53 protein-coding genes (2 of these 53 cut by a window edge) are annotated in these 56,243 nt (G+C 69.9%); 33 read left to right on the top strand and 20 right to left on the bottom strand.

The genetic code is table 11. The features are described from left to right. The 5 genes in view from BLU09_RS11035 to BLU09_RS11015 are tightly spaced (at most 21 nt apart) and all read left to right on the top strand, a layout consistent with a single transcriptional unit that may run on beyond the window. Positions 1-835, top strand: partial view of a CheR family methyltransferase gene (locus tag BLU09_RS11035; RefSeq protein ID WP_090489055.1) — the 3' portion only. It extends 623 nt beyond the left edge of the window; only the last 835 of its 1,458 coding nucleotides appear in the window; its start codon lies beyond the left edge, outside the window; its stop codon occupies positions 833-835. Between the two features lie 21 nt (positions 836-856). After that, the gene (locus tag BLU09_RS11030; protein ID WP_090489053.1) at positions 857-2,473 is read left to right on the top strand and encodes a methyl-accepting chemotaxis protein; all 1,617 of its coding nucleotides are present in this window, start codon (positions 857-859) and stop codon (positions 2,471-2,473) included. Further along, positions 2,470-2,853 carry a response regulator gene (locus BLU09_RS11025; RefSeq protein ID WP_011552752.1) on the top strand — a complete coding sequence of 128 codons (384 nt, stop codon included), beginning with the start codon at positions 2,470-2,472 and terminating at the stop codon, positions 2,851-2,853. Before BLU09_RS11030 ends, BLU09_RS11025 begins: the two co-directional genes overlap by 4 nt. A 4-nt stretch (positions 2,854-2,857) precedes the next feature. After that, entirely contained in the window at positions 2,858-3,442 is a 585-nt protein-coding gene (locus BLU09_RS11020; RefSeq protein WP_090489050.1) for a chemotaxis protein CheW, read from the top strand. 9 nt (positions 3,443-3,451) lie between these two features. After that, the gene (locus BLU09_RS11015; RefSeq protein ID WP_090489048.1) at positions 3,452-5,998 is read left to right on the top strand and encodes a hybrid sensor histidine kinase/response regulator; all 2,547 of its coding nucleotides are present in this window, start codon (positions 3,452-3,454) and stop codon (positions 5,996-5,998) included. Between the two features lie 12 nt (positions 5,999-6,010). Here BLU09_RS11015 and BLU09_RS11010 read toward each other — a convergent pair whose 3' ends face one another. After that, entirely contained in the window at positions 6,011-6,793 is a 783-nt protein-coding gene (locus BLU09_RS11010; RefSeq protein WP_244171621.1) for a histidine kinase dimerization/phospho-acceptor domain-containing protein, read from the bottom strand. A 539-nt stretch (positions 6,794-7,332) separates the two neighbouring features. On the opposite strand from BLU09_RS11010, the gene BLU09_RS11005 reads away from it, so the two are divergent. The 3 genes from BLU09_RS11005 to BLU09_RS10995 all read left to right on the top strand — a co-directional run bounded on the left by BLU09_RS11005 (position 7,333) and on the right by BLU09_RS10995 (position 12,566). After that, a complete protein-coding gene (locus BLU09_RS11005) occupies positions 7,333-9,324 on the top strand; it encodes an alginate lyase family protein (RefSeq protein WP_090489045.1) in 1,992 nt (663 codons plus the stop codon). Positions 9,325-9,391: 67 nt separating this feature from the next. Next, positions 9,392-10,711: a nucleotide sugar dehydrogenase gene (locus BLU09_RS11000; protein WP_090489043.1), complete on the top strand. Its 1,320-nt coding sequence runs from the start codon at positions 9,392-9,394 to the stop codon at positions 10,709-10,711. 130 nt (positions 10,712-10,841) lie between these two features. After that, positions 10,842-12,566 (top strand): TldD/PmbA family protein, encoded by a 1,725-nt coding sequence (locus tag BLU09_RS10995; RefSeq protein ID WP_244171620.1) that lies wholly within the window; start codon positions 10,842-10,844, stop codon positions 12,564-12,566. 28 nt (positions 12,567-12,594) lie between these two features. Here BLU09_RS10995 and BLU09_RS10990 read toward each other — a convergent pair whose 3' ends face one another. Both BLU09_RS10990 and BLU09_RS10985 read right to left on the bottom strand, forming a co-directional pair. Further along, the gene (locus BLU09_RS10990; protein WP_090489039.1) at positions 12,595-13,500 is read right to left on the bottom strand and encodes a gluzincin family metallopeptidase; all 906 of its coding nucleotides are present in this window, start codon (positions 13,498-13,500) and stop codon (positions 12,595-12,597) included. Continuing rightward, positions 13,497-14,432 carry a metalloenzyme gene (locus BLU09_RS10985; RefSeq protein WP_090489037.1) on the bottom strand — a complete coding sequence of 312 codons (936 nt, stop codon included), beginning with the start codon at positions 14,430-14,432 and terminating at the stop codon, positions 13,497-13,499. The genes BLU09_RS10990 and BLU09_RS10985 overlap by 4 nt, the downstream gene beginning before the upstream one ends. A gap of 32 nt (positions 14,433-14,464) precedes the next feature. Here BLU09_RS10985 and BLU09_RS10980 point away from each other — a divergent pair, with 32 nt between their 5' ends. Beyond that, complete coding sequence (locus BLU09_RS10980; RefSeq protein WP_011552761.1) at positions 14,465-15,550, top strand: DUF4388 domain-containing protein; 1,086 nt, start codon at positions 14,465-14,467, stop codon at positions 15,548-15,550. 12 nt (positions 15,551-15,562) lie between these two features. Here BLU09_RS10980 and BLU09_RS10975 read toward each other — a convergent pair whose 3' ends face one another. The 4 genes from BLU09_RS10975 to BLU09_RS10960 all read right to left on the bottom strand — a co-directional run bounded on the left by BLU09_RS10975 (position 15,563) and on the right by BLU09_RS10960 (position 19,607). Further along, positions 15,563-16,681 (bottom strand): GTP-binding protein, encoded by a 1,119-nt coding sequence (locus BLU09_RS10975; RefSeq protein ID WP_090489035.1) that lies wholly within the window; start codon positions 16,679-16,681, stop codon positions 15,563-15,565. A 340-nt stretch (positions 16,682-17,021) separates the two neighbouring features. Beyond that, positions 17,022-17,213, bottom strand: coding sequence for a 50S ribosomal protein L28 (rpmB, locus tag BLU09_RS10970; protein WP_011552763.1), 192 nt, complete (start codon positions 17,211-17,213; stop codon positions 17,022-17,024). A 102-nt stretch (positions 17,214-17,315) separates the two neighbouring features. Beyond that, positions 17,316-18,845, bottom strand: coding sequence for an NAD(P)-binding protein (locus BLU09_RS10965; RefSeq protein ID WP_090489033.1), 1,530 nt, complete (start codon positions 18,843-18,845; stop codon positions 17,316-17,318). Between the two features lie 72 nt (positions 18,846-18,917). Further along, positions 18,918-19,607, bottom strand: coding sequence for an HAD family hydrolase (locus BLU09_RS10960; protein WP_090489031.1), 690 nt, complete (start codon positions 19,605-19,607; stop codon positions 18,918-18,920). A gap of 81 nt (positions 19,608-19,688) precedes the next feature. Here BLU09_RS10960 and BLU09_RS10955 point away from each other — a divergent pair, with 81 nt between their 5' ends. Further along, positions 19,689-20,771, top strand: a complete 1,083-nt coding sequence (locus tag BLU09_RS10955) for an enoyl-CoA hydratase/isomerase family protein (protein ID WP_090489030.1) — start codon at positions 19,689-19,691, stop codon at positions 20,769-20,771. A 9-nt stretch (positions 20,772-20,780) separates the two neighbouring features. Here the strand turns inward: BLU09_RS10955 and BLU09_RS10950 are convergent, their stop codons facing one another. The 3 genes from BLU09_RS10950 to purM are packed head-to-tail and all read right to left on the bottom strand — an operon-like array spanning position 20,781 to position 23,157. Next, the gene (locus BLU09_RS10950; protein WP_244171619.1) at positions 20,781-21,452 is read right to left on the bottom strand and encodes a 2-thiouracil desulfurase family protein; all 672 of its coding nucleotides are present in this window, start codon (positions 21,450-21,452) and stop codon (positions 20,781-20,783) included. Next, positions 21,449-22,123 carry a phosphoribosylglycinamide formyltransferase gene (gene purN / locus BLU09_RS10945; RefSeq protein WP_090489028.1) on the bottom strand — a complete coding sequence of 225 codons (675 nt, stop codon included), beginning with the start codon at positions 22,121-22,123 and terminating at the stop codon, positions 21,449-21,451. The genes BLU09_RS10950 and purN overlap by 4 nt, the downstream gene beginning before the upstream one ends. Continuing rightward, positions 22,120-23,157 (bottom strand): phosphoribosylformylglycinamidine cyclo-ligase, encoded by a 1,038-nt coding sequence (gene purM, locus BLU09_RS10940; RefSeq protein WP_090489026.1) that lies wholly within the window; start codon positions 23,155-23,157, stop codon positions 22,120-22,122. Before purM ends, purN begins: the two co-directional genes overlap by 4 nt. A 120-nt stretch (positions 23,158-23,277) precedes the next feature. On the opposite strand from purM, the gene BLU09_RS10935 reads away from it, so the two are divergent. The 11 genes from BLU09_RS10935 to BLU09_RS10885 all read left to right on the top strand — a co-directional run bounded on the left by BLU09_RS10935 (position 23,278) and on the right by BLU09_RS10885 (position 36,030). Next, positions 23,278-23,928, top strand: coding sequence for a Crp/Fnr family transcriptional regulator (locus BLU09_RS10935; protein ID WP_090489024.1), 651 nt, complete (start codon positions 23,278-23,280; stop codon positions 23,926-23,928). A 1-nt stretch (position 23,929) separates the two neighbouring features. Beyond that, positions 23,930-24,685, top strand: coding sequence for an MBL fold metallo-hydrolase (locus tag BLU09_RS10930; protein WP_011552771.1), 756 nt, complete (start codon positions 23,930-23,932; stop codon positions 24,683-24,685). 62 nt (positions 24,686-24,747) lie between these two features. Next, the gene (accD, locus tag BLU09_RS10925) at positions 24,748-25,599 is read left to right on the top strand and encodes an acetyl-CoA carboxylase, carboxyltransferase subunit beta (RefSeq protein ID WP_090489023.1); all 852 of its coding nucleotides are present in this window, start codon (positions 24,748-24,750) and stop codon (positions 25,597-25,599) included. Between the two features lie 71 nt (positions 25,600-25,670). Next, positions 25,671-26,903 (top strand): bifunctional folylpolyglutamate synthase/dihydrofolate synthase, encoded by a 1,233-nt coding sequence (locus BLU09_RS10920; RefSeq protein WP_090489021.1) that lies wholly within the window; start codon positions 25,671-25,673, stop codon positions 26,901-26,903. Positions 26,904-26,912: 9 nt separating this feature from the next. Further along, entirely contained in the window at positions 26,913-28,187 is a 1,275-nt protein-coding gene (locus tag BLU09_RS10915; RefSeq protein ID WP_090489020.1) for an alpha/beta hydrolase, read from the top strand. Positions 28,188-28,268: 81 nt separating this feature from the next. After that, a complete protein-coding gene (locus BLU09_RS10910; protein ID WP_167371069.1) occupies positions 28,269-29,696 on the top strand; it encodes an AMIN domain-containing protein in 1,428 nt (475 codons plus the stop codon). A 47-nt stretch (positions 29,697-29,743) separates the two neighbouring features. Continuing rightward, complete coding sequence (locus BLU09_RS10905) at positions 29,744-32,380, top strand: LPS-assembly protein LptD (RefSeq protein WP_090489018.1); 2,637 nt, start codon at positions 29,744-29,746, stop codon at positions 32,378-32,380. A gap of 59 nt (positions 32,381-32,439) precedes the next feature. Next, positions 32,440-32,790, top strand: a complete 351-nt coding sequence (locus BLU09_RS10900) for a helix-turn-helix domain-containing protein (RefSeq protein ID WP_002634858.1) — start codon at positions 32,440-32,442, stop codon at positions 32,788-32,790. A gap of 160 nt (positions 32,791-32,950) precedes the next feature. Beyond that, a complete protein-coding gene (locus BLU09_RS10895; protein ID WP_090489914.1) occupies positions 32,951-34,489 on the top strand; it encodes an Ig-like domain-containing protein in 1,539 nt (512 codons plus the stop codon). A 108-nt stretch (positions 34,490-34,597) separates the two neighbouring features. Continuing rightward, positions 34,598-35,299, top strand: a complete 702-nt coding sequence (locus BLU09_RS10890) for a TetR/AcrR family transcriptional regulator (RefSeq protein ID WP_090489016.1) — start codon at positions 34,598-34,600, stop codon at positions 35,297-35,299. Next, on the top strand, positions 35,248-36,030 hold the full coding sequence (locus BLU09_RS10885; RefSeq protein ID WP_090489014.1) for an enoyl-CoA hydratase/isomerase family protein: 783 nt from the start codon (positions 35,248-35,250) through the stop codon (positions 36,028-36,030). The genes BLU09_RS10890 and BLU09_RS10885 overlap by 52 nt, the downstream gene beginning before the upstream one ends. Positions 36,031-36,036: 6 nt before the next feature. On the opposite strand, the gene BLU09_RS10880 is transcribed toward BLU09_RS10885, so the two are convergent. Beyond that, positions 36,037-37,026 carry a M23 family metallopeptidase gene (locus BLU09_RS10880; protein WP_090489013.1) on the bottom strand — a complete coding sequence of 330 codons (990 nt, stop codon included), beginning with the start codon at positions 37,024-37,026 and terminating at the stop codon, positions 36,037-36,039. A 300-nt stretch (positions 37,027-37,326) separates the two neighbouring features. Between BLU09_RS10880 and BLU09_RS10875 the strand changes: the two genes are divergently transcribed. The 8 genes from BLU09_RS10875 to BLU09_RS10840 all read left to right on the top strand — a co-directional run bounded on the left by BLU09_RS10875 (position 37,327) and on the right by BLU09_RS10840 (position 41,534). Next, positions 37,327-37,851 carry a hypothetical protein gene (locus BLU09_RS10875; protein ID WP_186817812.1) on the top strand — a complete coding sequence of 175 codons (525 nt, stop codon included), beginning with the start codon at positions 37,327-37,329 and terminating at the stop codon, positions 37,849-37,851. Between the two features lie 17 nt (positions 37,852-37,868). Further along, complete coding sequence (locus BLU09_RS10870; RefSeq protein ID WP_090489009.1) at positions 37,869-38,633, top strand: endonuclease/exonuclease/phosphatase family protein; 765 nt, start codon at positions 37,869-37,871, stop codon at positions 38,631-38,633. A 144-nt stretch (positions 38,634-38,777) separates the two neighbouring features. Next, entirely contained in the window at positions 38,778-39,239 is a 462-nt protein-coding gene (locus BLU09_RS10865; protein WP_090489007.1) for a phage holin family protein, read from the top strand. Next, positions 39,229-39,450, top strand: a complete 222-nt coding sequence (locus BLU09_RS10860; RefSeq protein WP_090489005.1) for a DUF3618 domain-containing protein — start codon at positions 39,229-39,231, stop codon at positions 39,448-39,450. Before BLU09_RS10865 ends, BLU09_RS10860 begins: the two co-directional genes overlap by 11 nt. 38 nt (positions 39,451-39,488) lie before the next feature. Then, positions 39,489-39,689 carry a hypothetical protein gene (locus BLU09_RS10855; protein ID WP_090489004.1) on the top strand — a complete coding sequence of 67 codons (201 nt, stop codon included), beginning with the start codon at positions 39,489-39,491 and terminating at the stop codon, positions 39,687-39,689. A 35-nt stretch (positions 39,690-39,724) separates the two neighbouring features. Continuing rightward, a complete protein-coding gene (locus BLU09_RS10850; RefSeq protein WP_090489002.1) occupies positions 39,725-40,159 on the top strand; it encodes a hypothetical protein in 435 nt (144 codons plus the stop codon). Between the two features lie 40 nt (positions 40,160-40,199). Then, entirely contained in the window at positions 40,200-40,499 is a 300-nt protein-coding gene (locus tag BLU09_RS10845) for a YtxH domain-containing protein (RefSeq protein ID WP_090489000.1), read from the top strand. A gap of 111 nt (positions 40,500-40,610) precedes the next feature. Then, positions 40,611-41,534 (top strand): hypothetical protein, encoded by a 924-nt coding sequence (locus BLU09_RS10840; RefSeq protein WP_090488998.1) that lies wholly within the window; start codon positions 40,611-40,613, stop codon positions 41,532-41,534. A 25-nt stretch (positions 41,535-41,559) separates the two neighbouring features. Here the strand turns inward: BLU09_RS10840 and BLU09_RS10835 are convergent, their stop codons facing one another. Next, the gene (locus BLU09_RS10835) at positions 41,560-42,411 is read right to left on the bottom strand and encodes a hypothetical protein (RefSeq protein WP_244171618.1); all 852 of its coding nucleotides are present in this window, start codon (positions 42,409-42,411) and stop codon (positions 41,560-41,562) included. Positions 42,412-42,554: 143 nt separating this feature from the next. Between BLU09_RS10835 and BLU09_RS10830 the strand changes: the two genes are divergently transcribed. Next, positions 42,555-45,095: an adenylate/guanylate cyclase domain-containing protein gene (locus BLU09_RS10830; RefSeq protein WP_090488994.1), complete on the top strand. Its 2,541-nt coding sequence runs from the start codon at positions 42,555-42,557 to the stop codon at positions 45,093-45,095. A 1-nt stretch (position 45,096) separates the two neighbouring features. Here BLU09_RS10830 and BLU09_RS10825 read toward each other — a convergent pair whose 3' ends face one another. The 6 genes from BLU09_RS10825 to BLU09_RS10800 form a co-directional block, all read right to left on the bottom strand. Next, positions 45,097-45,462, bottom strand: a complete 366-nt coding sequence (locus tag BLU09_RS10825; protein WP_090488992.1) for a (2Fe-2S) ferredoxin domain-containing protein — start codon at positions 45,460-45,462, stop codon at positions 45,097-45,099. Positions 45,463-45,617: 155 nt separating this feature from the next. Next, positions 45,618-46,382, bottom strand: coding sequence for a NuoI/complex I 23 kDa subunit family protein (locus BLU09_RS10820; protein WP_090488990.1), 765 nt, complete (start codon positions 46,380-46,382; stop codon positions 45,618-45,620). Positions 46,383-46,424: 42 nt separating this feature from the next. Continuing rightward, positions 46,425-47,873 (bottom strand): complex I subunit 1/NuoH family protein, encoded by a 1,449-nt coding sequence (locus tag BLU09_RS10815; protein ID WP_090488989.1) that lies wholly within the window; start codon positions 47,871-47,873, stop codon positions 46,425-46,427. 2 nt (positions 47,874-47,875) lie between these two features. Further along, a complete protein-coding gene (locus BLU09_RS10810) occupies positions 47,876-49,756 on the bottom strand; it encodes an NADH-quinone oxidoreductase subunit G (RefSeq protein WP_090488987.1) in 1,881 nt (626 codons plus the stop codon). After that, positions 49,753-51,000, bottom strand: coding sequence for an NADH dehydrogenase (quinone) subunit D (gene nuoD / locus BLU09_RS10805; RefSeq protein ID WP_090488985.1), 1,248 nt, complete (start codon positions 50,998-51,000; stop codon positions 49,753-49,755). The genes BLU09_RS10810 and nuoD overlap by 4 nt, the downstream gene beginning before the upstream one ends. A gap of 12 nt (positions 51,001-51,012) precedes the next feature. Then, positions 51,013-51,531 (bottom strand): NADH-quinone oxidoreductase subunit C, encoded by a 519-nt coding sequence (locus BLU09_RS10800; protein WP_020478794.1) that lies wholly within the window; start codon positions 51,529-51,531, stop codon positions 51,013-51,015. Between the two features lie 462 nt (positions 51,532-51,993). On the opposite strand from BLU09_RS10800, the gene BLU09_RS10795 reads away from it, so the two are divergent. Both BLU09_RS10795 and BLU09_RS10790 read left to right on the top strand, forming a co-directional pair. Then, complete coding sequence (locus tag BLU09_RS10795) at positions 51,994-54,129, top strand: sulfatase-like hydrolase/transferase (RefSeq protein ID WP_090488983.1); 2,136 nt, start codon at positions 51,994-51,996, stop codon at positions 54,127-54,129. After that, positions 54,119-54,487, top strand: coding sequence for a PaaI family thioesterase (locus BLU09_RS10790; RefSeq protein ID WP_090488981.1), 369 nt, complete (start codon positions 54,119-54,121; stop codon positions 54,485-54,487). Before BLU09_RS10795 ends, BLU09_RS10790 begins: the two co-directional genes overlap by 11 nt. A gap of 87 nt (positions 54,488-54,574) precedes the next feature. Here the strand turns inward: BLU09_RS10790 and BLU09_RS10785 are convergent, their stop codons facing one another. Beyond that, positions 54,575-55,138, bottom strand: coding sequence for an NADH-quinone oxidoreductase subunit B (locus BLU09_RS10785; protein ID WP_013939311.1), 564 nt, complete (start codon positions 55,136-55,138; stop codon positions 54,575-54,577). Between the two features lie 6 nt (positions 55,139-55,144). After that, positions 55,145-55,516, bottom strand: a complete 372-nt coding sequence (locus tag BLU09_RS10780; RefSeq protein ID WP_011552801.1) for an NADH-quinone oxidoreductase subunit A — start codon at positions 55,514-55,516, stop codon at positions 55,145-55,147. Between the two features lie 249 nt (positions 55,517-55,765). Here BLU09_RS10780 and BLU09_RS10775 point away from each other — a divergent pair, with 249 nt between their 5' ends. Beyond that, positions 55,766-56,243 carry the 5' end (the start) of a methyl-accepting chemotaxis protein gene (locus tag BLU09_RS10775; RefSeq protein ID WP_186817811.1) on the top strand. The gene runs 1,085 nt beyond the window's last position, so only the first 478 of its 1,563 coding nucleotides appear in the window; it begins with the start codon at positions 55,766-55,768; the stop codon falls past the right edge of the window.

Here is a 56,243-nt window from a genome sequence, read left to right as displayed (position 1 = left end):
CGTGCTCATCTACTTCCCGACGGAGCTCGCGCGGGAGGTGCTGAAGCGCTTCATCTCCGCGCTGGCCCCCGGTGGGCTGCTCTTCGTCTCTCCGGCGGAGGTGCCGCTGACCAACGGCCTGGGGCTGGAGACGGTGGACGCCGAGGGCAGCGTGGCGCTTCGGGTCCCCGCGCCGGGTGCGCCTCGCGCGGCGACGCCGGAGGCGCGGCTTCCTCGCCTGGGGATGGGCCGCAATCAGGTGGCCTCGCCGGTGCCTCCAGCCGGGTGGCCTCAGGCGCTGGACGATTCAAGGGCGCGCCGCGCGCGCGTGCCGGAGGGGCGTCCATCTCTGAGCGAGCCCGGGACGTCGCGCCCCGCGCGGGCCGCGCCAACGCCAGACGCCGCCACTCCGGCCGTGCCGCGGTCGGTGGCCGTGGATGCGCTCGCTGCCGAGGAGGTTCCTGCCCTGGAGCGCGCCATCATCGCGGCGCGTGCGGGACACTTCGAGGAGGCGGAGGCGCTGGCGCGCGAGGCCGCGAAGGCGCTCGTTCCCGAGGCGTACCTGCTGCTCTCCATGGTGGCCGAGGTTCGTGGCGACCTGAACGGGGCCGTGGAAGCGGTTCGCAAGGCGCTGTACCTGGAGCCCCGGTTGGCGCTGGGGCACGCCACGCTGGTGGCCCTCTATGGGCGCATGGATCGGCCCGAGGACGCGGAGCGTGCGCGGCAGAACGCCCTGCGCGCGCTGGATGGACTGGATGATGAACACCCGCTGCGTGGGGTGGAGACGATGACGGCCGGCGGCCTGAGGCAGGCCCTGGCGCCAGTCGAGCAGGCTGGCTGGCTTGGAGTGCGCTGAGAGGCGCGCGCTCCGCACGAGGTGGGAGGCAACGTGGACGTCAAAGGGACGCACCTGACACCGCCGGGCCGCGCGCCGGGGAGCAGGCTCAGTCTGCGGATGAAAATCCTCGCGCTCACCGGGGCGACGGGGGGGCTGGTGGCCGTCATCCTCATCACCACGACGTGGATGCAGATGGGCGACGCGCTTCGCAACGACCTGTCCCGCCGCGCCAACTCGGTGAGTGTGGAGCTGGCGAAGACGCTGGCGCCCATGCTGAGCACGAAGCGCGACCCGGAGCGGCTGCATGAGCTGGTGCAGGGCGCGCTGAGCCTGGGGCCCGAGGTCGCCTATGTCCGCGTCCATGACGCGGACGGCGTCCTCCTGGGCGAGGCCGCCGCGGAGCGCTACGTCGGCGAGGCGCAGGCTCCGGCCTCCGTCGAAGGCGATGCCTCGGTGCTCCGCCGCAGGTCCGTGAAGGGCACGGGTCTGGTGGAGACGACGGCGCCCGTGCTCGCGGCCGGCTCCACCGCGCACCTGGGCACCCTCCAGCTGGCGCTCCACGAGGAGGGGCTGAGCCAGACGCTGCGGGAGGCCACGCGCTTCACGGCCATCATCAGCCTGCTCGTGCTGGTGGCCTGCATGGTGGCGGCATGGCTGGTGTCCGGGATGCTCGTGGTGCCGCTGGAGCGGCTGGCGCGCGCGGCGGCGGGCATCGCGGCGGGGGACCTGCGTCAGCAGGTGGACCTCCAGGGCTCGGATGAGATTGGCGACGTGGCGCGCAGCTTCGCGGTGATGACGGACGCGCTCTCCCACCTGCTGCAGGACCTGCGCAGCGCGGCGGCGGAGATGGAGCGCGAGGCGGCGGGCGTGCTGGCCACCTCCACGCAGCAGTCGGCCATGGCCCACCAGCAGGCCTCCGCCATCAATGAGACGAGCACCACGGTGGCGGAGATTGCCCAGACGTCCAAGCAGGCCACGGCCTACGCGGACTCGGTCATCTCCCAGACGCAGAAGTCCGAAGCCCTCAGCGCGGAGGGGCAGCAGGTCGTCAGTGAGAGCGTCGCCGGCATGGAGAAGCTGGGCGAACAGGTGAAGGCCATTGCCCTGTCCATCACCGACCTCAGCGAGCGCACGATGCAGATTGGCGACATCATCGGCACGGTGAAGGACGTGGCCGAGCAGTCCAACCTGCTGGCGCTCAATGCCTCCATTGAAGCGGCCAAGGCCGGGGAGCATGGCCGGGGCTTCGCGGTGGTGGCCACGGAGATGCGCACGCTGGCGGAGCAGTCCCGCATCGCCGCGGAGCAGGTGCGCGGCCTGCTCAACGAAGTGCAGAAGGGGACGAGGCAGGCCGTCAGCGCCACGGAGGAAGGCAGCCGCCGGGCGCAGGCGGCCATGGAGCTGGCTCGCGAAGCGGGGACGACCATCCTGGGCCTGTCGGAGGTCATCCGCGAGTCGTCGGGCGCGGCGCGGCAGATTGCCGGCAACACGCGTCAGCAGACCATTGGCGTGGAGCAGATTTCCACGGCGATGAGCGAGCTGACATCCGCCATGGGAGACTCGGTGGAGAGCACCCGGCGCATCGAACAGGTGTCAGGCAATCTGACCAATCTCTCGAAACGGTTCTCGGACCTGGTGGGTAGGTACCAGTTATGAACGCAAAGGTGCTCATCGTCGAAGACACGAAGACCATCACCAACCTTCTTCAGGTGTACCTGATGGGGTGGGGGTTGGAGTTCTTCGACGCTCCGAATGGCGCGATTGGACTGACCAAGGCGCGGGAGCTCAAGCCGGACCTCATCATCTCCGATGTGCAGATGCCGGAGATGGACGGCTTCGCGCTGTGCGCGGCGATCCGCGCGGACCGGCAACTTCACGACACCCCTTTCATGATGCTCACGTCGCTGAAGGACGACGCGAGCCGGCAGAAGGGCAAGCTGGTGGGCGCCAGCGCCTTCCTCAACAAGCCGGTGTCCGTGGACGACCTTCGTTCGAAGGTGCGCGACATCCTGAAGCTCCCCGCGACCCGGTACTGAGCGCATGTCGAAGGACGACGCCAAGATTGATTCCACGGGGCTGCGACGCCAGCTCACCGAGGCGCACTCGCTGCTGGACGGCAAGCAGGGGGTGAGCCCCGAGAAGCGTCGCGAGGTGCTCAGCGCCCGTGCCCGGGCCCTGGCCGAATCCCGCCACGAGGAGCGCCAGGAGGTGCTCTCCGTGCTGGCCTTCCAGGTGGGCGGCGAACGCTATGCGGTGCGAATCGAGCACGTGGACCACGTGATTGAAGCGCGCGGCATCGCCTCGCTGCCCGGTGCTCCCCGGCACGTGCTGGGGGCGCTGGTGAGCCGCTCGCGCGTGGTGCCGGTGTTGGACCTGCGCCAGCTCCTGGGGCTGGAGGGGGGCGGCATGTCGGACCTCAGCAAGGTGGTGGTGGTCGAGGCGGATGACAGTGAAGAGGGGGTCGGGCTGGCGGCGGAGTCCGTCGAAGGACGCAAGGAATTGCCGAAGGCGGAGCTGTCCCAGCCTCCGCCCGGGCCCTTCTTGTTCCTCACGCCGGACCGGCTGACGGTGTTGGACCTGGAGCAGCTCGGGGGCCCGTCCGCCACGCGGCCCGAAGGGGAGTAGGCACGCGCCATGGATCCTCAGCTCTTGCGCAGCATCTGGCCGGTGTTCTCCGCGGAGACGCGCGAGCAGATTCAAGCCATCGGGTCGAAGGTGTTGGGGTTGGAGGGCCCGGCGCAGGGGCGTGAGCCGGACCTGCTCCCGTCGCTCAAGCGGCTGGTCCATAGCCTCAAGGGCTCCGCGGCCAGCCTGGGCCTGGACGACATCGAGCAGGTGGTGCACGCCATCGAGGACGGGCTGGCCACCTTCAATCAGGAGGAGCGGCTGCCCCGCGACACGGTGGAGGCCATGCTGCGCGGGCTCTCCGCCATCGAAGGCGCCATGGCCCGTGGCGACGCCGGACAGTCACCCGTGGTGGAAGGACTGTCCTCGCTGCTGGCCGCCCTGGGCCACGAGTCCGCGGAGGCCGTCCCCCAGACGGCGGCCTCGGGCGCGGCCGCGCAGGGGCTGGAGGTGCTGGACCTCCTCGAAGCGGGGTTGAGCGCGCTGTGCTCGCCAGATGTTCCGGACCGGGCGGCGGTGGTGCGCACGGCGGTGGAGCGGGCCCGCACGTTGAAGACGTCCGCCGAGTCCGCCGGGGCGCAGAAGGTGGCCACGCTGGCGGAAGCCGCGGCGCTGGGCTTCACGCGAATGGAGCCGGGCGGTGACTCCGCGGGGCTGGCCGCATCGGACGTGGCTGGCACGCTGGTGGACCTGCGGACGGCGTTGGAGGCCGAGGGTGGCGCAGGGGCGGTGGCCCGCGCCGTCCATTCGCTGCGCGCGTCGCCGTCTCCCGCGCCCGTGGAAGGCGCGGCGGCGCAGGGGCCCGCGGGAGCTGCGGCCACGACGGAGTCCCGCGGACCGGCGGACCAGACGGTGCGCGTGTCGGTGAAGACGCTGGAGTCCATCGCGCTCCAGGTGGAGCTGCTCCTGGCCGGACGCGCGCAGCAGACGCGGCGCGGCGCGGCGCACCGCGTGTTGATGGACGGCATGCGCGAGGTGCTGATGCACCTGGAGCGCGCGTCGTCGCAGCTCGCGATGGCGGGCGGCGGTCCCGCGCTGGAGCCGCTCCGCGCGGGCGTGACGCAGATGCGCGGACTGCAGAAGCAGCTCCTGGAGCTGACGAAGGAGTCGCACCGCGACGGTGAGCAGCTGACGCTGGTGGCCCAGGTGGCGCGCGATGATTTGCGCGACCTGCGCATGGTACCGGCCTCGCAGGTGCTGGAGCCGCTGCGGCGCACCGTGCGCGAGACGTCCGCGCGGCTGGACAAGCAGGTGACGCTGGAGCTGTCGGGCGGCGAGGTCCGGTTGGACCGGCGCATCCTCGACGCGCTGAAGGACCCGCTGCTGCACCTGGTGCGCAACGCCATCGACCACGGCCTGGAGTCCACCGAGGAGCGGCGGGCCGCGGGCAAGCCCGAAGCGGGGCGCCTGACGGTGCGGGTGGAGCCTCGGGGTTCGCGCATCGCGGTGGTGGTGGAGGATGACGGCTCCGGCTTGTCGCCCAGCCGGGTGCGCGCCACGGCGGTGCGGCGGGGGCTGCTGTCGGCCGATGAAGCGGAGAAGCTGTCGGACGCGCAGGCGGCGCGGCTCGTCTTCCAGCCAGGCTTTTCCACGCGGGAGCAGGTGTCCGCGACGTCCGGGCGGGGCGTGGGGCTGGACGTGGTGCAGGCGACGGCGCAGCGGCTCCAGGGCTCGGTGGACGTGGCCTTCACTGCGGGCCGGGGCACGCGCTTCACCGTGGACCTGCCGCTGACGCTGGCCGCGGCGTTGGGGTTGCTCGTGCGCACGGGCACCACGGTGTCCGCCATTCCCTCCGACAGCGTGAATCGCATCCTCCGGCTGAACCCGGACGACGTGGGCACCGTCGCGGGCCGCGTGGTGGCGCGGCTGGATGGGGAGCAGCTCACATTCCTTCCGCTGGCGGAGGCCATTGGCCTGCCCCGGCTGCCGCTGGCGCTGGACTCCGGGAACGTGCAAGCCGCCGCGCTGCTGACGGTGGGCGAGGACAAGGTGCTGTTCGCCATCGACGAGGTGGTGGGGCAGCAGGAGATTGTCGTCCGCTCGCTGGGGCGCCACCTCAAGGGCGTGCGGCACCTGGCGGGCGCGGCGGTGCTGGACGACGGCCGCGTGGTGCCAGTGCTCAACGCGGCGGAGCTGGTGCGCGCGGCGCGGCCAGAGACGCGCTCGGTGGCTCGCGAGACGGCGCGGCCTCGCATCCTCGTGTGTGACGACGCGCTCACCACGCGCTTCGCCATGAAGTCGCTGCTGGAGATTGCCGGCTACCCGGTGGTGACCGCGGCGGACGGTGAAGAGGCGTGGGGCATCCTGGAGCGCACGCCCTGCCAGCTGGTGGTCAGCGACTGGCAGATGCCCCGGCTGGACGGCGTGGGCCTGGCGCGGCGAATCAAGTCGCACCCCCAGCTGCACCGCACGCCCATCATCCTGGTGACGTCGCTCGACAGTCCCGAGGACCGCGCCGCCGGTCTGGAGGCGGGCGCGGACGGGTACCTCGTCAAGCGCGAGGTGGAGCGAGGCCGCCTGCTGGAGCTGGTGCGCCAGCTGCTGCCCGTGTCCTGACGGCGCCGCGCCTCACGACTCGCGAGGCGCCACGGGCACGGTGTCATCCACCGGCAGGTGGACCACCCAGCCATTGCCGGTCTCCTCCGGCAACGAGAGGCCACCCCGCAGCCGCTGCGTCAGGTGCCGCAGCAGCATGACCGTCTTCTCCGGCAGCGCCTTGCCGCCGCGGATGTTGACGCGCAGCTGCCACACGCCCGCGTCCCCCGCGGCTTCCACGCGCACCGCCGTGGGCGCGCCCGACGCCGCCACCGCGCGGGCCAGCGCGCGCACCAGCAGCTCCACGTCATCGCGGGCGCCCGGAATGGCCACGGGCCGGTCCGGGAGCGTCATCGTCGTGTCCACGATGCGCTGGCCGCGCGCGGCGGGGATGAAGGCGGTGCGCAGCAGGGGGCGCAGGTCCTCCACGCCCTCGTCCTGCACCTTCGCCAGCCGGCGCTCGATGATGGCGCTCTGGTCGTCCGCCGAGCGGCGCAGCCGCTCCAGGTAGCGCTGGATGGGGGCCGTCAGCCCGCCCGCCGTTCCCTTCAGCATCATGTCCACGTATCCCTTGATGACCATCAATGGTGTCCTGAGGTCGTGTGACGCCCGGGAGCGCCGGTGCTCCTGGTTCACCACCCGCCGTTCCAATCGCCGCTGCGTCTTCAGCAGTTGCACGTGCCGCGCCGCCGCGTCCGACTCCCGGGCATGCGCCGCGAGCAGCACGGTGCCGAACGCTGACATGCGCGCGAGCACCCGGGCATCCCGGCCGGTGGGCCGTTCGGGCCACACCACCAGGGCCGGCCGACGACGCATCCTTCCCCGGGCACGCGTGGCCGTGACGACCCCTGTCGCCGCGACACAGACGCGTCCGTCATAGAAAGCCGCTCCGGAAGCGCCCGTCATCCGCTGGGCCTCGCGTACCAGGGACTCCAATCCCGCACGAGCACCACAGCGGAAGGCACGCTCGGCAACCTCCGCGAGCGCCTGTTCCACCCCTGCATCGGACGCGTTGCCGATGCGCCACCCCGTCCAAGCACCTGCCAGCACGCGGGAAGGTATGGGCACGCCACGCGCGCGCCGCAACACTGCCCAGGGAGGGCGCCGGACGCCCGCGAATCGGAAATCCTTTTCCCTTCAGGGCGTGTGAGCCCCCCACTTTTTACCGTCAGGGGGTACGGAGGCGCCGCGCAACCCCGCTCAACTCCTAAGAAATAGCTCCTGGCCAGGCACTTGCTAACGGCATCCGTCACGGGTGGCGGAAGGGGCGAATGGGGACTCTCGATTACTACGCGGCGATCGCTCGACTTGCACCAGGCGGACTGGCGCGCAGCGCTGTGCGGCGTGTCCAAGGTGTGGCGCGGCAGGCACTCTATCGTCGGCGCGAGCGCGCGGACGAGGTGCAGCTCCTCGAGTGCTACGGCGCGACGGATGGCGTGGAGCTGGTGGAGCTGGCGCTGGGCCAGCGCAGCTCACGCATCTGGTGTGAAGTCTCTCAGCGCGCGTCGGTGCTGGAGGCGCTCGCCTCGGTGCCCGGCGGCCTGGAGCGCGCGAGGGCCCGTGCCCAGGCCGCGCTTCGCCAGGAGTGGGACGTCTTCGGCACCCCGGTGGTTTTCGGCGAGGGCCGCCCCGTGGACTGGTCCCTGGATCCGGTGAGTGGTCACCGCTATCCGGTGGAGCCCGTGGAGCGCCTGTCGCTCGCCGTGACGGGGAGCGACCCGAAGTACCCGTGGGTGATGGGCCGGCTCGACAGCGTCGTGGCGCTGGGCCAGGGCTACTGGGTGGAGACGGCCGCTGACGTGCGCGCGCGGCTGGCGGATGCCTTCGTGGCGCAGGTGTTGGACTTCCTCCAGGCGAATCCCGTGGGGCAGGGCGTGCACTGGACGTGCGCCATGGAGGTGGCGCTGCGCGCCGCGAACCTGGCGCAGGCGCTGGCCATGTTCTCCGCCGCGCCCGCGGTGGCCCGGCCGGACTTCCTGGTGCCGGCGCTGAGCGCGCTGGCCGAGCACTCCGCCTGGGTGGAGGCCCACCTGGAGGATCGCGGCGCGGTGCCCAACAACCACCTGGTCTCCAACTACGTGGGCCTGTTGGTGGTGGGCCTGCTCTTCCCGGAGCTGCCGGGCGCGCCGCAGCAGGTGTCGCTGGCGGTGGGGGGGCTGCGCGAACAGATGGAGAAGCAGGTGCACCTCGAGGGCACGTCCTTCGAGGGCTCCATTCCCTATCATCGCCTGTCCGTGGAGCTGTTCACGTTGGCGTACCTCGCCGCGCGCGGCGCGGGGGTGCCACTGGGGCCCAAGTACGAGTCCCGGCTGCGTCGCATGTTCCACGCCGTGCGCGCGTGGTGTTCCGAGCAGGGCCTGGCGCCACAGATTGGCGACAACGATTCCGGCCGCGTCTTCCCGCTGCGTGATCGCGAGGACAACGCGCACGGCTATCTGGTGGGCCTGGGCGCGGCGCTCTTCGGCGATGCGGGCCTGGGCGGCGGCGAGTTCGTGGACGAGGCCGCGTGGCTGCTGGGGCGCGCCGGGCAGGCGCGTTTCGCCGCGCTCACGCCCGCGCCGGAGCCCGTGTCGGTGAGCTTTCCGGAGGGTGGCTTTCACATCTTGCGCGGCGCGGGTGTCGTTATCACTGTCAGCGCCGGCAAGCAGGGACAAGGCGGGGTCGGGGGACACAGCCACAACGACAAACTCTCTTTCGAGCTCCACGTCGACGGGCGTCCCGTCATCGTGGATCCGGGCACCGGCACCTATACGCGGGATCCCGCGTTGCGGAACTGGTTCCGCGGAACGGCCGCGCACAACACGGTGCAGGTGGATGGCGCGGAGCAGGCACCCCTGGATTCGGCGCGGTTGTTCGCGCTGCCGGAGGAGGCACGGGCGCGGGTGGTGGCCTTCCTGCCGGGGAAGTCGGTGGACAGGCTGTTGGTGCGGCATGACGGCTACCGCCGGCTGCCCGCGCCCGTGGGAATCGAGCGCACGTTCCGGCTGGACCGGGGCGAGCGCGCTCTGGCCGGACGTGATCGCTTCGTGGGCACGGGCCGGCATGACGTGGTGGGCAGATTCCATCTGCCAGATGAACAGGCGCGAGTGGTGTCGCCTCAAGTGCAGGTCCTGTCACGCGCGGGTCGTGTGATGGAGGAGCCGGTGTCGTTCGAGCCGCTCGTGGTGGAGCTGGGGCCGGAAGGGGCCCCGCTCGCCTGGGTGGTGCTGGAGAAGGGACTGACGGCGCGGTTGGTGCCGTCGAAGTATTCGCCAGGGTACGGGCGGGTGGTGCCGTCGCTGGCGGTGGAGTTCCGGGGGCAGGTGGCGCCTCCGGCGTGGTTGAGGTGGGTGGTCGTTTTCCGCTGAGTGTCGGGTCGGGGCGTGACCGTCTTAACGGCACGTCGCATCAGGAGAGGTGAGGACGATGAGGGTGATGGTGAGCAGCCCGCTTCTGGATCGCATCAAGAAGCGGGACGCGAGGGTGGGTGTGGTCGGGCTTGGCTATGTCGGTCTTCCGCTGGGGATGGCGTTCGCGGAGGCGGGCTTCCCCGTCATGGGGCTCGACGTCGACAAGCGGAAGATCGACAAAATCGAGAAGGGGGAGAGCTACATCAAGCACATCCCCGGCGCTCCGCTGGCGGAGCTGAGCAAGTCGGGCAAGCTGAAGGCCACCACGGACTTCGCCAAGGCGAAGGACATGGACTGCGTCATCATCTGCGTGCCCACGCCGCTCACCGCGTCGCGTGAGCCGGACATGAGCTACATCATCCAGACGGGTGAGGCGCTCGCGCCGCACGTGCGTCCTGGACAGCTCTTCATCCTGGAGTCCACCACGTACCCGGGGACGACGGAGGAGGTGCTCAAGCCGCTGCTGGAGAAGAACGGCCTCAAGGCCGGCAAGGACTTCTACCTGGCCTTCAGCCCCGAGCGCGAGGACCCGGGCAACAAGAGCTTCAACACCAAGACGATTCCGAAGATTGTCGGTGGCTACTCGCCCGAGTGCTCCGAGGTGGCCGCGGCCCTCTACGGCAGCGCGCTGAAGGAAGTGGTGCCGGTGTCCTCCACCCGCGTGGCGGAGCTGACCAAGCTGCTGGAGAACATCTTCCGCTGCGTCAACATCGCCATGGTCAACGAGATGAAGATGCTCTGCGACCGCATGGGCGTGGACGTGTGGGAGGCCATCCAGGCCGCGAGCACCAAGCCCTTCGGCTACATGCCCTTCTACCCGGGCCCGGGCCTCGGTGGGCATTGCATCCCCATCGACCCGTTCTACCTGACGTGGAAGGCGCGCGAGTACGAGTTCCACACCAAGTTCATCGAGCTGGCCGGCGAGGTGAACTGGCAGATGCCGTACTACGTGGTGCAGCGCACGATGGAGGCGCTGAACAAGAACAAGCAGACGCTCAACGGCGCGAAGGTCCTCTGCCTGGGTGCGGCGTACAAGAAGGACATCGACGACATGCGTGAGAGCCCTTCGCTGCGCGTCATGACGCTGCTGGCGGAGAAGGGCGCGGAGCTGTCGTACCACGACCCGTACGTCCCCGAGCTGCACAAGGGCCACGGCTTCAACATGGAGCTGAAGTCCGTGCCGCTGAAGCCGGAGACGCTGGGCCAGTACGACGCGGTCCTCATCCTCACGGACCACTCGGACATCGACTACGCCATGTTGGTGGACCGCGCGAAGGTCGTCGTCGACACGCGCAACGCCACCAAGGGCGTCAGCAAGGGTCGTGAGAAAGTGACGAAGGCCTGACAGTCATTCGCCGCCCGCCCGGAAACCGACCCTCCGGGCGGGGGGCCCCTCGTTCACGGATTCCGCCTTCGCGGCATCCGTGAGCGTGGAGCTGCTCGTAACGTGGAAGGGATGGGCTAGTGTCGGGGCCGTGCAATCCCTCCTTCGAACCGTGTTTCCCCTGCTGGCACTCTCGGCGCTGCTGACGGCGGCGGCGCCCGTGCCGGATGCGCGCGTGAAGCTGCTCGAGGCGATGTCCGCTGAGCTGGCGCGCAACCACCAGCAACTGAAGATGCAGAACCACGAACCCCCGTATTTCATGAGCTACCAGCTCAAGGACTACGAGCAGCACGCGATTTCCGCGCGCTATGGGGCGCTGTTCATGGATGACGGCTACCGTGAGCGGAAGCTGTACGTCGACGTGCGCGTCGGTGACTACGACTTCGACAGCTCGGTGGCGGAGGGGCTGGAGTTCAGCTTCTCGACCAAGGGCACCAGCTACGTGTCGCGCAAGGAAGGCCCGCTGGACGACTCGCCGTTGGCGCTGCGCACCTCGCTGTGGCTCATCACCGACGAGAAGTACAAGTCCGCGCTGTTCCAGTACCTGAAGAAGAAGGGCGAGGACGTCTACGCGGTGGAGGACCCGAAGCGTCCGCCGTCCTTCACGCGCGAGAAGCCGGTGAAGCACGTGGATCCGCCGGTGGAGGCTCCGTTCGACCGCGAGCGCTGGGTGAAGGTGGCCCGCGACGTGTCGGCGCGCTTCAACGCGCACCCGGAGCTGTTCGACTCGGAGGTGCGCGTCACCAAGGACAAGGTGACGCGGCTGTTCGTGTCCTCGGAAGGCAGCCGCATCATCACCGAGGAGACGCTGTACGGCCTGCATGTCTCCGCCGTCACCCGGGCGCCGGACGGGCAGCTGCTGGACAACTCGCGCAACTTCTATGTGCCCACCGAAGCGGGGCTGCCGGACGTGGCGCGCCTGAACAAGGCGGCGGATGACGTCATCCGGGAGCTGCTGGCCCTGCGCGCGGCGCCCGCCATCGACCCGTACACGGGGCCCGCCATCCTCGCGCCGGAAGCGGCCGGGGTGCTCTTCCACGAAGCGGTGGGGCACCGGCTGGAGGGAGACCGGCAGGAAGGTGACAACGAGGGCAAGACGTTCAAGGGCCAGGTGGGCAAGCAGGTGCTGCCGTCGTTCATCTCCATCCACGACGACCCGACGCGGCGCGTGCTCCAGAACGAGCCGCTCAACGGCTACTACCTCTTCGACGAGGAGGGCGTGCGCGGCCAGCGGGTGACGCTGGTGGAGAAGGGCGTGCTGCGCAACTACCTCCAGGGACGCCGTCCGGTGGAGGGATTCCTCCAGTCGAACGGCCACGGCCGCAGCCAGGGCAACCTGAAGCCGGTGGCGCGCATGGCGAACCTGATGGTGGAGAGCACGAACGGCGTGAGCGACGCGGAGCTGAAGAAGCGTCTGATTGCCGAGGCGAAGCGTCAGGGCAAGCCGTTTGGCCTCATCATCCGCGACATCACCGGGGGCAACACCAACACGTCCGGCTACGGCTACCAGGCCTTCAAGGGCGTGCCGCGCATGGTGTACCGGGTGGATGTGAAGACGGGGAAGGAGACGCTGGTGCGCGGCGTGGAAATCGTGGGCACGCCGCTGTCGGCGGTGAACCGCATCCTCGCCTCGGGGCAGAAGTCCGGCGTCTTCAACGGCTTCTGCGGCGCGGAGAGTGGCAACGTCCCGGTGTCCACCGTGGCGCCGGCCATGCTGCTGCAGGAGCTGGAGCTCCAGCGCACCATGGAGGGGAAGGACCGCCCGCCGATTCTCACCAGCCCGGCGGCGCTGGAGTCCCCGGCGGCGAAGCCGTAGCCGCGCGCCTCCGTGGCCCAGTCGCGCCTTACTGAGGGGCAGGTGAGGGCGCGACAGGCATGGGGCTCGCAGGCCGGGGGCGCGCCGGGTGGAGCTGCCTGGCGCCCTTGAAGCCGCGCAGGCGCACGTACCGGCGGAAGTCCTGGAGGAAGCTCTCCTGGGTGACGCCCACGGCACGCAGGAAGGCGCTGTCGAAGTCCGGGCCCTGGCTCATGCCGCGCAGCACCTTCCGGATGGTGTCCTCGCCATAGCGGCGCGCCAGGAAGGTGAAGGCGTGGTGGGCGGCGCCATACACGACGCCGCTCTCGGACTGGTAGAGCGCTTCGGCTTGCGACAAGGGGTCGGCGTTGGGGTGCTGGCGCCAGTAATGCTCCAGGTCGTCCAGGCTGGAGACGCGGTAGCCCTGTTCGGCGGTGTAGGAGGCCATGCCTTCGCGGAACCAGAGGGGAATCCGCTTGCGTGTCCAGCCGAGCCGGTCCGAGGCCACCTGGTACATCAGGCTGTGGGTGAGCTCATGCAGCAGCAGTTCGTCCACCTGGCCCTGGCTGGCGCCTCGGGCCGTCCAGGTTCGAGGGCTCTGCAGCTCGATTTGCTCGTAGCGCGCCCAGGCGCGGAGGAAGTCATGCCCCGGGCGATTGGCGGCGCGCTCCAGCGCTGCGTGGTTGGGGTGAACGACGATGGTGACGGTGTCGTCGAAGGTGCCCCAGCGCTGGAGACGGGGAATGGCGCGTTCGACGGCGAGCTTCACCTGCACGGCCGCTTCAGCGTCGCGCGGTTGGTATTCGACGTCGATGCCGGCGCCGGCGCCCTTGCTGACGAGCACGCGGGCGCTCTGGGAGGCGTAGCAGCCGGTGAGCAGACTCAGGCCGAGCAGCACCGCTGCCCAGCCGGGACTGCCGCGACGGCCCTTCGTTGCTGGTGACTCCTCACTCACTCCGCACCCAACCAGCGAACCACCGCACGTCCGACATCGGCCACGGTGGAGAAGGACTCCACCTCGGGCGCGGGCGGGCCGAAGTAGAGCACGGGCACGGGGTGAAGCGTGTGTCCCCGAGTGGAGAGGTCTTCCACATTGCCGTGGTCGCTGCAGACCAGCACCCGGGCGTCGGCGGGGCGCGTGGCCACCAACGCGCGGGTGAAGGCGTCGAACGCGTCCAGCGCGGCCAGGGCGGCCGTCCAGTCCTGGGCGTGGCCGGCCTCGTCCGCCAGGTAGTGCTCGAAGAAGGTGAAGTCCGCGGCTGACGCAATGTCCCAGAACACGGCGGCGGCTTCCTCGGGCGTGCGCTCCGGCGCGGGCAGTCCGTAGGCACGGGCGCTGGCGCCGGTGATGTCGTGGGTGAGCCCGTCCCCGGCGCGGGCGTCATCCAGCGTCCGCAGGGGGATGCCCCCCGCGGCGAAGGCCAGCTTGGAGGCGGAGGGCTTCGCCTTGCGGCGCGACTCCGGGGACAGGACGAACTCCGGCGGGGAGGTGCTGGGCCGGCGGGGGACCTCCAGCGCGTCCAGGTAGGGGGCGGGATAGGCGTTGGCGAAGGTGGCGGTGCGGCCCGCCGCGCCCAGCCGCCGGATGATGGAGCGGTCCGCCATCAACCCCCGCAGCGGCGCATTGGGGTAGCCGAGGACGTGGCGGCCCAGCAGCGCGGGGGCCGGGTCTCCCGTCAGGATGGCCGTCTGATTGGACGCGGACTGGGGCCGGCCGGGGACGCCGAAGGTGGTGTCCGTGGGGATGCAGCGGCCTCCGTAGGGGAGGGGCGGGCTGGGGGCGTCCTCGAAGTGGGATAGCAGGTGTTCCCGGTGGGCGAGCGGATTCACGGCCGGGTCCTTCCGGCCAATCCCCACACCATCGATGAACAGGAGCGCGACGCGCACGGCTGGGGACTGTATCCTCGAATCCGACACGCATGGCCCTCCACGGCGACCTCTTCAGTTATCCGCTTCCCGAGTTCCTTCAATGGCTGGACAGCTCCCGCAAGACGGGGACGCTCCAGCTCTCCTGGGAGGCCGGCGAGCGCAAGCTCTTCCTTCTCTCCGGCCAGGTGGGTGCCACCGCGGCCGAAGGACTTCGCGGACGCGTGGCGCGGCTGCTCACGCTGTCCAAGCTGGCGTCGGGGACGAAGGTGCTGGCGGGCTTCGACGAGCTGGCGCGCACGCCGGACGTGGACGCCGCGTTCGACATCCACGGCATCCAGGCGCGGTGGATTCGGGACCTGGGCCGCGAGGAGCTGTTCGCCGCGATGACGGACCTGACCATCGCCGGCCGCGGCACCTTCCACTGGACGGAGGACGCGGACCGCTCCGGTGAGGACTGGGTGCCGTCCGACATGGGCATCCGCGAGCTGCTCTTCGAGTCGCTCCGGTGGGTGGACGAGCAGCCCGACGTGGACAAGGCGCTGCCCATCGACGCGCTCAGCGTGCGCGCGCTGGCGCCGCCGAGCCCGAGCCAGCCCCTGATGCACCGGATCATCCTGGGGCTGTGCACGTCGCCGCAGAACCTGGGACGGCTGCGCCTGTCCATGGGCGTGTCCCGCTCCTCGGTGACCCGGCGCGTGCACGAGCTGCTGCGGTCGAAGCTGGTGGAGGTGGACGGGGCGCCGCAGGTGGAGGCGGATCCGGTGGCGGAGATGTTGGAGAAGGGCGCGGTGCTGATGCGTGAGGGCCAGTACGACGCCGCGGGCATCGTCTGCGCGTCCTTGCTGGCCAGCGACCCGGCGGACCGGCGCGTGCGCGAATTCGCCCGGCTGGTGCAGCGCGAGCACGTGGCGGCGCTCTACTCGGACATGCCGCCCCTGATGGTGCCCCTCATGATTCACGACCCGCAGGGGCAGGCGCTGCTCAAGCCCGAGGAGCGGCAGATTGCCGGGCTGGTGAATGGCACCTGGGACGTGTCCACGCTGGTGCTGGCCAGTCCAGCGCGAGAGCTGGAGACGCTGAAGACGCTGGCGAAGCTGCAGCGCATGGGGCTGCTGCAGCTCGTCTTCCCGCGCTGAGCGGGGCGGAGGCTACTCCCCGTTGGGCAGGCCCACCGCGTTGAGGCGGATGAAGACCTGCATCATCACGTACAGGGAGAAGGCGGCGTCATCCACGCGCAGGTGCTGCTGCGTGGCCAGCCCCTGGAGCCGGAGCAGGTCGGCGCCGTCCACGCGGAGCAGGAAGGCCTGCTGCCCCAGGGAGCCCTCGCCCGCGAAGGCCAGCGCGCGCCGGATGGCGTCGGTGCAGGCGGTGACGCAGGTGGCGTAGTCCCCCGTCATGAACGCGGCCTCGGCGGCGCGGGCATGGTCGAACATGTCGCCCGGCGCCAGGGCGCTGGCGGCGCCCAGCAGCTTCGGTCCGGGCTGGGGCGCGGGGATGGGCGTCGGCTCCACGCGCGGAGGCGGCATGACGGCCACCGGGGCCACGCGAGGCACTGGGCCGCCACCCTGCACCGGCTGGGACGCGGCGGCGCCGGGCTGCTGCCGGTGCTGCAGGTGCTGGGTGAGCTGGGCCTCCAGGCCCGCGGGCTGTGCGCTCGCGGTGGGGCGGGGCGGCGGGACGATGCGCTTGGCGCGCAGGTCCTTGATGACCAGCCGGGTGATGGCCTTGAGCGTGTCGAGCACCCCGCGGCCATTGGCGGCGGACGTCTCCAGCTCCGGGACGCCTCGGGGGTTGAGCTCCTTGCGGAGCACCTCCACCGGCAGCACGCCGTCCAGGTCCCGCTTGTTCCACTGCATCACCAGGGGGAAGCGGTCCAGGCGGATGCCGTGCTCGAAGAGGTTCTCCTCCAGGTTGGCCAGGGACTCGCGGTTGGCGTCCATGGCCTCCGGCTGCGAGTCCGCCACGAAGACCACGCCGTCGGCGCCCTGGAGCACCAGCTTGCGGGTGGCGTTGTAGAAGACCTGGCCCGGCACGGTGTAGAGCGCCAGTCGCACGGAGCAGTCGCCCACGCGCTCCACCTTCACGGGAAGGAAGTCGAAGAAGAGCGTCCGGTCTCCCTCCGTGGCGATGGACATCATCTCGCCGCGGTGTGCGGGGCGGACAGTCTCGTAGATCTTCCTCAGCGAGGTCGTCTTCCCGGAGAGGCCCGGTCCGTAGAAAACGATTTTCGCGGCCACTTCACGGGCCATCAGATTGACGCTGCTCACGGTGTCAGCTTACCTAGAACGACTGGACACCTCGCGCCAGTTGACGGCGAGACATTCACCCCAGGTCCGCGAGGTTCAGTGCTGGGGGTGAGGCCACGGGCTCGAGGCAGGCTCGCCAGGATGCGCGCCCGCAAGGCATCCGCGACGGCTCACACCGCTTCCCTGAAGAGGAATACGGCACGAACCGCACGAATGGCGGCCAATACGTCATGCCACCGGCGAACCACCGCGCTGCTCGACAACCAAGCAGGGATGCGGCGTCCGCACGGAATGAAACCGCTCGTGGGGGGCAGTCGCGGTGGTGAGACGCGCGTCATGCCCTCCCTCGAGCGAGAGGACCTCAAGCGGCCTTCGTCACCTTGCCCGCCTTGATGCAGCGGGTGCACGCGAGAACGCGCTGGGTGCTGCCCTGAACGCTGGCCCGGATCTTCTGGAGATTCGGCAGGGTCCGCTTCTTGGTCTTGTTGTTCGCGTGGCTGACGTTGTTACCCACCAGCGGACGCTTGCCACACAAGTCACACTTCCACGCCATGACCTCTAACTCCTTGAAAACTGGGGCGTTGGACGCCTGCCGATTAAAAGAGCGGCGGAACCTGCCAGATAACGGCCTGGAAATCCAGCCTTAGATCCAGGATCAGCCCTTGAGCGGATCCTTCTTCTTCAACATATCCTGCACCAGCCGTGCGGCCCGGATGCCCGCGAGCAGCTCGCCTTCCAACCCCAACCCGGGGAGGACTTCGCGGTTGGCGAGCAGGATGTTCTTGGCCGGCGTGCGCTGAGTCAAACCCGTGACGCCCAGGACGGCTTCCGACTCGAAGCTGAACAAGGGGTGCGGCATCAGCCGGCTGCCACGGACTCCGCCGGCGTCCAGGTAGGGGGCCGAGCGCAGCACGCGGTGCTGGGCGGTGAAGGGCATCAGCGCGTCCAGGTGCTCGTCGATGCGCGTCGCCAGGCCCTGGAGGTGCTCCTCGCCCAGGTCCCGCGCCGAGGCCGGGACGAAGGCGCCCGCGCACACCACGCGCAGCCCTTCCGTCGCCTTGGCCTCCTTGCCGCCGTGCACCGGGGCCGCGCGCGCGGGGTGGACCTGGATCAGCACGGGGCCCAGCTCCGCGTCGCCCGTGTCCAGCAGGGCCAGTTCGCCCATGCCGCGGGGCAGCGCCGACTCCGGCACCACCCAGTTCACGGTGAAGAGCAGCGCCTTGGTGTTGGACTGGTCCAGGTGCTCCAGCAGGCCGCGGTGGTGCTTCTTGTCCGTCACCAGCCGCCGCAGCGCGCCCGCGTCCGTGGCCGCCACCAGGCAGGACGCACGGTACATGGTGTCCGAGCGCATCAGCTTCATGCCCGCGAACTTGCTGCCGTCGAAGGCCAGCTCCTCCACGATGAAGCCCGTCGGGTTGTCGCGCCCGAGCACGTCTCCGCCCAGCTCCGCCACGCGGCGGGCGAGCAGCTCGCGCAGGCCCTCATGGCCCCCGGGGAAGTAGGAAGGCGCCGACAGCACCTGGGACATGGCCCGAGTCAGCGCTAGGGGCGCCTCTGGACGGTCCAGGTGGGTGACGAAGGGCAGCAGCCCCCGCACCAGGGACACCGAAGCGCTGTCTCCCGTGAGCCGGGGCGGCGTCTCCAGGCCGGGATGGGCCCGGATGAGCTTCTTCAGACCCCAGCCCTCGAAGAAGCCGTCCGGAGGCAGGGCGGGGCCCGCCTTGAAGAAGGCATCACTGGCTTCGTGCTGCGCGGCGGCGCCGACCAGGGCGCCCAGCAGGGATTCGCCTTCCTCGCCCAGCTCGCGTGTCACCTCGGCCTTGCGGCGGGCGGCATCGCCATGGAGGTCCAGGCGGCTGCGAGGCATGAGGAGCTGCAGTTCCGGCGCGTGGGGCCGCAGCGTGCGCTGGACGTTGGCGTTGAGGCCCAGCTCCGTGAGGGCCTCCTCCACCGCGGGCATGGCCTTGAGCGGCGGAGCGACGAAGGGGGCGTAGGGGAGCACATAGCCGCCGTGCTCGTAACCGGGCCCCATGCCGTCGTGCTCCACCAGCAGGACGCGGTGGTTGCGCTTCGCCAGGAGGGCCGCCGCGAGCGCACCGCCCAGCTGACTGCCGAGCACGATGACGTCGTAGACATGCCGGGACGGCCCGGCGGGAAGCTTGAGCTTGGCAGAGGACGTCGCCATGAGGCGGGCAACACTACACAACGTGCTCGCCGCTGGCGCCCTTTTCACCACGGCGCGCCCGCGGAGGGCGGATCAGCGGGCCTGGGCGCTGAAGAGGCGCTGCTCCAGCGCAGGGGGCAGCTGGGTGAAGTCCTGGACCACCCAGTGCGCGCCGGCCTCGCGGAGGTCGGCTTCCGGCGCGGCGGTGGTCAATCCCACCACCGTCATGCCGGCTTCGCGGGCGGACATGATGCCCAGGACGGCGTCCTCGAAGGCGAGGCACTCGGTGGGGGCCACGCCCAGCGCCTTGGCGGCCGCCAGGAAGATGTCCGGGGCGGGCTTGCCGCGCGTCACCTGTTCGGCACCGACGATGCTCGCGAAGAGGGGACGGAGGCCGAGCCCGTCCAGCACCAGCTCGCGGTTGCCCTGGGGCGCCGCGGTGGCGATGGCCGCCGGGACGTGGGCCTCCTTCAAGCGCTGGATGAAGGCCGCCGCGCCCCGGTGCAGCTTCAGGTGCGGCCGGTACAGGGTCCGGTAGTGGTTCTCCTTCTCCTCGGCGATGCGCTCCACTTCATCCGGGGCCACCGGGCGGCCGAGCAGCTCGGGGATGATCTCCTCGTTCTTCCTGCCGGCGAAGCGGCTCTGGAAGTCGTTCGCGGTCAGCGGCAAACCCAGCTTCTGGGCGAACGAGACCCAGGCCTCGTTGTGGAACTGCATGTTGTCGACGAGGGTGCCGTCCATGTCGAAGACGACGGCACGCAGGGGCGCCAGTGCGGAGGTCATGCGTTCCCCATAGCGCGTCTGTCCCCGCGGTGGGCCAATGAATCCACCCAAGGGGCTGCTCGCCTGATATCCCCCGGCGCCATGATGGACGACCTTCTGCTCGAGACGCGTGGCGCGGTAGGCGTGGTGACCCTGAACCGGCCCAAGGCCCTGAACGCGCTGACCCTGGGCATGTGCCGCAAGCTGCACCCGGCGCTCGACGCCTGGGCGGCGGATCCGTCCATCCAGGCCGTGGTCATCCGGGGTGCTGGCGGCCGAGCCTTCTGCGCGGGCGGAGACGTACGCGCGGTGGCGCTGTCGGTAGGGGACGCGTCTGTCGACGAGAAGGAGCGGCTGTCGCGAGAGTTCTTCCGCGCCGAGTACGGGCTGAACCACCGCATCCACTATTTCGGCAAGCCGTTCCTCGCGCTGGTGGACGGGGTCTGCATGGGCGGCGGGCTGGGCCTGTCGATTCACGGCACCCACCGGGTCGTCACCGAGAAGCTGGTGCTGGCCATGCCGGAGACGGCCATCGGGCTCTTCCCGGATGTGGGCGGCGGCTGGTTCCTACCGCGCTTCCCGGGTGAGTCGGGCACGTACCTGGGCCTCACGGGGGCCCGGTGCGGCGCGGCGGACGCGATGTGGCTGGGCTACGCCACGCACCACGTGGAGTCCGCGAGGCTGGAGGCGGTACTGGACGCGTTGGTGGGGGCGCCCTGGGGCACCGGCGCGGCGAGCACGGTGGTGGACACGGTGCTGGGCGGCTTCCACGCGGACGCGGGCACGTCGCCACTGGGTGTGCAGCGCGCGGCCATCGACCGGTGCTTCGCGGCCGAGCGCGTGGACGACATCCAGCAGGCGCTGGAGCTGGAGGGCACGCCGTGGGCCCAGGAGACGTGGGCCACGTTGCTTCACAGGTGCCCGGCCAGCTTGAAGGTGACGCTGCGCCAGCTCCGGATGGGGCGCACCCGCGACTACGACGAGATGGCCAACGTGGAGTACCGGCTCAGTCAGTCGATGACGGCGCGCCCGGACTTCCGTGAGGGCATCCGCGCGGTGCTCGTGGACAAGGACAACAAGCCGCACTGGCGGCCCTCCACGCTGGCGGAAGTCACCGAAGACATGGTGGAGGCGCTCTTCGCGCCGCTGCCTCACGACACGTGGAAGGTGCCGGCGCGCGGGTAGGGACTGTTGCTAGAGGTCCTCGTCGCTGAGGACGGTGACGCCCTTCGCGCGGAGTAGCGCCGTGGTGATGCCTTCGCCCGCGCGGAGCTGGCCGGACTCGTAGACGCGCTGGCTGCCGCACGACGGGCTCTTCTCCTTCAGCAGCGCCACCGTCGCGCCGAAGCGTTGTGCCGCTTCGAGCGCGAGCCGGGCGCCCTGTTGGAAGGCCTCCGTCCGGTCAGTGCCCGCGGCGCGCTCCACTGCGACTGCGCGCCCAGCCCAGACGTCCACACCCGTGCCTCCTCGTAGGTCGACGGGAGGGCGCGGCACGGGCAAGCCCGAGGCCACTTCCGGGCACACGGGGATGACGTCCTTGTCCGCCAGCGCCGCGAGGACGCGCTCGGAGCGCTGGGAGCGGCCGTCGTACCGACACGCCTCGCCCAGCAGGCAAGCGCTGACCAGCACCACGCGAGCTTCCTGGATCGCGGTGACTCGTTCCGCCTGCGAGGGCAGGGCGGTGGAGCCTTGCTCGTCTCGTGGGGCCGCAGGGCCGCCCAGGGGCCCGGTGGACTGTTGCTCGTCGGAGAACACCCCGTCGTTGGTCAGCCCCAATGCGGCCTCCAGGGGCTGAACGTCGCCGTCATTCCCTGGTGCGGCGCTGGGGAACTCCGACTCCGGGTCGAACGTCTTTGGTCCACTCACGCCGGGTCGACCGTCGCGCCGGGGTTGCGAAGCGCCAGCTCGCCCACCGTGGCCCGCGCCTCCACGCGCGTGCGGGCCGCGTCCAGCGTCACCTTGCCCGTGACGGCGAGCCGCACGGCCAGCGGGTAGAGCCGGTGCTCCTCCGCGAGGATTCGCGCGCTCAGGGCCTTCTCGTCGTCATCCGGCAGCACCGGCACGGCCACCTGCGCGATGATGGGCCCCGTGTCGGTGCCCGCGTCCACGAAGTGCACCGTGCACCCGGCCACCTTCACGCCTCGCTCCAGCGCCTGTCGCTGCGCATGCAGGCCCGGGAAGGCGGGCAGCAGCGACGGGTGGATGTTCAGCACCCGCCCCGCGTAGTGGCCCAGGAAGTCCGCGCTCAACAAGCGCATGAACCCCGCCAGGCACACCCACTCCACGTTCGCCGCGCGCAGCGTGTCCAGCAGGGCCTTCTCGAAGTCCGCCTTCGTCGCGTGGGCCTTGTGGTCCACCACCTTGGCCGTCACGCCGGCCTTGCGCGCCCGCTCCAGCGCGAACGCGGTGGAGACGTTGGACACCACGCAGGCCACCTCGGCGGGAAAGTCCTCGCGCGCACAGGCGTCCAGCAGCGCCTGGAGGTTGCTCCCGCTGCCGGACACGAGCACGCCCAGGCGGACCCGCTGGCCGCTCATGGGTCGATGACCGCCGTGGCCTCGCCCTGGCCCGCTTCTACGCGGCCGACCTCGAAGGCCTGCACGCCCCGGCCGCTCAGCACGCTCAGCGCCTGGGCGACGTCTTCCTTCGCCACGACGAGGATGAGCCCCAGGCCCATGTTGAACGTGTTGAACATCTCGTCGCGGGCCACGCTCCCCAGTTTCGCGATGAGGTCGAAGATGGGCGGCTTGGGCCAGGTCTTCTCGCTCAGCACCGCGCGCGTGCCGTCCGGCAGGCAGCGGGGCAGGTTGCCCGGGATGCCGCTGCCGGTGATGTGCGCCAGGCCCTTCACCTTCACCGCCTGGAGCAGCGCCAGCACGTCCTTCACGTAGATGCGCGTGGGCTCCAGCAGCGCGTCCACGAGCGGCCGGTCCAGGCCCTCGGGCGTCGCGTCCAGGGCCAGCTTTCCGTCGTCCAGCAGCACCTTGCGCGCCAGCGAATAGCCGTTGCTGTGCAGGCCAGAGGAGGGGAGTCCGATGAGCGCGTCACCCGGCTGCACGCTCTTGCCGTCGATGATGGCCGCGCGCTCCACCACGCCCACGCAGAAGCCCGCGAGGTCGTATTCGCCGCGCGCGTAGAAGCCCGGCATCTCCGCCGTCTCGCCGCCGAGCAGCGCGCACCCGGCCTGCTCGCAGCCCAGGGCGATGCCCTTCACCACCTCGGCGGCGTCGTCGACCTCCAGGCGCCCGGTGGCGAAATAGTCGAGGAAGAAGAGGGGCTCGGCGCCGCAGGTGAGGATGTCGTTCACCGACATGGCCACCAGGTCGATGCCCACCGTCCCATGGCGTCCAGCGGCGAAGGCCACCTTCAGCTTGGTGCCCACGCCGTCCGTGCCGGCCACCAGCACCGGCTGCTGGTACTTGCCTGGCGGCAGGGCGAACAGACCGCCGAATCCGCCCACTCCGCCCATGACTTCAGGGCGCATGGTGCGCGCGGCATGGGGCTTGATGCGCTCGACGAACGCGTCGCCGGCCTCGATGTCTACTCCGGACTGCTTGTAGGTCGTTCCCACGGGCGGCCTTCTACCCGGCCCCCGCGCCGGTGTCTCGCGTGGCGTGGCGGCTGTCCCACCGGCGCGCACAGAAAAGGGAATTTGACCGGGCGAGTGTGGGCTGATTGACTCCTTTGCAGGATGGGCGCCGAGGAAACCCTCTTTCAACGTTTCGGCAAGGAGTTCCCCCAGGGCACCGAGCTCTTCCGCGAGGGAGAAGCCGGCAAGGAGATGTTCGTCATCCAGGCAGGACGGGTGGCCATCTCCAAGCGGGTCCGTGACGTCGAGAAGGTCCTCGCCGTCCTGGGCCCCGGTGAGTTCTTCGGGGAGATGGCCATCATCTCCAACAAGCCGCGCAATGCCTCGGCCACGGTCAACGAGGACGCGAGGCTGCTGGTCATCGACCCCAAGACGTTCGAGGGGATGATCCGCGGCAATGCGGAGATCGCCGTCCGGATGATCAAGAAGCTGGCCGAACGCCTCTCCGAGGCGGACGCCCAGATCGAGAACCTGCTGCACAACGACCCGGCCAGCCGGGTGGTGCACCAGATCATCCAGGCCTGCCAGAGCCGGGGCCGTCCCCTGGACGAGGGTGTGGAGATCGACTTCTCAGTGCGGGAGCTGCCGCGCCAGATTGGTGTGGGTGAGCCCGCGGTCCGCGCCGTGGTGGACCGGCTGGAGCGTTCCGGCCTGGTCGAGCGGAACGGGGACCGGATGACCGTGCCGGACACGGCCAGGCTGCACGACTTCCTCCAATACCTGGAGATGAAGTGGAAGTTCGGAGACCTCTAGCGTGAAGCTGCGAGTCCTCGGCTGCCACGGCGGCGAGCTACCCAACTGCAAGAGCACCTGCTTCCTCGTCGATGACGTGCTGGCGCTCGATGCGGGGGCGCTCACGGGGACGTTGTCGCTGGATGAGCTGTGCCGCGTGGACCACGTCCTGGTGGGGCACAGCCACTTCGACCATGTGAAGGACCTGCCGCTGATGGCGGACCTGGTCATCGGCCGGCGCGACACCCCGGTCACCATCTACGCCTCGCGCGAGTGCGCCCGGGCCCTGCGCGACAACATGTTCAACAACGCGCTCTGGCCGGACTTCACCCGCATCCCGACGAAGCGCAAGCCCGTGCTGCAGATCAAGACGTTCCGGGCGGGCAGCAGCTTCCAGGTGGGCCCCTACACCGTGCGAAGCGTGCCGGTGAGCCACCCCGTGGAGTCGTGCGGCTTCATCATCTCCAACGGCAAGAGCGCCCTGGCGATGAGCGGCGACACCGGCCCCACGGACAAGCTGTGGAAGGCGCTGAACGAGACGAAGAACCTCAAGGCGCTGCTGCTGGAGACGTCCTTCCCCAACAAGCTCCAGTCGCTGGCCGACATCTCCGGCCACCTCACGCCGCACACGCTGAGCCTGGAACTCCAGAAGTTCGAGCGCAACGGTGCCTCGGTGCTGCTGTATCACCTCAAGCCCGCCTTCGTGTCGCAGCTCAAGAAGGAGCTGGCCGAGCTGCCGGTGGAAGTGCTGGAGCTGGGCGATACCTTCGAGCTGTAGACGCGTCGCGCCATACGGAAGGGTTGACGGCCGAAAGCGGCCGGATTAACCCCGCCCACCCCATGGCCTGGTTCTCGAAGAAGCCGCGCATCGCCGTCGACACCGAACCGCAAGCCGAGCCCCGCCCGTCCCGCATGGAGGGTCTCTGGGCGAAGTGCGAGACGTGCGACGAAATCATCTACCGCCAGGAGTTGGAGAAGAACTGGATGGTGTGTCCGCACTGCGAGCACCACCACTACTGGGCGGCTCGCGCGCGGCTGGCGGCGCTGCTGGACCCCGACAGCTTCGAGGAGTTCGACAAGGAGCTGGAGCCGCAGGACCCGCTCGGGTTCAGTGACTCGAAGAAGTACAAGGACCGCCTGAAGTCCACCCGGAAGAACCTGGGCGAGCCGGATGCCTTCATCTCCGGCGTGGGCCGCATCCAGGGCCACCAGGTGTCGGTGGGCTGCTTCGTCTTCGAGTTCATGGGCGGCTCCATGGGCTCGGTCGTGGGCGAGAAGGTGGCCCGCGTCTTCGAGCGCGCGCACGAGCTGAAGTGCTCCGCCATCGTCTTCTCCGCGTCGGGCGGCGCGCGCATGCAGGAGGGCATCTTCTCCCTCATGCAGATGGCCAAGACGTCGGCGGCCATCGCCCGCTTCCGCACCGGCACGCGGCCGTACATCTCCGTGCTGCTCAACCCCACCACGGGCGGCGTCGCCGCGTCCTTCTCGTGGCTGGGCGATGTCATCCTCGCCGAGCCCAAGGCCCTCATCGGGTTCGCCGGTCCGCGCGTCATCGAGCAGACCATCCGCCAGAAGCTGCCGGAGGGCTTCCAGCGCTCCGAGTTCCTGCTGGACCATGGGATGATCGACGCCATCGTCCACCGCAAGGACCTGCGCGCGAAGCTGGGCCAGATCCTGGGGTTGCTGGGCTGAGCGCGCCGCGGACACCGGAGGAGGCGCTGGCCTTCTTCACGAAGCTCAACCCCTCTGGAATCAAGCTGGGATTGGAGCGCGTGCAGGAGGCCCTGGCCGCGTTGGGCCACCCGGAGCGGCGGTATCCGGCGCTCCACGTCGCCGGGACGAACGGGAAGGGCAGCACGTGTGCCATGACGGCGGCGTCGCTCCATGCCGCCGGGCACCGCGTGGGGCTCTACACGTCTCCGCATCTGGTGCGCGTCAACGAGCGCATCCGCGTGGACAGCGAGGACATCTCCGACGCGGACTTCGGCCTGCGCATCCTGGAGGTGTTGGAGCGCTACCCCAGCGCCGTGTCCTCTCCCATGACGTACTTCGAGTTCGGCACCATCGTCGCCCTGTGGCACTTCGCCCAGGTGCGCGTGGATGTGGCCGTGCTGGAGACGGGCCTGGGCGGCCGGCTGGATGCCACCACCGCCGCCAGCCCGGTGGTGACGGCGATTACCCCCGTGTCCTTCGACCACATGGAGTACCTGGGCGACACGCTGGCGGCCATCGCCGGCGAGAAGGCGGGCATCCTCAAGCCGGGCGTGCCGTGTGTCGTCGCGCGGCAGGCCCCCGAGGCCTTGGACGCCATCCTCCGCAAGGCCGAGCAGGTCGGGGCCCCTGTGCGGCTGGAGGGGCGTGACTTCACGGGCGAGCGTCAGCCAGATGGCGGCCTGTCGTACCGCGGGGCGACCTGGTCCCTGGATGGGCTGTCCGTCGCGCTGCGGGGGCCCCATCAGCGGCAGAACGCGGCGGTGGCGCTCGCCTGCCTGGAGGCCTTGCAGGAGCGCGGCGTCACCGTGCCGCCCGAGGCCGCGCGTGCGGGCCTGGCGTCGGCGTGCTGGCCGGGGCGGCTGGAGGAGGTGGGGCAGCAGCCCATCCTCCTGCTGGACGGCGCACACAACCCGGCGGGCGTGGAGGTGCTGCTCGCGTCGCTGAAGGACCTCTACCCGGGGCGTCGCCTCCACCTCGTCTTCGGCGTGGTGGGGGACAAGGACCGGGGACCGATGATGCGAGCGCTGTTGCCCGAGTGTGCCTCGGTGCAGCTCACGCCTTTGGAGACGCCTCGCTCGCTGGCTCCCGAGGCCTACCTGGCAGAGGCGCGCGCGCTGTGCGCGGACGTGACTGCCTGGCCGGATGCGGACGCGGCCCTTGCCGCGGCGCGCAAGCGGGCAGCCGCGAACGACCTCGTCCTTTGTACAGGTTCACTGTTCCTTGTCGGGATGATGAAGGCTCGCATGTATCGAAACCTTGGCGCGATGCATCAGCCGCCGTAGATTCAAGACATGCGCCTGCCGGACTGGAGAGCCGCCGCGACATCGGGGCCACCCATCCCCTCCATCGACGAAGTCGATTTCAGGGCGCTTTACTCGAAGACGAAGTACGTCGTGGAGACGGCGGACGGCTGGTCGCTGGTCATCACCCGCTACCGTCCTGTGAAGCAGCCTTTTCCGCAACCGTTGTTTGGTGAGCCCCTGCTGCTGGTGCACGGTTTCTCACAGAACCGGCACACCTGGACCAGCGGGCAGTTCGTCAAGAACCTGCTCTTCTTCGGGGTGGACATCCACATCCTGGAGCTGCGTGGCCACGGCAAGAGTTCCATCGCGTTCCAGAAGGAGCGCGCCGAGCGCTTCAAGCGCCCCCTGCCGCCGGACCTCGACTACGGCTGGGATATCGACAGTTACTTCCTCTACGACCTGCCAGCGGCCGTCTCCGGCGTGAAGCGCATCACCCGGCGCGAGCGCATCTTCTACTGCGGCCACTCCATGGGCGGGATGCTGGGCTACGGCTACGCCGGCATCCACAATGACTTCGAAGGCCTCATCACCATCGGCTCCCCGGCGGACCTGGGACGCGGCTTCATGCTGCTGCGCCTGCTGGCGCACGGCGCGCCCATGCTGGCCGGGCTGATTGACCTGACGCTCGCCAGCCTCAACGTGGGCGGCAAGGTGGAGGGGGCGGGGCGCTCGTTGCTCGCGCGGGGCGTGGGCGTGTTGAACAAGGGCCTGGGACGCCGGCTGTCGCCGCGCGCGCGGCGGACGCTGCGCTTCGACGCGGTGCCGGTGGACATCATCCTCAAGTCGCTGGAGCGCCAGCTCGCGAAGGCCGAGGACTCGCCGCTGTATCAACAGCTCACCACGCGATTGAACCGTCTCATCAATCCGGAGCGGGTGAGCGCGGATGACATCCGCTGGTTGCTCCGCGAAGGTGGAGAGCGGGAGCCGCGCCGGGTGCTGGAGCAGTTCGCGCGGTGGATTCGCCGGGGAGAGATGGTCTGCTACCGCACCGGCTTCGACTTCAAGCGGGGCTTCGGTCGCATCGAGGTGCCCATGGCCATCATCTTCGGGGACCTGGACCCGCTGGCCTCGCTGGAGTCGACGCGCAGCGTGTATCGCGCCGCCAAGAGTGAGTATCTGCTCTGGCGTCCGGTGAAGGGCAATAGCCACATCGAACTGACGATGGGGCATGACATCCGGCAGATTTGCTACGACATCAAGAACCTCATCGAGTACGCGCGGACCCACCGGTATCGCTCGCCGAGCCTTCCGCGGCTCCGCTAGACGCGTCAGGATGGAAAGTTGGAGGCACGCTGACGCGTGATAGCCTCTACGCTCTTCTGTCAACGTGAAGGGGTGTGGTCGATGAAGCCGTTTGCCGCGTGGCTGCTCGGTGTGGTGCTCGTGCCCTTCGTGGCGCTCGCGCAGGCGCCGGCCACGAACCTGAACACCATCACCGCGGTGCAGGTGAACGGTGGGACGGTGACCATCTCCGGCTCGCAGAAGGCCAACTTCACCACGTTCACCATGACGGACCCGCCTCGGCTCGTCATCGACATCTCCGAGGCCGTCTTCTCCGACGTGCCCGAGGAGATCGAGGTGGGCAATGGCACGGTGACGGCCATCCGCACCGCCAGCTATGGCTCCGAGGCGTCATCCATCGCGCGCGTGCTCATCGGCTACGAGCGCGAGGTGGAGGCGGACATCCAGGCCCAGGGCAACCAGCTCGTCGTCCGCGTCGCGGGCGGCGGAGGTCAAGCCGTGGCGCAGGCGCCGGGTACCGCGCAGCCCCAGGCGGGAAGCAGCGCCGCGGAGGCCGCCGCTGCCGCCGCGGCGGAGCGTCAGGCCCAGGAGAAGGCCGCCGCGGAGGCCGCCGCCGCGGCGCGCGCCGAGCGTGAGGCCCAGGAGCGGGCTTCCGCCGAAGCCGCCGCCGCCGCGAAGCGTGACGCGGAGGCCGAGGCGAGGCGTCAGGACGAGGCTCGGGCCGCCGCTCAGCGCCAGCAGGAGGAGCAGGCTCGGGCCGAGGCGGAGCGCAAGCGCCAGGAGGAGGCTTCGCGTGCCTCGGCGCAGGCCGCCGCCGACGAGAAGCGGCGCCAGGAAGAGTCGGCGAAGGCGTCCGCTCAAGCCGCGGCGGAGGAGAAGCGTCGCCAGGAGGAGGCCGCGCGCGCGTCCGCGCAGGCCGCCGCCGACGAGCGCCAAGCCCGGCAGCAGGCCGCCGCCGAGGAGCAGGAGCGGCGCAAGGCCGCGGCCCGGGCCGAGGCCGAGCAGCGGAAGGCCGCTCAGCAGTCCGCCGCCGAGGAGCGTCGTGCCGCCGCGCAGGCCGCGGCGGAGGAGCGCCGGGCCCAGCAGGAGGCCGCCGCCGAGGAGCGCCGTCAGCGTCAGGCCGAGGCCCGTGCGTCTCGGGAGAGCCGCCAGAATCAGGCGGTGGAGCCCTCCCGGCCGAGCAGCTCGGAGGCCTCGGTGTCCTCGCGTCGCAAGACGCTGACGCTGGTGGGGTTCCAGCAGCAGTCGGGGGCCTCGCGCGTGTTCATCCGCACCAACGAGCCGGTCAGCTACTCCGTGTCGGAGCGGGGCCGCTCCGTGGTGCTGGAGCTGGAGAACACCCGCGTGGACGCCAGCAACAACACGCTGCCGCTGGACACATCCTACTTCGCGACGCCGGTGCTCCGGGTGGACCCGAGCGCGTCCGGGCGGGATGTGCGCATCACCATCCAGCTCCGGCAGTCCGTGCCGTTCCAGGCCCGCCAGGAGGGCAACGTCATTTCATTGGACTTCCAGCGCACAGGCCGGTGAAAAGGGCGGGCCGCTCGGCCTGGGCGCGGCATACCCTGCACCCCTGAATGAGCTTCCTCGTTCCGCTCGCCGCCGCGCTGCTGGTCTCCACCTCGCAGGTGCCACTCGCCACCCCGTTGGCTCTGCCCAACGGTGAGACGGCGCAGCTGGCCGCGGACCTGGTCGTCTACGAAGCGGACACGAAGGTCGTCACCGCGCGCGGCAACGCCGTGCTGCGCACGGAGACGATGCAGCTTCGCGCCGACGAGGTGACGTACGACGAGGTGAACCAGCTCGTCACCGCCTCGGGCAGCGTGATGTTCGTGGGCCCCAGCGGCCTGGCCGCGGTCGCCGACACCGCGAAGATGGATGTGCGCACCTACGAGGCGAACCTCGAGGGCGGCCTCTTCATGCAGAAGCAGGGCGTCACCCAGGAGGCCCTGTTCACGGCGAAGACGCCCCAGGAGCTGCGGGCCATGGGAGAGACGCCCCTCCTCATGAGCGGCTCGCGCATCCGCCGGACGGGGGAGAACACCTTCCTCGTGGAGGACCTGGCCTTCACGCCGTGCAACTGCAGCCCGGGTGAGCCCGGCTGGCGCATGGAGGCGTCGTCGGCCACCGTCGTCCTGGGCGAGCGCGCCACGATGACGCTGCCCGTGGTGTACGTGAAGTCCGTGCCTGTGTTCGCGCTGCCGTGGCTCTACATGCCGCTGTCTCAGCGGCGCACCGGTCTGCTGCTGCCCAAGCCCACCTTCTCCTCGCTCAATGGCTTCTCCCTGGAGCAGCCCCTCTTCATCACGCTGGGGCAGAGCTACGACGTGACGCTCACGCCGGGGTACTTCAGCGGCGGCTACGAACTGCATACCGTTCCCGGCGCCACCGAGCAGGTCCGGGAGCCGCGCTACCTGGGCGTGAAGGGGCCGCGCCTGCTCACCGAGTTCCGTTATGCGCCCAGCGAGCGGACCCGGGGACGGGCGACGTTGGGATTCCTCTACGACCTCCGGCCCATCCGGGATCCGCGCAGCTTCGTGTTCTACCGGCGGACGGAGGGCGGTGTCGCCTCGCCTGAGTTCGTCGACGAGCGGCGAGGACTCCGGGGCGAGGCGTCCTGGCAACACACCCAGGACATGGGGGGAGGGTGGCACAACCGGGTCGACGCCTCGTTCGTCTCGGACGGCAACTACACCCGCGACCTCACGGCGGACCTCGTCACCCGCGAGTTCACCTACCTGCGCAGCACGGGCACGGTGTTCAAGCGCCAGGACGACCTCTATGCGGGCCTCGACGTGGCGCTGCGCCAGGACATCCGGTGGGGGTATCGCTTCTTCCAGGACAACCGCATCCCGGCGGCCACGGACCCTTCGCGCCCGGACCTGAAGGGCCCCACCACGTTCCAGCGCTTGCCGGCCATCACCCTGGCCCTGCCCGAGCGGCCCGTGCTGGGCGGAATCATGGGGGGCCTGTCGGTGCAGTACCTGCGGCTCGCGCCCCTGCGAGGCGGGTACGGCGACGAGGGCATCGACGGCATCTTCCGGGCCGACGGGTTCTATGTCCCGTTCGGCTCTGCCGGGTGGCCGTTTCCCGCGGACACCACGCAGTCCGATGGCATCTTCAATTCGAACGACCGCGAAGCCCGCGACCGCGTGGACTTCTTCCCCCGCCTGTCGACGTCCTTCGCTCTGGGCAGTCTGATGCGCGTGTCGCCCTCCCTGGGCATGCGCCAGGACGTGTGGCTGGGCGAGGTGTCGGGCCGGACGTGGCAGCGGGGGTACCCCATCGCCGGGCTGCTGCTCGAAAGCCAGGTGGCGCGCGTCTTCGAGGGACGTGAGACGAGCTTCCGCCATGCCATCACCCCTTCGCTGGAGCTGCGCTACGTGCCGGGCGGGTGGGGCCGGCTTCCCTCGGCCGGGGCCTCCGGGGAGGACCTGGCCCGCCCCTATGACGAAGTGGACGCCGCGGTGCCGTTCCAGAGCGACGGCCGCACCCGGGGCTTCCTCCACGCGGTGCTCGCCGTGGACCAGACGCTGCGCTTCAAGCGCGGCAACGACATCCGCGAACCGCTGCGCCTGCGCATCGGACAGGGCTTCGACCTCACCCGACACGTGCCCGCGGCGGGGAAGGTGGACGACCCGGGGCCCGTGCTGCGCGACACCTTCGCCCGCCTCAGCGCCACCGCCGGAATCTTCACGGCCGCGGGCACCGTTCGCTACGACCCCAACGCGGGCCGCATCTCCGGGCTCTCCGCGGAGGTGAATGTCGACAACGGCAAGGGGCACGCCGTGTACGCGCGCTTCGATGACCTGCTGTGGAGCGGCGGAGATGCGCTCAACCGCGGCGCGGATCCCCGTTCCGTGGGACCCGATGTGCTCCGCCGCTCGCTGGATACCTTGGTAGGCGGGATATCCCGAGTAGAGCCCGGCTTCCCTCCGGCCGAACGGGCTCAAGCCCTCATCGCGGGTACGCGTTTGAAGCTCGGATTTGGGCTGGGAGTGCGGTACGAAGCAATTGTGCAACCGCTTTACCAGGATCTAGTAACTCAAGAAAATCGCCCTCTTGCTCAGCAGACATTCGGCCTCTCGTATGGGCCTGCATGCGACTGCTGGCGGGTAGAGGGGGTGGTGACGCTGCGGCGAGAGCTGGGGCTGGAATTCTCCGGCATCAACCTCATCGTGGCGGATTTCGGATCCTTTGGTTCCGGAGGCTAGGAATCACCAGCGGTAGGTGGTGGTTCCTCCAACCCCGAAACAGCCAGGAGAAGTACTTCGTGTCGGACCTCGGAAAACGAATTGGGCAGCGCATCCGCGAGCTTCGGACACAGCGGCCGGAGCGCTGGACGCAGGAAGAGCTCGCTGAGCGGGCGCAGATCAGCGTGTCGTTCCTTTCCATGATCGAGCGTGGCGAGCGTGTCCCCCATGTGGAGACGCTGGCGGCCCTGGCCAACGCCCTGGGCGTGAGCCTGGGCGAGCTCTTCACGGGAACGGAGCAGACCCTTGCTCAGACGGAGGACCTCCTGCGGCCCCTGTCTGACTTCGCCCGCGCCCGTGGCCTCACCGCCCGGGACGTGGACCGTCTGCTGGGCGTGGCCCGGGTGATGTTCAGCGGCACCGCCGCCTGACGTCGCCCCCTGGGATTCCAGGCCCTGGACGCAAGAGGGCGCCGGTCCACCTGTCCTGTCCTTGACTGGACGGTAGGTGGCCCGGGAAGATGCGGAAGATGCGCTGTGCGCTGCTCGCGTACAGCCCGCTTCCTTCATCGCCTTCAAGGAGTTTCCACTGATGCGTCCGGGTCTGGCCCCGTGGGTGGCCTTCGCGAGCCTGCTGTTTGTCGCATGCTCGCCGTCGGCCCCCGCCACACTTGAATTCGTGGACCAGTCACCGGCTCAGCCGCGACTGGGAGAAATCACCACGCTGCGCTTCCGCGCGGTGGACTCCCGAGGCCAGCCGCAGGCGGGTACGCCGGTGTCCTTCACGCTGGAGTCCCCCGTTCCGGGCGTCGAGCTGTCGCCCACCGAGGGTGTCACCAACACGGGTGACGGCATCGTGTCCGTGCAGATGACGGCGCGCGGTGGCCGGGTGGCCTCCGCCGTGGTCATCGCCACCGCCGGCACAGGTGCCGAGATGAAGCGGGCGGTGTCGCCGGTGGTCAGCTTCGCGGGTACCAACTCGAACTCGCGTCAGTTCACCTTCCAGTGTGGCTCGTTCTCGGGTGACGGCTCCGGTCTGCACCACGCCGTTGGCGCCTGGGACGAGACGCGCGCCCTCATCGCGGGCGTGAAGGTCCGGTGCATCGCCCACGTGGGCGATCGCAACGGTGACGGCGTGGTGGGCGCCCAGGTGTCCTTCCTCACGGAGGCGGGCACCATCGGTCCCAGCGCCGTGTCCGTCACCGACGTGGTGGGCAACGCGGAGGTCCTCTACAAGACGTCCCTGCCGCTGCCGCAGGACGTGGAGCCGGGCATCTTCACCTGGAACCCGCAGAAGGACGCGACCCACACGGGCGAGTACCTGGCGCCGCTGTGGATGCACCCCTTCCTCTGGGACGAGAACCCCATTGCCGCCTACGGCAACGCCGCGCAGCCCCAGCAGGACCGTCCGGAGCCGCGCCGTCCGGACCCCATCCGCCCCGGCATCGTCCTCAACCCGCGTGACAACCTGGTCTCGCTGATCGCCATCACCAGCGGTGAGGAGGCCTTCGACGACCTCAACAACAACGGCGTCTGGGACACGGGCGAGCCGTTCGAGGACCTGACCGAGCCCTTCGTCGACAACAACGACAACGGCACGTGGGACCCGGGCGAGCGCTACGTGGACACCAACGGCGACGGTCGCTGGACGGGCAAGAATGGCCAGCACGACGCCAGCACGCTCATCTGGGTGCAGGAGCGCATCCTCTGGACGGGCATGCCCCACGCGCTGGACAAGGACCAGACGCAGCGGCAGCTCGACCCGCTGCCCAACGCGCCGCCGCCGCTCATCAGCCACTTCGGTGGCATCTCGATTTCGTTCATCGTCTCCGACCCCTGGTACAACCGCATGGCCCAGAACAGCGGCAATGACGGTTGCAGTGGCGGCGCGTCCGGCCCCGTCACGGTGTCCCCGGCCAACACGGGCATCGCGCTGACCTATCCGTCCTTCAACTTCGAGACGTACCTGGTCAGCGATGCGCACGAGCCGCCCGCCGAGGGCCCGCCGCCGCCGCCCTTCAACCCCCCGGTTGATTGGAGGGTGACGCCCATCTGCAAGTACACGGCGGCACAGCTCGAGGGCCACGAGGCCATCGTCCAGGGACCCATCGTCCGGGGCACCGTGGAGTAGTCTCCGTCGTTTCGCCGGGCGGGCCCACGAAGGCATTGACCCCAGGGCCCGCCCTCCGTAGGTTCTCCGCTGGTTGACTGGCGAATCACCCGCCGGTGGAGGACAACCGTGGGTCAGCAGAGCAAGCCGGCGGCGGAGAGTGGCACGCGCGAAAGCGAGCGCCGCCGCACCATCCTCCGCGCGGCCATCGACGTGTTCGCGCGCAAGGGCTACCACGGCTGCCGCATCGCGGACGTGGCGAAGGAGGCCGGCGTCGCGTACGGGCTCGTCTACCACTACTTCAAGAACAAGGATGAGCTGCTCGAGACGGTGTTCGACACCGGCTGGAGCGGCTTCGTCACGCGCGTGCGCGCGGTGGTGGAGGGCGAAGGCCCGCTGGCGGAGAAGGTCCGCGGCATCGTCGAGGTGGCCTTCGAGGCCTACCGGGTGGACCCGCGCGCGGTGAAGGTGCTCATCCTGGAGATTGCGCGCAGCCCGGCGGGCTCGCGCATCAACCGGCAGACGGCGTTCGTGGATGCCATCCGGCTCAGCTCGGCGCTCTTCAACGCCGCGGAGGAGCGGGGCGAGCTGCGGCCGGGGCTGGACCCGCACCTGGCCTCCGCGCTCCTCTTCGGCAACATCGAAATGGCGCTCACTGCCTTCGTCGTGGGGCTGGCCGACGCGCGCGACCCCGACGCGCTGGAGCGGGCGAAGTCGCAGATTGCCGACTCCTTCCTTTACGGCGTCCTCACGGGTGCCCAGGCAGCGGAGGTGTCCGAATGGAAGCCGGAGAAGTCCGCTACGAAGTCCAAGGCGCCCAAGCGCTCCTGACCATTGACCGGCCCAAGGCCCGCAACGCCTTGTCCCCGGGGGTGGTGCGCGAGCTGATGGCCGCGCTGGAGCGGGCCGAATCCGACACCTCGGTGCGCGTGGTGGTGCTGACGGGCGCCGGTGAGAAGGTCTTCTGCGCGGGCGGGGACCTGGGAACCCTGGCCGGTGACGAGGGCTTCCTGTCCACGCACGAGGGCCGCCGTTCCTATGGGCGACTGCTGACGCGCTTCCAGGAGCTGCGCAAGCCCACCGTGGCGCGCGTCAACGGACACGCGCTGGCGGGTGGCCTGGGGCTGGTGCTCGCGTGTGACCTGGCCGTCGCCGTGGAGGGCGCGGACCTGGGCACGCCCGAAATCGACGTGGGCCTCTTCCCGATGATGATGATGGCGCTGCTCCAGCGTCACCTGGGCCGCAAGCGCGCGCTGGAGCTGGTGCTCACCGGAGACCGGCTGCCCGCGCGCGAGGCGCTGACGTTGGGGCTGCTCAACCGCGTGGTGCCGGCCGCGGAGCTGGACGCCGCGGTGGGCGCGCTCGCCGGAAAGCTGGCGGGGAAGAGCCAGGCGGTGCTGGCGTTGGGGCGCCGTGCCTTCTTCACCGCCGAGGACCTGCCGCTGCCCGCCGCGCTGGAGTACCTGGCCTCGCAGCTGTCGCTGAACGTGCTGGCGGACGACGCGGGGGAAGGCATCTCCGCGTTCCTGGAGAAGCGTCCCCCGAAGTGGAACGATCGCTGACGCCGGTTACGGCGTGCCCAGCTCGGCGTTGCCGCCCCGGGCGACGCTGGGCGGCAGGTGCGGGAAGAAGTCCAGCTTCAGCAGGCGCTCTCCGTCCACCCACAGCCCGTCCACCTTCACGCCCCAGTGCAGGTGCGGGCCGGTGACGCGGCCGGTGCTGCCCACCTTGCCCAACAGCTGGCCTTGCTTCACCTGGGTGCCCGGCTTCACGTCGATGCGGGACAGGTGGAAGTACGCCGTGTAGAGCCCCGCGCCGTGGTGCACCAGCACGGTGTTGCCCGCCGCGTAGTTGTCGCGCGCCATCACCACCGTGCCGTCGTTGGCGGCCTGCACGGGCGTGCCCGGGTCCCCGTCGATGTCCACGCCGAAGTGCTGACTGGACAGCTTTCCGTTGAAGGTGCGGCGGTCGCCGAAGGGCGCGGTGATGCGGTCCGCCCTCGGCCACGCGAAGTTCTGCGCGAAGTGCGGCGCGCTGAAGTCCTGGGCGAAGGCTTCAGCGAAGGCGCGGCGGTCCGCGGCCATGCGCTTGCGCACCGACGCGGGCGGCTTCACGTACTTGCCGGCCACGCGCAGCTCCCGAGACGGGTAGCCGGACTCCACGACGTCCAGCGTGCCCGTCAGCTCCACTTGCGGCGCTCCCGGCGTGACGGGGCCCATGGCCGTCACCTTCGCCGCGCCGGGCGCCATCTCCACCGGCAGGCCGGCGACGGCCAGATAGCCTTCACCCCAGGGGAAGAAGCGCAGCGCGCGTCCAGCGAGCGTGCCGGTGGGAGGCGCCGTCATGCCGCTCACCGTCACCAGCACCGGGTCTCCCGGCTTGGCTGTGCCGGGCTGGAGCGTCAGCTGCGGAGGGGCCTTCAGGGAAGCGTCCTCGCTGGACGTGCGCACGGGGACCGAGGCGGTTTCGGCCGCACCGGCCTTCGCTCCAAGTGCGAGCAGGGCGAGGAGCAGGAAAGGGGACTTGGAATACTTCCGGCCGGGTGCGTGCGAAGGCATGGGCCGTTTTTACACCACGTCGCGCGCAACTCTTCCCGGAGTGTGGTGTCGCGCCGCCGGACGCCTGCTCCGTCCCTCGAAAGCGCTCGGCCCGTCGCCTGGGTGGGATGATGGCCGCACGCCTCCTCTGCGCGGAGCCGACGTTAGAGGTTGTCGGTACTTGGACGACGCATCTCGTCCGCCTGCCGCCTGCCTGGCCGCAGGGCAGGCGGGCCACCAGGGCGCATTCCGTCAAGGCGTACCCGGGGGACTGGGGGCTTCCTAGCTTCTGAACGGACTCGTTGATTGGGAGATTCGCGGATGCCTCGTCCCTATAGCTTTGACCACTACCAGGTTCCGAAGACGCTGCCGGCGCCGAAGCGAAGCCTGCGTCGGCAGGACAAGGCGCGGCTGGCCCACTCCAAGGCGCATCCCGAGGCCATGGAGAGCCACGAGGGCGTTCACTACGGCAAGCGCTTCGCGGAGACGGAAGAACTCTACATCGCGCATCAGATGGAGGCGCAGTTGGAGGAGCTGGCGCGGCCCGAGCCCGACGCCAAGTTCTCCCACGGCCCGGAATTCAAGGCGGCACGTGGCACGTCGAAGGGCAAGGCGCGCACGGCCTCCGCGCCTGTCGTGGGAGGAACGGCGCCGATTGGCGCGCTGCCCCCCACGCGCGAGCAGCCGCCGCGCGGGCGGCTGCCGGAGATTCGCGACGAGGCGGAGCACCAGCTCCAGGCCCTGCGGGGGGGCCTGGGCGACGCCGTCAAGGCCGTGTCCCGGCTCATCCTGCTGCCCGTCACGGTCGTCCGCATGGCCGCGGGCCGCATCCTTCCTCTGTCCTGATTGGGTGAGCGACGCGCGTGGAGCTGAGGCTCGTTTCGTACAACATCCATAGTGGTATCGGAACGGACGGCCGCTTCGACCTGGGCCGCGTGGGCGCGGTGCTCCGCGAAGTGGACGCGGACATCGTCGCTCTCCAGGAGGTCGGCGACTTTCGCGCGGTGACGCCTCGGGAGGACCAGCCCGAACACCTGGCGGACATGCTCGGGCTGCACATGGCCTTTGGCCCCAATGTCGTGCGCAACGGCCGGCGCTACGGCAACGCCATCCTGTCGCGGCTGCCCATCGTCAAGTCGAAGAACTACGACTTGAGCGTGGGCCGCCGCGAGCCTCGCGGCGCGCTGCGCTGCGACCTGGACATCGGGGGAGGGTTGCAGCTCCACGTCTTCTCCCTCCACCTGGGCCTGCGCCTGGGGGAGCGGCGCAGGCAGGAGGCGCTGTTGTTGTCCTCGGACATCCTCCGCGATGCCGCGCGAAAGGCCCCGTTGGTGGTGTGTGGAGATTTCAACTACTGGGGGAACGGCCCGGTGCCCTCGCTGGTGCGCCAGGCCATCCACGACGCGGCGCTGGAGCTCGGCGCGCCCGCTCGCACGTATCCCACGCGCCTGCCCCTGCTGCGGCTGGACCGCATCTTCGTGGACGCGGGCGTGCGCCCGCTGTCCATCCATCCTCACCGGACGGAGTTGAGCCGGGTGGCGTCTGATCACCTGCCCCTCGTGCTGCGCTTCGAGGCCCCCATCGCCGTGGAGCCTTCCGTCTCTCCTCCTGTGCAGCTCATCGGGTAGACTGGGCGGATGGGCCGACGCGCGCGTTCACTGGCCGACGCTTGCGTGCGCCGGACAAAAACTCCGTGACGTGGTTGTCGCGGAACAGGTGCATGCCTAGGTTGGCCCGCACCTGAGAGGCCGTATGCGTCGGCCGGAGAGCGCATGCACGTGGGAAGTGAACAGGCAGAGCGCGGGATTTCCGCGCTCGTCGGGCGCATGGCCGACGGCTTCAGCCGGCTGGTGACGCAGCACCTGCAGCTGGCGCGCATGGAGCTGGCCGAGGACGTCAAGGCCACGGGCCTGGACGTGGCGATGATCGTGGCCTTCGTGCCCTTCATCCTCGTGGGTTATGGCTTCGTGTGCGCGGCGCTGGCGGCGTGGCTGTCCACGTGGTTGGGATGGTCCGGAGCGCTGGCTGGAATCGGCCTGCTGAACCTGGTGGGCGGCGCGGGCGGCGCGATGTGGGCGGTGAACCGCCTGAAGGCGCGCCGGATGATGGATGATACGTCGCAGGAGCTCTCGCTCAGCGTGGCCGCGCTCACCAACGCCGCCCCCAGCGCATCCGTGAATGCGCTCCAGGGGACGAACCGTGAACTCTTCAAGGAGCCCCCGCATGGCCGGTAGCAATGGACAGCCCAAGGCCTACAGCCCCCGCAGCAGCGCGGACCTGCGTGCCGAAATCGAGCGCACGCGCGCCGAGCTGGCCACGTCCGTGAGTGCCCTTCGCGAGGAAGTGGCCGTGGCCGCCGATTGGCGCCAGTGGGTGAGCCGCAATCCCTACGCGTGTGTAGGCGCGGCGTTCGTGGTGGGCTTTTGGTTGGGCTCGCGCGACTGACGACTGCCGTAGTACCCCCAATTGAGGAGATGGCTTCGATGGAGATGAATCCGCAGCAGATGGCCGACAAGGCGCGTGAGCTTCAGGACCGCGTGGTGCCGCAGATTGATGAGGCCCGTCAGAACATCGTGGACCTGAACAACCGCGTGGTGAGCTTCATCCGCGCCAATCCGGGCACGTGCCTGCTGGGCGCCGTGGCCGTGGGTTTCCTCGTCGGACGCATTGCCTCGCGCCGCTGAAGACGCGCGCTGGAACCACACGAGAGGGTGAACGCATGACGACGTTTCCAGGTGCATCGGGCAATGGCATGCCTCAGGACCCGCAGGGCGGCGGCTTCGGGCAGCGAGTGGACCACATTGGCAGCGACGCGCAGCAGCTCTGGTCCGACGCGCGCGGCGCGGTGACGGACTTGGGGCAGACGCTGGACCTGCGGGGGCGCGTGGAGCGCAACCCGTACGGGATGATGGCGGCCGCCGTGGGCGTCGGCTATCTGCTGGGCGGCGGGCTCTTCACGCCGCTGACGGCGCGCATCCTCCGGCTCGGCGTGCGCCTCGCGGCGCTGCCACTGGTCAAGGATGAGCTGTTGGGCATGGCGGAAGCGGCCTTCCAGGGCTATCAAACTGGACGTGGTATGGCTGGTCCGGGCCCGCAGGGCTCCGCCTCGGCGAACGCCACTTCCGCAGGCACTCCTCGCCCGCCGACGTACTGAGGCCGGGCTTTCCTCCACCCCACAACCCCCGGAGTCTCAAATGGTGAACTTCAACAACCTCAAGAAGCTGGACAAGGACGACCTGCTGCACCTGGTGGGCCTGGAGACGCGTCGGGACACGGTGGACACGCTCCTGCCCGTCGTGGGCGCCTTCGCCGCGGGCATCCTCGTGGGCGCGGGCCTGGGCCTGCTGCTGGCGCCCAAGCCGGGCAACCAGCTGCGGGATGACCTCCGTCAGCGCCTGCACAGCGGCCAGGAGTACCTGTCCAACGCGGTCGGCCGCTCCTCCGAGGGCGCGGCGCAGACGGGCCCGCAGGGCACCGTGTCTCGCACCGCCTGATTCGCGGCATCCGCCGCACACGGCCCCGGACGGGGCCAGGGGCCTCCATTCGCGCCGGCAACGGCCGCGGGTGGGGGCCTTCCCGTTTGGAGCCGGTTAGAGTCCACGGCCGTGAGCGAGACGACGCAGGGTGGGATGGTGAAGCACGCCGGGGCCAGCGAGGGCGTGAGCCCGGACGCGGCGCTGGCGCGGCTGCGCGCGCTGGAGACGCTGGAGTCCGGGTATGAGGCGTGGCTGGAGCTCCAGGTGGAGCACGCCGCATCGCGCCTGCGCTTCCGTGAGGAGCGCGAGCGGCTGGAGCAGCAGGGCTCGTTCCTGCTGGGCGCGGTGCGCGCCGCGGGGCTGACACCTCCGTCGGGCGCCGAGCCCGCGCTGGTGACTCCGCCCGCCGCTTCAGGGGACTTCCTGCGGGACGCGGAGGACAAGCTGACGCAGGCCCGCGACGCGCTTGCCCGGCGCGAGGCGGAGAGCGAGGCGAAGCATGCCGAGGCCTTCGCGGAGATTCGGGCCACGCTCAAGGACCGCGTCCAGCGCTACCTGAGCGCGAGCCGCCCATCCCTGACGTTGCTGCTGCGCCGCGTGGGAACGGAGCGCGCGATTCTCCATCTGGAGCGCGTGTCCGGAGACACGCCCGTGCTGCTGTGCTTCCTGTTCGCGGCCAGGATTCCGTCCCGGTACGGCTTCCTGCTGGATGACGCGACCGAGGATGTGTCGCTGCCGCCCGCGCCGCTCTATGCCGACGCGGGCGTGGCCGCGGACGAAGTGCGTCCGGACGCGGTGGGGTTGGAGTCGCGCGTGCGGGGGGCAGGGGAGGTGGTGCCGCTAAAGGGCTTCCTCCCCGTGTTCGTTCCGCGCCCTTCGGGAGGCGAGGACTTCTTCCGGCTGCTTCAACGGGGCGTGGTGCTGGAGGTGGAGGTCGCGGACGGGACGGCCTTCCGCAACGTCCTCTCCCGCGAGGAGTCCGAGCGCTTCGCGGGGCACCTGCTGCGCCTCAAGCTGGAAGGGCGCATCGGGCTGGACATCGAAGTGGGCTGACGCGCCTCGCGCCGGTGGGGCCGTCCTAGCGCGTGCGCACCACGCCCACCTCGGCGGTGCCCGCCAGCAGCGCGCTGCCGAGGAACAGGTTGCCGGATTCGGCGCCGCCCATTCGCACGGCGTGGAAGATGACCAGGTAGGTCTGCTCGCGCTCGGGGAAGGCGGTGCCCGGAATCGTCACGCGGGCCTCGCGGTACGGGCCCGGCAGGCCCACCAGTTGGAGGAACTGGACCGGCGTGGAGGGCAGGTTGGTGTACGTCGGCTCGCCCTGCGCGCCCTCGGCGCTCAGGGGCACCACGGTGACGAAGCCGAGCGTGCGGTCCGTATTCGCCGGGGGCGCCGGCCGGTCGAAGGACAGGGGCGTGCTCGCGTCGATGCGCAGGAAGCCTTCGGGCGGGTGCAGCGCGGCGATGGTCTCCTTCATCGGCGCGTCGTCCACCTGGCCCACGTAGCGCGTGCCACCCCGGTTCGCGATGAACTGGTAGGTGGCGCCAGGCTGGTAGGTGAAGTCGGAGGCGCCCACGCTGGTGCGGCGGTAGTTGCCGGAGCCCTCGTCCGCGAGCGCCGTGGCCTCGCCACCGACCGGCTGCACGGTGATTTCGGCCCCCGCCAGGCCGGAGGGCTGCGAGTTCTCACCCGTCTTGCTGCCAAAGAAGACGATGGCGGCCGTCTGCGCGGGCAGGGCGAGCACGTCGCCACCGTCCGGGCTGAAGGTGCCCGCGTCATAGCCGGCCATCGCGGAAGCGGAGACTTCCACCTCCGGGGTGGAGAGCAGCGTGCCGACCATGACGTGGTCGGCGGTGAGCTGCTCCAGGTCGCAAGCCAGGAAGGCGAGGGAGGAGGCGGCGAGCGCCGCGGACACCAGGGTGCGTTTCATGGGAGCACGAGCATAGCAGGCACCCCCGCAACGACGACCGCGCGCGGGCCCATCTCGGGGTATCCTCCGGACCACCCGTGCAAGGTCACCGCGTTCACTCCGCAGGCCGGCGCTTCCTGAAGCGGCTTGGCGTCTCCCTGTTGATGGCCCTCCTCTTTGGAGGCGTGCTGGGGCTGCTCGTGTACCTGCGCCCCACGGGCCTCGTGCCGCCCAAGGACCCGCCGTCGGCCTGGGTCCCCTCCGCGGCGGTGGATGCCGCGCAGGCCTGGCTGGAAGGCTGGGAGCGTGTCACCTACGACTGGCGCGTGCGGGAGCTGGGCGAGCGCTCCGAGCGTCCCGACGAGGCCGTCGTCATCGCCATCGACGACGAGACGCTGGCAGAGGCCCGCCAGGATGTGCGCCCTGGCGTCGCCACGCAGCCCTGGCCGCGCCACCTCGTGGGCCGCATGGTGCACCGGCTGGTCCAGGAGGGGGCGCTGCTGGTGCTCGTGGACCTGCCCTTCACGGACCTGAGCCCCAACGCCTGCGCCGAAGCCTCGTCCGCGTCGGCCTCGTCGCTCTCCTGCGACGACGCGGCCTTCGCCGCGCAGCTGGCGAAGGACCCGGGCCGGGCGCTGCTGTCGTTCACCTGGGAAGCGCAGGGTCCCCGGGTGCTGCCCCCCGCCAACCGCCTGTGGCCGTACCGCGTGAAGCTGGGCGTCTATGACGCATCCGAGGCGGCCTCCCTGCGCGCGCAGGCCGTGCTCGCGGCGCAGCGCCCGGCCTTCATCATCCCCGCGGGCAGCCAGGTGGAGGTCTGGGGCGGCGCCACGGACGAAGCGGACGGCAGGGCGCTGGGCTCACGCCTGGGCGCCACCGCGCATGTCATCGAGGAGCGCCGCGCCGCGGACGACAGCTACCGCGTGGGCCCCACGGAGCTCTTCATCGCGCTGGCGGAGGTCCAGGTGGAGGGACTGGACGCGGCGAAGCTCATCGAGCTGCGCCAGGTTCAGCACCCCGTGGTGCCGCTGTTGAGCGGAAGCGCGGGCTTCGGTGCGTCCACGCTCGTGGCGGGCCGGGACGGGCGCGTGCGCGCCGTGGCGCACCTCATGAGCTACACCGTGCGCGGCAAGCGCCACATCCTGCCGTCGCTGCCCCTGGCCGCGGCCATGCGGCTCGCCGGTACGCGCTCGCTCCGTTACGCGGACGGCAAGCTGCACGTGGGGGACCAGTACGCGTTCCCGATGAGCGACTCGGGCCTGAGCCTGCTGCGCTGGGATGCGCCCAACGCGGGCCGGGGCTCACGCGGCTCGCTGGCGCGCTCCATCCGCGCGTGGAACGTGCTCCTCAACGTCTTCGACGTGGCGGACGAGCGCCCCGCGCGCTTCGAGAATGACCTGGAAGGCCGCACCGTCGTCCTCACGCGGACCGCCGGCGAGTCCGCGCACCTGCGTTCCACGCCCCTGGGGCCGGAGACGCCGGGGGGCGCGATTCTGGGGCAGGCGCTGGCCAACATCCTCCGTTCGGAGGGCATCACCCGCGCGGCGCCAGATTTGGATCTGCTCCTCACGGTGGGGCTGGCCTTCCTCGGCGCCTTCCTGGCGCTGTCGCTCAGCTTCCTGCTGCGCTCGGTGCGCGGCGCCGTGCTCTACGTGGGCTTCCTGGTGGCGGCGGCCGCGGGCTACGCCTTCGGTGCCGCGTACGTCTTCGTCGAACAGCGGCTGTGGGTGGCCATGGCCGGGCCGCTGCTGGCCATGGTGGGCGCCTTCGTCGCCACCATCCGCTACGCCTACGGGACGGAGCGGCAGATTCGCGACTTCGTGCACAACGCGCTCGGCCGCTACGTCAGCCCGGACGTGGCCCGCCTCGTTGCGCGGGACTTGAGCCTGATGCGCCCCGAGCGCCGGAAGATGTCCGTGTACGTCTGTGACATCGAAGGCTTCACGCGGCTGTCGGAGAGCATGCCGCCCGAGCAACTGGTGGGCCTCTTCAACGCGTACCTCACCGAGATTTCCGCGGTGGTGCGGTCCACGGCGGGGCAGGTGGACAAGTACATCGGCGACTCGGTGCTGGCCTTCTGGGGCGCGCCGGTGCGCACGGACCGCCACGCACACCTGGCCTGCGAGGCGGCGCTGAAGATGCGGGAGGTGCTGACCGAGCGCCAGTCCGCCTGGGAGAAGAAGTACGGCCACCGCCTCAGCTTCCGCGCGGCCGTGGACACCGGGGAGTTGGTGGTGGGCGACCTGGGCAGCGAGATGAAGTCCAACTACACCGTGCTCGGAGACGCGGTGGGGCTGGCCTCGCGGCTGGAGGCCATCAACAAGGTGTACGGCACCTACGTGCTGGCCGGGGACACCACCGCGCAGCTCGCCAGCGGCAGCTACGTCTTCCGCGTGGTGGACCTGGTGCGTTTCAAGGGCCGGCCGCAGCCGGTGCGCGTGCATGAGCTGGTGGCGCGCCGCGGAGAAATCACGCCCCGCATGCAGGAGCAGCTCGCGCTCCACGAGCAGGCCCTCACCGCCTACCACCAGCGCCGCTTCGCGGAGGCGCATGCCCTCTTCGAGCGCGCTTCACACGCGTACCAGGACACCGTCGCCGCGCTCTACGTCGGCCGCTGCGCCCGCTTCCTCGTCACGCCGCCGCCCACGGACTGGGACGGCGTGCACGGCATGGAGGAGGGCGAGCCCACCGCCGCTGCGGCGTGAGTCATGCCTCGCCGTCGTCCGAGTCCGGCTGGCCGAAGAGCTCCTTCACCGGGGCGTCCTTCGCGATGTGCTCCGTCACCACGCGGCGCATCTTCTCCGCCGTCATCGCCGAGTAGTACACCTCTCCCGGCCAGCCCATGAGCTGGTAGTCCTCGGGAGAGAGCGGGTCTCTCTTGCGGCCGGTGTCCTCACGGACGACGACGTTGGGCCCCATGTGGCAGAAGCCGTAGCAGCCGCCGCGGTACAGCTCACAGCGCGGCACCAGCCCCTGGCCGGAGAGGGCGTCCCGGGCCTCGGCGTAGACGGCGTCCGCGCCGCCCGCCTTGCAGCTGGAGCCCTTGCACACCGACAAGCGGTAGCGCTTCACGGCGGCGTCTCCGGGAGGCCGCCATCAAGCGTATTGAAGAGGTTCAGCTTCACCACCAGCCCCCTGAAAAAGCGCCGGCCCGCCTTCCGCTTCAACGCGGGAGGGCGGGCCGGGAGTCCTGGTGAGGCCGCTACGGCCTCACTGGGAATCTGGATTCACTTGATGAACTTCGTCACCTGGATGGGGCCCTGCTGCGTGACGACGGCCTGGTGGCCCGCCTGGGCCCCCGCGGGCAGCGCCTTGCCGTGGCCGCCGTGCTCTCCGTGCGGCAGCTTCAGCTCCACCAGGCCCTCACCGATGCGAGTGTGCGCTTCCTTGTGGACGTGGTGCGGCTCCTCGGAGCCCTCGCGCTTGTTCCACGGGTCCGACGGGTGGGACACCGGCGCGCCCTTGAGCAGCTTCGGGATGTCGTAGACGAAGTTCTGCCGCGTGTACTCGGGCGGGGTGTGCATGTAGGTGTCCATGCGGATGGCGTCCTTGGGGCACGCATCCACGCAGAGGCCGCACACGATGCACCGCAGCTCGTCGATGACGAACTGGGTGGGGTACTTCTCGATGACGCGGTCCTCGGAGTCCGAGGCTTCGTCCTCGTACTCACCCGCCTCGATGTAGATGCACTGCGCCGGGCAGATGGTGGCGCACATGTAGCAAGCCACGCAGCGCGGCTTGCCGTCCTCGCGCGGAACCAGCCGGTGCAGGCCGCGGTAGCCCTCGGGGTAGATGGGCTTCTCCTCGGGGTACGCCACCGTCGTCATCAGGCTGGCGCCGGTGCGGTCCACCACCTGCGTGTTGGTGTCACGCGTCCCGAAGAGGTTGCGGAAGAAGTGCTTCGCGGTGATGCCCAGGCCGCGGAGCAGGTTGGGCACATAGGTCCGCTCGCGGATATCCGTGCGAGGGTCCTTGCTTACCTTGTAGGCCATGATGGTTCTCGATTCCCGGATGCTGGGGCCGAAAGGGGCGGCCTAGTGGGTGGAGGCCGGGGCCACGCCGTGGGCGTGCGCCGGCAGGTCATGGGCCGCGTGCCCACCGTGGGCGTGGCCATGTCCGTGGTCGTGACCATGGCCGGCGTGCGCCCCGTGCGCACCGCCCGCGGGGACCTTCGTCGTCGTGGTCAACACCACCAGGATACCAATCTCCGCGAGGCCGAGGACCGCCAGCGCCCGCAGGGACGGATCCCAGAGGACCAGCGCACCGGTCACGAACACGTTCACCAGGCCGAGGGGGAGGAGGATCTTCCAGCCCAGCGACTGAATCTGGTCGTAGCGGAAGCGGGGGAACGTCCAGCGGATGAGCAGCTGCACCCAGATGAGGAACAGCACCTTCAGCCAGAACACCGTGCCCAGGATGGTGCCCAGCAGCCAGCCGTGCTCCTGCATGATGGGCAGGTTGGCCAGCCACTCGTTGCCGAAGGGCAGGTGGTAGCCGCCGAAGAAGAACGCCGTCGTCACGCCGGCCAGGACCACGACCTCCACGAACTCGGAGATCATGAAGAGGCCGAACTTCATGCCGGAGTACTCAACGAAGTAGCCGATGATCTCCGACTCGCCTTCCGGCAGGTCGAACGGGGCGCGCTTGGTCTCCGCGAAGGACGCGGCGAAGAAGAGCAGGAAGCCCAGCGGCTGGATGAAGATGCCCCACGCGGGCAGCCCCAGGTCGAAGGCGCCGTCCGTGCGCCACAGGTAGCGGCCCTGGCCGGTGCCGCCGGTGAGCGCGTTGCCGATGTCACCGATGATGGCCGGGAACTGCACCGAGGAGAACGTGAGGAAGATGCCGACCAGGGACAGGCCGAGCGCGACCTCGTAGGCGATCATCTGCGAGGTGGCGCGCACGCCGCCCAGCAGTCCGAACTTGTTGTTGGAGGCCCAGCCGGCCAGCGCGGTGCCGTAGACAGCCAGCGAGGCGATGGCGAGCACGTAGAGGGCGCCGAAGTCCGGCGTGGCCACCACCATGTCCACGTTGTGGCCGAACACCTGCACGGACGGACCGGCGGGCACCACGGCGAACAGGGCGAAGGTGGGCGCGAAGGCCAGGATGGGGCCCAGGTTGAACATGAACCGGTTCGCGGCGGCCGGAATCAGGTCTTCCTTGGTCAGCATCTTCAGCACGTCCGTGAGGATGTGCGGAAGGCCGCCCAGCGAGCGGTTCTTCAGGCCGGGCAGGGCGATGCGGGCGCGGTTGGGACCCATGCGGTCCTGGATGAACGCGCTCCACTTGCGCTCCGCCATGGTCAGCAGCGTGGCGATGACCATCACGAAGATGAGGACGAGGAACAGCACGTTGGTCAGCCGGCTCGCGCCCGTGAACCAGTGCTCCTCCACCAGGCCACCCACGAGGTAGGCCGTCGCCATGCCACCCGCCATCAGGAAGACGATGGTGAACATGGCGACGAGAATCGTCAGTACGCGGCTCATGACTAGATACCCCTCACCCGAGGCGTGCCGAACTCACGGTACCCCGCGGGGCGACCGTCGGCACCTGCCGGCAGCGGATTGATGCCCGGCTTCTCCCGGTCCGCCGGAGACGCCTTCTCCCAGTTGAACTCCGCGAACTCGGCCACCTTGCCAGCCAGCTCGCGCCACACGTCGACCGCGCGCTTCCAGGTGGACTCGCCACCCAGCTCGCGCGTCAGCTCCCTGACCCACTCCCAGCCCGGGACGACGTCGCCCTTGGGCGGGTACGCCTTGCGGAAGCGCTGGATGATGCCGTCCTGCTGCACGAACGAGCCCTCGTCCTCGACGGGGACGGAGGCCGGCAGCAGCACCGTGGCCTGCGCGGTGATGGCGGACTCGGTGAAGGCCTGCGCCACGAACACGTCCAGCTGACCCGCGGCCTCCGCGAAGGCGTCCACGTTGCCCGGCACCTCGGTGCCGATGGCGTAGAGCGCCTTCACCGTTCCCGCCTTCAGCGCGGTGGTGAGCGCGTCGAAGTTCTCCAGCTTGAGGCCCAGCCCCTTCGCGATGAGCTCCAGGCCCTTGCGGTTGGGGTTCTTGTCCGCCGTCATCAGGAAGTGGTCGGCGGGGCCCGAAGGACGGCCGCCCACGTACACGGTGGACACGCCCAGCGTGCTCTTGGCGAAGTTCAGCCCGGCCAGCAGGTCCTCGTTGGAGGCCAGGGGCGAGGCCAGCACCGCCAGCTGCTTGCTGCCCTGCACCGAGCGCAGCGCCTTGGCCGCGGCCTGGACCGCTTCCTTGCGCGTGGTGACGGGCACCGCCTCACCGGCGCGGTTGGCGCGGCGGCCCACCTGCGCCTGGAGCACGCGGCCCAGGTTCAGGTACTTGTAGGTGAGCCGGCCCTCGTCGCACATCCAGCTCTTGTTGATGGCCTCGTTCTCCCGCGGGCGGTAGCGGTACGAGTCCTGCGACATCCAGTCCACGTAGGTGGTGCAGCCGCGCGAGCAGCCGGTGCACACCGACGGGGTGGCGGACAGGAACCACGCGCGCGCCTTGAAGCGGAAGTCGCGGCTGAGCAGCGCGCCCACCGGGCACACGTCCACGGTGTTGAGCGAGTAGTTGCTGTTCAGCTCGCTGCCCGGGAACACGTCGATGCGCTCGTGGCTGCCGCGGCCGAACACGCCCAGCTGCGGCTCCTTGGCCACCTCGTTCATCACGCGCACGCAGCGGGTGCACATGATGCAGCGCTCCTGGTCAATGACGACACGGGGCCCCAGCACCTTGCGCTTGTTCTTGAGGGCCTTGGAGCCCTCCAGGCGCGAGGGCCGGTAGTCGTACTTCATGTAGTAGTCCTGCAGCTTGCACTCACCGGCCTGGTCGCAGATGGAGCAGTCGACCGGGTGGTTCAGCAGCAGGAACTCCATCACCGCGCGCTGCTGCTCCTTCACCTTGGGCGTGGTCGTCTTGACGACCTGGCCTTCGGCCATGGGCGTCTGGCACGCGGGCACCATCTTGGGCGCGTTGGACGCCTCGATGAGGCAGATGCGGCAGTTGGCCGCGATGGAGAGGCGCGGGTGGTAGCAGTAGTAGGGGATGTCCGAGCCGACCGCCTTGGCCGCCTCGATCATGTTCGTCCCCGGCTTCACCACGACTTCCTTGCCGTCGATGGTGGCGGTGATGAACCCCGGGTTCTTCGGCGCCGGCTTGGGCGGCGGGCCGGCGGGCGGCTTGGGCGGTGGCGTCCCCGTGGGGCCGCTGGCGGCGGCGGGCGGGTTGTCCAGCTTCGCGCCGGCGGGCGGGTTGGACGGCTCCGAGCCAATCTTGGCCGCGGGCGTGTCCGTGGGCGCCCCCTTCGGAGGCGGCTGCGCATCACCGGTGGGCTTCTTCGTGTCGTTGTCGCTCACTGCTCGACCTCGCCGCCGATCATGTTGATGGTGTCAAACGTAGGGATGAGGTCCGCCAGCATCTTGCCTTCGATGATGTGGGGGACGGCCGCGAGCACCGGGAAGCCCGGGGCGCGAACGTGGACCTTGTAGGGACGGCCGCGGCCGTCGCTCACCAGGTACCAGCCCAGCTCGCCGTTGGAGGCCTCGGTGGCGTCGTACACCTCGCCGGCGGGCACCTGGATGCCCTCCATCACCAGCTTGAAGTGCGACATCACGCCTTCGATGGTGCCGTAGACCTCGGGCTTGGGCGGCAGCGCGATGCGCCAGTCATCCACGATGATGGGGCCCGCGGGGATGGTGTCCATGGCCTGGCGCAGGATGCGGATGGACTGACGCATCTCCTCGAGCCGGACCAGGTAGCGGTCGTAGTTGTCGCCGTGCTCGCCCACCGGGATGTCGAAGTCGAACCGGTCGTAAACCCAGTAGGGCTTCGTCTTGCGGATGTCGTAGTCCACGCCGCACGCGCGCAGGGCGGGGCCGGTGTAGCCGAACTCGATGGCGTCCTCGGCGCTGATGACACCCGTGCCCTTCGTGCGGTCCACGAAGATGCGGTTGTTCGTCAGCAGGCCTTCCATCTCGTCGAGCAGCGCCAGGCCCTGGTCCAGCGTCTTGTGGACGCGGGGAATCCAGCCCTCGGGCAGGTCGCGGTTGCTGCCACCCACGCGGCCGAAGCTGGTGGTGAGGCGCGCGCCCGTCAGCTCGGCGGTGCGGTCATGGAGCAGCTCGCGGAACTCCATGGCGAGGAGGAACGGCGCGAAGCCGCCCATCTCCAGGCCGGTGGCGCCCACGCACGTCAGGTGGTCCGTCAGGCGGTGGAGCTCGGAGCCGATGACGCGGATGTACTGGGCGCGCTCGGGAATCTCCAGGCCGATGAGCTTCTCCACGGCGTTGAGGAACCCGAAGTTGTTCATCATCGCGGACAGGTAGTTGAGCCGGTCCGTGTAGGGCAGGCACTGCGTCCACGTGACGTTCTCGCAGCTCTTCTGGAAGCCGCGGTGCAGGAAGCCGATCTCAGGGTCGATCTTGACGATCGTCTCACCCTCGAGCTCCACCTTCAGCCGCACGGTGCCGTGCGTGGCCGGGTGGGAGGGGCCCATGTTGATGACCATCCGCTTGGTCTGGAGGTGGGCGTCCAGCTCCGACTCGTGGGCGTACGCGTCGGTGTCGGGGTTCGGCGCTTCGGGCTTGAGGGTGTCAGCCATGGATGTCCTCGCTCAGGAGAGCCCGCTGGTGCCGGGACCGCGGAAGATGTCCTTGATGGGGCGCTCGGGGATGAGCGGCTGCCGGTCACGCAGCGCGTAGTCCTTGCGCAGGGGGTGCCCCTCGAACTCGTCGTAGAGGAGGATGCGGCGCAGGTCCGGGTGCCCGTCGAAGCGGATGCCGTAGAAGTCGAAGGTCAGCCGCTCCCACCAGTTGGCGCCGCGGAAGAGCGGCACCAGGGTGGGCACCACCGGGTTGGCTTCGCTCACCCGCACCTTGAGCCGCACGTGCTCGTGCCGCTTGAGGGAGTAGAGGAAGTAGACGACCTCGAAGCGAGGGTCGTTCTCCGCCAGGTGCAGCCGATCCACGGCGTCGATGGAGCCGAACAGCTTGAACTCCAGCTCCGGGTCGTTCTTCAAGAACGCGGCGACCTTCGGGAGCGAGTCTGCATGGATGACGGCCCAGGCGCCTCCGGTCCGATCCACGTAGCGATCCGCCACCGCCTCTGGGAGCTGGGCGGAGACCCTGTCCAACGCGAAAGTGCTCAAGGGTGCCCCAATGACTAAGGGAGAAGAATCCGCGGCTTTATAAGGAGCCCTCGGCGGGTGCGTCAACGTAAACCCTCAACCATGTAGCCCACTTAGGAGGCCCAGAAGCGGGCGTTGCGCGAAATCGGGTGGGTGGGTGGGCGGCGGCCCGGACAGGGGGTGGATCAGCCGGCCGCGAGCGCGACCCCGGGTTGTCCTACACTGAGTGCAAAGGTATCCATGGGCAGTCGCTTGCCGAGCACCAAAGTGGGGTTCACCGGCACCCAGGCGAAGGTCCCGGCTGTCATCGGGACGGGCACCATGAGGTGATGCAGGGCCCTCGCTGGCTGCCAGTCGAGGCGGAGTCAAGGCCGTCCATTCTGCAATGCCCTCGCGCGGAGCGCATGTCGGCGAAGGAGGCGTCCGGGCGGCACACGCCTGTTTCAATCGGGTATAGAAGAGGAGGTCATGCCCGAATCCCCCCCTTCCGGCATTCTCCGTTCCTGGTGGCCGCGCCTGCTCGTGGGGGCCGTGCTGGGTGTGTTGCTGTTCGCCGCCGAGTCGTGGCTGCTGCTGCGCTCGGGTGTCGTGGGCATGGACATCCCGGTGGATGGCCCCTACGCGGCGTTGATGGCGGCCGTGCGGCCTGTCCTCCCTGGCCTGCTGTTGCGAATCGCTGCCGTGTACGCCGTGGCCGGCATGGTGCTGGCCGTGGCGGGGACACTGCTGGCGCGTGCCTGGGGACGGGGCGGCGCGTGGGCGACGTTGGGGCAGGGGCTGCTGTTGTTCATGCTGCTGGCGTGGGACCGGGCCATCGCGCGTCCGGCCCTCTTCGATGACCTGCCCGCGCTCCGGTCGCTGCTGGCCTGGCTGGTGGACCATGGCGAGCCCTGGCATCCCCGCGCGGTGCTGGCGGCCTGGCTGGTGGCGCACGCGGCGGTGTGGGTGGCGCGCACGCGGCAGTGGCGGCGCGCGGGATGGGCAGGCGCGGCGCTGGCAGGCGTGGCGGGGCTGCTGGTGGTGGGGAAGGGGATGGCTGGACGCGGCGCGCCCGCGCATCCGCTGGTGGTCGTCATCGGCATCGACGCGTTCCGGCCGGACCGGCTGAAGTCGCAGGGAGGCTCGGGCGAGGTGGCGCCCCACGTGGAGCGCCTGCTGGAAGAGGCCACGCTCTTCACCCGCGCGTACACGCCCATTGCCCAGACGGAGCCCGCGTGGCGTTCGCTGCTCACCGCGCGGTGGCCGCACGAGACGGGCGTGCGCTACTCGCTGACGTCCGACTCGCGGATGCAGCTCCAGCGAACCTTCGCGGAGTCCTTCTCCCAGGCGGGGTGGCGCACGGTGTTCGCCACCGACTGCTCGCGCTTCCACGCGGAGGGGCCCGCGTCCGGCTTCGAGACGCGCCTGCAACCGCCGCGCGGGGCGGTGAACTTCCTCCTGGAGAAGCTGCGTTACCGCGCGCTGGGCATGTTCGCTGACCACGCGTTGGGTGCCGCCTGGTTGCCCGAGTTCATCGACAACCGCGCGCTGGCCGGCATCCATGACCCCATGGGCTACGCGGAGCGGCTGGCCTCGCGGCTGGTGGACGAGGCGAGCCAGGGCCCCACGTTGTTCGCCTTCCACGCGACGGCGGCGCATTTTCCGGGCGATCCGGTGCATCCGTTCTATCGCCGCTTCGTGCCCGCCTCGGAGCCGCTGGAGCGTCGGCTGCGCATGCACTTTGCCCCGGTGTCTCCAGGCGCGAAGGGCGGCTGGAACCGGGCGGGCGCGGAGGCGCTCTACGACGAGCTGATTGCGCAGGCGGACGCGCAGGTGGGGACGCTGCTGGACGCGCTGCGCCGCTCGGGGCGCTACGACGATGCGCTCATCCTCCTGCTGTCGGACCATGGCGAGAGCTTCCACGCGGACCGCGCGGACCTCGCGGGCGCGACGCCGGTGCATGGCGCGCGGCTGTCGGAGGAGGAGAACCGCATCCTCCTGGCGGTGAAGCCGCCCAAGGGACGGGGGACGGCGCCAGCCCTGGTGGACTCGCTGGTGCGGTTGGTGGACGTGGGGCCCACGCTGCTGGAGCTGTCCGGGCTGCCGAGCCTGTCGGATGTGGACGGCGTGTCGCTGGCGCCGCTGCTGCGCGGCGAGGACCTGGGCCCGCTGTCGCTGTACGCGGAGACGGGCTTCACCCATGTGCTGCCGGAGGTGTTCGACCCGGGGCACTGGCCGGGGGCGCCTCGCTCCTTCGACGCGTACCGCATCCGTCCGGATGGCGTGGTGGAGATGGGGCCCGCGGCCCACGCCCGCATCCTCCAGGAGAAGGACGTGGGCGCCTTCGACGGCCAGCGCTGGTGGGTGGACCGGCCCCAGGCCGACGGCACGGTACTGCGCGCCTGCCAGGGCGACTGTGAAGGGCTGGACGCCCTCGCGCTGGAGGCGTGGTTCGACCGCGTGCAGGGCCGGACGGCGGCGGGAGGCTGGCGTAAGGTGGCCGGCCATGTCGACGACTCCGGACACCCAGAGCCTTCAGGAACGCTACGCGCCCCAAAACAGCTGCTTCGGATGCGGCCCGGCCAACGCCCAGGGCCTGCGCATCCGCAGCCGCGTGGAGGGTGATGTCGTCGTCGCGGAGTGGACGCCGCAAGAGCACCACCACGCCTTCGAAGGCGTGCTCAGCGGCGGCATCGTCGGCACGCTGCTGGACTGCCACTGCAACTGGACAGCGGCGTACCACCTGATGCGCGCGCAGGGCGGGGACGCGCCGCCGTGCACCGTCACCGCCGAGTACGCCATCACCCTCAAGCGCCCCACGCCCATGGCGGGGCCGCTGCGCCTGGAGGCGAAGCCGGTGGAAATCCAGGGGGACCGCGCCGTCATCGAAGGCACGCTCACCGCGGGTGGGAAGGTGACGGCCACCTGCCGGGGCACCTTCGTCGCCGTGAAGCCGGGCCACCCCGCGTACCACCGCTGGTAGTGGCGCCAGAAATACCAAGGCCCCGGCGCTTCCACCGACTGAGGCGGGAAGCGGGCGGGGCCCTGGCGGTACCGCGCGTGGGGCGCGTTACTTGTTCATGGACAGCAGCAGGTTGTGCCGAGCGGCCGTGGGGTTGGCCTCCTCGCGGTCCGCGATGCGGTGGACCTGGTTGCCAATCTTGTCCTGCAGCAGCATCAGGCCGTCGAGCACCTGCTCGGGGCGCGGCGGGCAGCCGGGGATGTAGACGTCCACCGGGATGATGCGGTCGATGCCCTGGAGCACCGCGTAGTTGTCGTAGAAGCCGCCCGAGGACGCGCACACGCCGAAGGCCACGACCCACTTGGGCTCGGCCATCTGCTCGTAGACGCGCTTGAGGATGGGGGCCTGCTTCAGGTTGATGGTGCCCACCACCATCAGCAGGTCCGCCTGACGCGGCGAGAAGCGGGGGAACTCCGCGCCGAAGCGGGAGATGTCGTGCCGGCTGGCGGCCACGGACATGTACTCCATGCCGCAGCAGGCCGTGGCGTACGGATAGGTGAAGAGCGAGTACTTGCGCGCCCAACCCAGGCCCTTGGAGACGATGGACTGGAGCCAGCCCATGGACTCGTCACGGCGGGTCGTCACGATGTTTGCGAGGTCAGCGTCAGCCATGATGTCTCAGCTCTCCCAGTCCAGGGCGCCCTTCTTCCAGATATAGATAAGGCCGACCACCAGCGTCACGGCGAAGACCAGCATCTCCACGTACCCGAACCAGCCGAGCGCCTGGAAGTTCACCGCCCAGGGGTACAGGAACACCGCTTCCACGTCGAACACGATGAACAGCAGGGCCACGACGTAGAACTTCACCGCGAAGCGCTGCCGCGCCGGGCCGCTCGACTCGGAGCCGGCCTCGAAGCTGGTCGCCTTGATGGCGCTCGGGCGGCGAGGACCCAGCCGCGTGGTGATCTGGGGAATGAGCATCGCCATGCCACCCGCCAGCAGCAGGACGACGGCCAGCGGCAGGTATGGCGTGAGGGGAGTCGGAGTCATCGCGCGCGGAACCTAATGACACCGTGCTCGCAATGTCAAAGGGAAAGTCCAGGGAGCGGCGCGCCAACCCCTTGAGATGACGGCGAAAAGCGGTGTTCATGGCACCTCGGGGCGCGCCTGGCGTGGATCACCCGCCCGCACCGCTCCGGTCTGACCGGCCGGTTTGACGCTCCGCGAAGGGACGCCTACCGTCCGAGGACCGTCGGCATCCATCCGGCGTGGAACTTTCTCACCGGGGAGATGGCAAGCATGTGGGGCCGGCTCGGCTTGCGGACGCAGGTGGCCATCGCGGTGCTCGTGCCGTGCCTGGCGGTGGTGAGCTTCTGCGTCGTGTACTTCCCCATGCACCAGCGGGAAGTCACGCTGGAGTTGCTCCAGAAGCGGGTGCGGGTGGTGGCGCGGCTGATATCGCAGCACCCCGCGCTCCTGTCCGCGGACAGCACGCCGGAGTCCACGGCCCGGGTGCGGGACGTGTTGTCGATGCTGGAGGCCCCGGAGGCGCTGAACGAGCGCAGCGGCTTCACCCTGCGCTACCAGGGGCTGGTGTCGGCGGAGGGCACCGTGCTCCATGAGCGCGGCTCCATTCCCACGGCCATCCGCTCGCTCGGCGTGGAGGGGCTGGAGGGCTGCGCCACGTCCACCCAACGCGACGAGGTGTCGGTCCGCTGCGCCAGTGGTGAGCGCATCTACGTGGCGGGCTTCGGCGTCCAGGAATCGCTCAGCTCGG

The organism is Myxococcus virescens (assembly GCF_900101905.1).
GTDB classification, from domain to species: domain Bacteria; phylum Myxococcota; class Myxococcia; order Myxococcales; family Myxococcaceae; genus Myxococcus; species Myxococcus virescens.
This window is presented reverse-complemented; position numbering and strand designations above follow the sequence as displayed.

Coding starts and splice junctions, on each gene's coding strand:
- BLU09_RS10895 (WP_090489914.1), top strand. CDS start 32,951: ATGCGTCCGGGTCTGGCCCCGTGGGTGGCCTTCGCGAGCCTGCTGTTT.
- BLU09_RS10780 (WP_011552801.1), bottom strand. CDS start 55,516: ATGACTCCGACTCCCCTCACGCCATACCTGCCGCTGGCCGTCGTCCTG.
- BLU09_RS10830 (WP_090488994.1), top strand. CDS start 42,555: ATGGCCCTCCTCTTTGGAGGCGTGCTGGGGCTGCTCGTGTACCTGCGC.
- nuoD (WP_090488985.1), bottom strand. CDS start 51,000: ATGGCTGACACCCTCAAGCCCGAAGCGCCGAACCCCGACACCGACGCG.
- BLU09_RS11010 (WP_244171621.1), bottom strand. CDS start 6,793: ATGCGTCGTCGGCCGGCCCTGGTGGTGTGGCCCGAACGGCCCACCGGC.
- BLU09_RS10905 (WP_090489018.1), top strand. CDS start 29,744: ATGAGCTTCCTCGTTCCGCTCGCCGCCGCGCTGCTGGTCTCCACCTCG.
- BLU09_RS10885 (WP_090489014.1), top strand. CDS start 35,248: ATGGAAGCCGGAGAAGTCCGCTACGAAGTCCAAGGCGCCCAAGCGCTC.
- BLU09_RS11000 (WP_090489043.1), top strand. CDS start 9,392: ATGGTGAGCAGCCCGCTTCTGGATCGCATCAAGAAGCGGGACGCGAGG.
- BLU09_RS10785 (WP_013939311.1), bottom strand. CDS start 55,138: ATGGCTGACGCTGACCTCGCAAACATCGTGACGACCCGCCGTGACGAG.
- BLU09_RS10915 (WP_090489020.1), top strand. CDS start 26,913: ATGCGCCTGCCGGACTGGAGAGCCGCCGCGACATCGGGGCCACCCATC.
- BLU09_RS10935 (WP_090489024.1), top strand. CDS start 23,278: ATGGGCGCCGAGGAAACCCTCTTTCAACGTTTCGGCAAGGAGTTCCCC.
- BLU09_RS10815 (WP_090488989.1), bottom strand. CDS start 47,873: ATGAGCCGCGTACTGACGATTCTCGTCGCCATGTTCACCATCGTCTTC.
- BLU09_RS10835 (WP_244171618.1), bottom strand. CDS start 42,411: ATGAAACGCACCCTGGTGTCCGCGGCGCTCGCCGCCTCCTCCCTCGCC.
- BLU09_RS10845 (WP_090489000.1), top strand. CDS start 40,200: ATGGTGAACTTCAACAACCTCAAGAAGCTGGACAAGGACGACCTGCTG.
- BLU09_RS10820 (WP_090488990.1), bottom strand. CDS start 46,382: ATGGCCTACAAGGTAAGCAAGGACCCTCGCACGGATATCCGCGAGCGG.
- BLU09_RS10850 (WP_090489002.1), top strand. CDS start 39,725: ATGACGACGTTTCCAGGTGCATCGGGCAATGGCATGCCTCAGGACCCG.
- purN (WP_090489028.1), bottom strand. CDS start 22,123: ATGAGCGGCCAGCGGGTCCGCCTGGGCGTGCTCGTGTCCGGCAGCGGG.
- BLU09_RS10860 (WP_090489005.1), top strand. CDS start 39,229: ATGGCCGGTAGCAATGGACAGCCCAAGGCCTACAGCCCCCGCAGCAGC.
- accD (WP_090489023.1), top strand. CDS start 24,748: ATGGCCTGGTTCTCGAAGAAGCCGCGCATCGCCGTCGACACCGAACCG.
- BLU09_RS10880 (WP_090489013.1), bottom strand. CDS start 37,026: ATGCCTTCGCACGCACCCGGCCGGAAGTATTCCAAGTCCCCTTTCCTG.
- BLU09_RS10865 (WP_090489007.1), top strand. CDS start 38,778: ATGCACGTGGGAAGTGAACAGGCAGAGCGCGGGATTTCCGCGCTCGTC.
- BLU09_RS10965 (WP_090489033.1), bottom strand. CDS start 18,845: ATGGCGACGTCCTCTGCCAAGCTCAAGCTTCCCGCCGGGCCGTCCCGG.
- BLU09_RS10795 (WP_090488983.1), top strand. CDS start 51,994: ATGCCCGAATCCCCCCCTTCCGGCATTCTCCGTTCCTGGTGGCCGCGC.
- BLU09_RS11025 (WP_011552752.1), top strand. CDS start 2,470: ATGAACGCAAAGGTGCTCATCGTCGAAGACACGAAGACCATCACCAAC.
- BLU09_RS11020 (WP_090489050.1), top strand. CDS start 2,858: ATGTCGAAGGACGACGCCAAGATTGATTCCACGGGGCTGCGACGCCAG.
- BLU09_RS10910 (WP_167371069.1), top strand. CDS start 28,269: ATGAAGCCGTTTGCCGCGTGGCTGCTCGGTGTGGTGCTCGTGCCCTTC.
- BLU09_RS11015 (WP_090489048.1), top strand. CDS start 3,452: ATGGATCCTCAGCTCTTGCGCAGCATCTGGCCGGTGTTCTCCGCGGAG.
- BLU09_RS10960 (WP_090489031.1), bottom strand. CDS start 19,607: ATGACCTCCGCACTGGCGCCCCTGCGTGCCGTCGTCTTCGACATGGAC.
- rpmB (WP_011552763.1), bottom strand. CDS start 17,213: ATGGCGTGGAAGTGTGACTTGTGTGGCAAGCGTCCGCTGGTGGGTAAC.
- BLU09_RS10980 (WP_011552761.1), top strand. CDS start 14,465: ATGGCCCTCCACGGCGACCTCTTCAGTTATCCGCTTCCCGAGTTCCTT.
- BLU09_RS10955 (WP_090489030.1), top strand. CDS start 19,689: ATGATGGACGACCTTCTGCTCGAGACGCGTGGCGCGGTAGGCGTGGTG.
- BLU09_RS10875 (WP_186817812.1), top strand. CDS start 37,327: ATGCCTCGTCCCTATAGCTTTGACCACTACCAGGTTCCGAAGACGCTG.
- BLU09_RS10855 (WP_090489004.1), top strand. CDS start 39,489: ATGGAGATGAATCCGCAGCAGATGGCCGACAAGGCGCGTGAGCTTCAG.